56 protein-coding genes and 1 riboswitch (2 of these 57 running past the window's edge) are annotated in these 57,671 nt (G+C 42.8%); of the genes, 18 read left to right on the top strand and 38 right to left on the bottom strand.

The features are described 5' to 3' along the window. Nucleotides 1–910: the 3' portion of a dicarboxylate/amino acid:cation symporter gene (locus GD002_RS04380; RefSeq protein WP_153731118.1), read on the top strand. The gene continues 326 nt to the left of window position 1, outside the view; 910 of the gene's 1,236 nt are visible here — the last part of the coding sequence; its start codon lies beyond the left edge, outside the window; the stop codon is at nt 908–910. A gap of 40 nt (nt 911–950) precedes the next feature. Here GD002_RS04380 and GD002_RS04375 read toward each other — a convergent pair whose 3' ends face one another. From GD002_RS04375 to kynU, 4 genes are all read right to left on the bottom strand, one after another. Further along, nucleotides 951–2,600: an S-layer homology domain-containing protein gene (locus tag GD002_RS04375; protein ID WP_153731117.1), complete on the bottom strand. Its 1,650-nt coding sequence runs from the start codon at nt 2,598–2,600 to the stop codon at nt 951–953. Nucleotides 2,601–2,663: 63 nt separating this feature from the next. Further along, nucleotides 2,664–3,482 carry a tryptophan 2,3-dioxygenase gene (gene kynA / locus GD002_RS04370; RefSeq protein ID WP_153731116.1) on the bottom strand — a complete coding sequence of 273 codons (819 nt, stop codon included), beginning with the start codon at nt 3,480–3,482 and terminating at the stop codon, nt 2,664–2,666. Further along, complete coding sequence (kynB, locus tag GD002_RS04365; RefSeq protein WP_153731115.1) at nt 3,479–4,111, bottom strand: arylformamidase; 633 nt, start codon at nt 4,109–4,111, stop codon at nt 3,479–3,481. Before kynB ends, kynA begins: the two co-directional genes overlap by 4 nt. Further along, nucleotides 4,108–5,379: a kynureninase gene (gene kynU, locus GD002_RS04360; protein WP_153731114.1), complete on the bottom strand. Its 1,272-nt coding sequence runs from the start codon at nt 5,377–5,379 to the stop codon at nt 4,108–4,110. Before kynU ends, kynB begins: the two co-directional genes overlap by 4 nt. Nucleotides 5,380–5,505: 126 nt before the next feature. On the opposite strand from kynU, the gene GD002_RS04355 reads away from it, so the two are divergent. Further along, nucleotides 5,506–5,829, top strand: coding sequence for an MGMT family protein (locus tag GD002_RS04355; protein WP_153731113.1), 324 nt, complete (start codon nt 5,506–5,508; stop codon nt 5,827–5,829). 66 nt (nt 5,830–5,895) lie between these two features. Here GD002_RS04355 and GD002_RS04350 read toward each other — a convergent pair whose 3' ends face one another. Genes GD002_RS04350 through GD002_RS04340 form a run of 3 tightly spaced genes read right to left on the bottom strand, consistent with a single transcriptional unit; the run spans nt 5,896 to nt 8,172 of the window. Further along, nucleotides 5,896–6,630 (bottom strand): amino acid ABC transporter ATP-binding protein, encoded by a 735-nt coding sequence (locus tag GD002_RS04350; RefSeq protein ID WP_153731112.1) that lies wholly within the window; start codon nt 6,628–6,630, stop codon nt 5,896–5,898. Next, nucleotides 6,627–7,343: an amino acid ABC transporter permease gene (locus GD002_RS04345; protein WP_153731111.1), complete on the bottom strand. Its 717-nt coding sequence runs from the start codon at nt 7,341–7,343 to the stop codon at nt 6,627–6,629. The genes GD002_RS04350 and GD002_RS04345 overlap by 4 nt, the downstream gene beginning before the upstream one ends. After that, complete coding sequence (locus GD002_RS04340) at nt 7,333–8,172, bottom strand: amino acid ABC transporter substrate-binding protein (RefSeq protein WP_153731110.1); 840 nt, start codon at nt 8,170–8,172, stop codon at nt 7,333–7,335. The genes GD002_RS04345 and GD002_RS04340 overlap by 11 nt, the downstream gene beginning before the upstream one ends. A 189-nt stretch (nt 8,173–8,361) precedes the next feature. On the opposite strand from GD002_RS04340, the gene GD002_RS04335 reads away from it, so the two are divergent. Further along, nucleotides 8,362–9,495, top strand: a complete 1,134-nt coding sequence (locus GD002_RS04335; RefSeq protein ID WP_153731109.1) for a bifunctional cystathionine gamma-lyase/homocysteine desulfhydrase — start codon at nt 8,362–8,364, stop codon at nt 9,493–9,495. A 302-nt stretch (nt 9,496–9,797) separates the two neighbouring features. Beyond that, a complete protein-coding gene (locus GD002_RS04330; RefSeq protein ID WP_153731108.1) occupies nt 9,798–11,315 on the top strand; it encodes an APC family permease in 1,518 nt (505 codons plus the stop codon). 131 nt (nt 11,316–11,446) lie between these two features. On the opposite strand, the gene GD002_RS04325 is transcribed toward GD002_RS04330, so the two are convergent. Both GD002_RS04325 and GD002_RS04320 read right to left on the bottom strand, forming a co-directional pair. Then, nucleotides 11,447–12,940 carry a DASS family sodium-coupled anion symporter gene (locus tag GD002_RS04325; RefSeq protein WP_153731107.1) on the bottom strand — a complete coding sequence of 498 codons (1,494 nt, stop codon included), beginning with the start codon at nt 12,938–12,940 and terminating at the stop codon, nt 11,447–11,449. A 116-nt stretch (nt 12,941–13,056) separates the two neighbouring features. Further along, the gene (locus GD002_RS04320) at nt 13,057–14,322 is read right to left on the bottom strand and encodes a cytochrome P450 (RefSeq protein ID WP_153731180.1); all 1,266 of its coding nucleotides are present in this window, start codon (nt 14,320–14,322) and stop codon (nt 13,057–13,059) included. A gap of 365 nt (nt 14,323–14,687) precedes the next feature. On the opposite strand from GD002_RS04320, the gene nhaC reads away from it, so the two are divergent. Both nhaC and GD002_RS04310 read left to right on the top strand, forming a co-directional pair. Further along, nucleotides 14,688–16,064 carry a Na+/H+ antiporter NhaC gene (gene nhaC / locus GD002_RS04315; protein WP_153731106.1) on the top strand — a complete coding sequence of 459 codons (1,377 nt, stop codon included), beginning with the start codon at nt 14,688–14,690 and terminating at the stop codon, nt 16,062–16,064. A 15-nt stretch (nt 16,065–16,079) separates the two neighbouring features. Beyond that, on the top strand, nt 16,080–16,532 hold the full coding sequence (locus tag GD002_RS04310) for a hypothetical protein (protein ID WP_153731105.1): 453 nt from the start codon (nt 16,080–16,082) through the stop codon (nt 16,530–16,532). A 17-nt stretch (nt 16,533–16,549) separates the two neighbouring features. Here the strand turns inward: GD002_RS04310 and GD002_RS04305 are convergent, their stop codons facing one another. Beyond that, complete coding sequence (locus tag GD002_RS04305) at nt 16,550–17,500, bottom strand: hypothetical protein (RefSeq protein WP_153731104.1); 951 nt, start codon at nt 17,498–17,500, stop codon at nt 16,550–16,552. A gap of 120 nt (nt 17,501–17,620) precedes the next feature. Between GD002_RS04305 and GD002_RS04300 the strand changes: the two genes are divergently transcribed. The 8 genes from GD002_RS04300 to GD002_RS04265 all read left to right on the top strand — a co-directional run bounded on the left by GD002_RS04300 (nt 17,621) and on the right by GD002_RS04265 (nt 24,559). Next, nucleotides 17,621–18,148, top strand: coding sequence for a DUF421 domain-containing protein (locus GD002_RS04300; protein WP_228548292.1), 528 nt, complete (start codon nt 17,621–17,623; stop codon nt 18,146–18,148). Between the two features lie 482 nt (nt 18,149–18,630). Beyond that, the gene (locus GD002_RS04295; RefSeq protein WP_153731103.1) at nt 18,631–19,218 is read left to right on the top strand and encodes a GNAT family N-acetyltransferase; all 588 of its coding nucleotides are present in this window, start codon (nt 18,631–18,633) and stop codon (nt 19,216–19,218) included. Nucleotides 19,219–19,663: 445 nt separating this feature from the next. Then, on the top strand, nt 19,664–20,764 hold the full coding sequence (locus tag GD002_RS04290) for a helix-turn-helix domain-containing protein (protein ID WP_153731102.1): 1,101 nt from the start codon (nt 19,664–19,666) through the stop codon (nt 20,762–20,764). Beyond that, nucleotides 20,761–20,988, top strand: a complete 228-nt coding sequence (locus tag GD002_RS04285; RefSeq protein ID WP_153731101.1) for a PLDc N-terminal domain-containing protein — start codon at nt 20,761–20,763, stop codon at nt 20,986–20,988. The genes GD002_RS04290 and GD002_RS04285 overlap by 4 nt, the downstream gene beginning before the upstream one ends. Next, nucleotides 20,972–21,868: an ABC transporter ATP-binding protein gene (locus GD002_RS04280; RefSeq protein WP_153731100.1), complete on the top strand. Its 897-nt coding sequence runs from the start codon at nt 20,972–20,974 to the stop codon at nt 21,866–21,868. Before GD002_RS04285 ends, GD002_RS04280 begins: the two co-directional genes overlap by 17 nt. Continuing rightward, nucleotides 21,865–22,629 (top strand): ABC transporter permease, encoded by a 765-nt coding sequence (locus tag GD002_RS04275; protein ID WP_153731099.1) that lies wholly within the window; start codon nt 21,865–21,867, stop codon nt 22,627–22,629. The genes GD002_RS04280 and GD002_RS04275 overlap by 4 nt, the downstream gene beginning before the upstream one ends. 119 nt (nt 22,630–22,748) lie before the next feature. After that, nucleotides 22,749–23,732, top strand: coding sequence for a GMP reductase (gene guaC / locus GD002_RS04270; RefSeq protein WP_153731098.1), 984 nt, complete (start codon nt 22,749–22,751; stop codon nt 23,730–23,732). A gap of 161 nt (nt 23,733–23,893) precedes the next feature. Next, nucleotides 23,894–24,559 carry an NAD(P)H-dependent oxidoreductase gene (locus tag GD002_RS04265; protein WP_153731097.1) on the top strand — a complete coding sequence of 222 codons (666 nt, stop codon included), beginning with the start codon at nt 23,894–23,896 and terminating at the stop codon, nt 24,557–24,559. A gap of 217 nt (nt 24,560–24,776) precedes the next feature. On the opposite strand, the gene GD002_RS04260 is transcribed toward GD002_RS04265, so the two are convergent. From GD002_RS04260 to pdxR, 13 genes are all read right to left on the bottom strand, one after another. Next, the gene (locus tag GD002_RS04260; protein WP_153731096.1) at nt 24,777–25,739 is read right to left on the bottom strand and encodes a bile acid:sodium symporter family protein; all 963 of its coding nucleotides are present in this window, start codon (nt 25,737–25,739) and stop codon (nt 24,777–24,779) included. 163 nt (nt 25,740–25,902) lie between these two features. After that, nucleotides 25,903–26,208, bottom strand: coding sequence for a Zn-ribbon domain-containing OB-fold protein (locus tag GD002_RS04255; protein ID WP_153731095.1), 306 nt, complete (start codon nt 26,206–26,208; stop codon nt 25,903–25,905). Nucleotides 26,209–26,212: 4 nt separating this feature from the next. After that, a complete protein-coding gene (locus tag GD002_RS04250; protein ID WP_153731094.1) occupies nt 26,213–27,346 on the bottom strand; it encodes a thiolase C-terminal domain-containing protein in 1,134 nt (377 codons plus the stop codon). Further along, nucleotides 27,343–28,824 (bottom strand): class I adenylate-forming enzyme family protein, encoded by a 1,482-nt coding sequence (locus tag GD002_RS04245; protein WP_153731093.1) that lies wholly within the window; start codon nt 28,822–28,824, stop codon nt 27,343–27,345. Before GD002_RS04245 ends, GD002_RS04250 begins: the two co-directional genes overlap by 4 nt. 6 nt (nt 28,825–28,830) lie before the next feature. Further along, nucleotides 28,831–29,304, bottom strand: a complete 474-nt coding sequence (locus tag GD002_RS04240; protein WP_153731092.1) for a PPC domain-containing DNA-binding protein — start codon at nt 29,302–29,304, stop codon at nt 28,831–28,833. Further along, complete coding sequence (locus tag GD002_RS04235) at nt 29,297–30,055, bottom strand: SDR family NAD(P)-dependent oxidoreductase (RefSeq protein WP_228548291.1); 759 nt, start codon at nt 30,053–30,055, stop codon at nt 29,297–29,299. The genes GD002_RS04240 and GD002_RS04235 overlap by 8 nt, the downstream gene beginning before the upstream one ends. Nucleotides 30,056–30,075: 20 nt before the next feature. Beyond that, nucleotides 30,076–31,398, bottom strand: coding sequence for a TRAP transporter large permease (locus tag GD002_RS04230; RefSeq protein ID WP_153731090.1), 1,323 nt, complete (start codon nt 31,396–31,398; stop codon nt 30,076–30,078). After that, nucleotides 31,395–31,880 carry a TRAP transporter small permease gene (locus GD002_RS04225; RefSeq protein WP_153731089.1) on the bottom strand — a complete coding sequence of 162 codons (486 nt, stop codon included), beginning with the start codon at nt 31,878–31,880 and terminating at the stop codon, nt 31,395–31,397. Before GD002_RS04225 ends, GD002_RS04230 begins: the two co-directional genes overlap by 4 nt. An 18-nt stretch (nt 31,881–31,898) precedes the next feature. Then, nucleotides 31,899–32,948 (bottom strand): DctP family TRAP transporter solute-binding subunit, encoded by a 1,050-nt coding sequence (locus GD002_RS04220; RefSeq protein WP_153731088.1) that lies wholly within the window; start codon nt 32,946–32,948, stop codon nt 31,899–31,901. A 200-nt stretch (nt 32,949–33,148) separates the two neighbouring features. Further along, on the bottom strand, nt 33,149–34,462 hold the full coding sequence (locus GD002_RS04215) for a (Fe-S)-binding protein (RefSeq protein ID WP_153731087.1): 1,314 nt from the start codon (nt 34,460–34,462) through the stop codon (nt 33,149–33,151). Continuing rightward, nucleotides 34,455–35,867, bottom strand: coding sequence for an FAD-linked oxidase C-terminal domain-containing protein (locus GD002_RS04210; RefSeq protein WP_153731086.1), 1,413 nt, complete (start codon nt 35,865–35,867; stop codon nt 34,455–34,457). Before GD002_RS04210 ends, GD002_RS04215 begins: the two co-directional genes overlap by 8 nt. Before the next feature lie 392 nt (nt 35,868–36,259). Next, nucleotides 36,260–36,949, bottom strand: coding sequence for a YibE/F family protein (locus GD002_RS04205; RefSeq protein WP_228548290.1), 690 nt, complete (start codon nt 36,947–36,949; stop codon nt 36,260–36,262). Then, on the bottom strand, nt 36,946–38,370 hold the full coding sequence (gene pdxR / locus GD002_RS04200; protein WP_153731085.1) for a MocR-like pyridoxine biosynthesis transcription factor PdxR: 1,425 nt from the start codon (nt 38,368–38,370) through the stop codon (nt 36,946–36,948). The genes GD002_RS04205 and pdxR overlap by 4 nt, the downstream gene beginning before the upstream one ends. A gap of 133 nt (nt 38,371–38,503) precedes the next feature. Between pdxR and GD002_RS04195 the strand changes: the two genes are divergently transcribed. Further along, nucleotides 38,504–39,415, top strand: a complete 912-nt coding sequence (locus tag GD002_RS04195) for a DMT family transporter (protein WP_228548289.1) — start codon at nt 38,504–38,506, stop codon at nt 39,413–39,415. A 579-nt stretch (nt 39,416–39,994) separates the two neighbouring features. Here the strand turns inward: GD002_RS04195 and GD002_RS04190 are convergent. The 3 genes from GD002_RS04190 to GD002_RS04180 form a co-directional block, all read right to left on the bottom strand. Next, nucleotides 39,995–41,110, bottom strand: coding sequence for a CdaR family transcriptional regulator (locus GD002_RS04190; protein WP_153731083.1), 1,116 nt, complete (start codon nt 41,108–41,110; stop codon nt 39,995–39,997). Nucleotides 41,111–41,187: 77 nt separating this feature from the next. Then, nucleotides 41,188–42,603: a ribonucleoside-diphosphate reductase subunit alpha gene (locus GD002_RS04185; RefSeq protein WP_153731082.1), complete on the bottom strand. Its 1,416-nt coding sequence runs from the start codon at nt 42,601–42,603 to the stop codon at nt 41,188–41,190. 172 nt (nt 42,604–42,775) lie between these two features. Further along, a riboswitch (cobalamin riboswitch) is annotated at nt 42,776–42,952 on the bottom strand. A gap of 85 nt (nt 42,953–43,037) precedes the next feature. Next, nucleotides 43,038–43,919, bottom strand: coding sequence for a hypothetical protein (locus GD002_RS04180; protein ID WP_153731081.1), 882 nt, complete (start codon nt 43,917–43,919; stop codon nt 43,038–43,040). A 203-nt stretch (nt 43,920–44,122) separates the two neighbouring features. Here GD002_RS04180 and GD002_RS04175 point away from each other — a divergent pair, with 203 nt between their 5' ends. From GD002_RS04175 to GD002_RS04165, 3 genes are all read left to right on the top strand, one after another. Continuing rightward, nucleotides 44,123–45,058, top strand: a complete 936-nt coding sequence (locus GD002_RS04175; protein WP_153731080.1) for a DMT family transporter — start codon at nt 44,123–44,125, stop codon at nt 45,056–45,058. A gap of 74 nt (nt 45,059–45,132) precedes the next feature. Then, nucleotides 45,133–45,465: a cell division protein FtsK gene (locus GD002_RS04170; RefSeq protein WP_153731079.1), complete on the top strand. Its 333-nt coding sequence runs from the start codon at nt 45,133–45,135 to the stop codon at nt 45,463–45,465. 186 nt (nt 45,466–45,651) lie between these two features. Continuing rightward, nucleotides 45,652–46,296: a DedA family protein gene (locus tag GD002_RS04165; protein ID WP_153731078.1), complete on the top strand. Its 645-nt coding sequence runs from the start codon at nt 45,652–45,654 to the stop codon at nt 46,294–46,296. Between the two features lie 217 nt (nt 46,297–46,513). Here the strand turns inward: GD002_RS04165 and GD002_RS04160 are convergent, their stop codons facing one another. From GD002_RS04160 to GD002_RS04105, 12 genes are all read right to left on the bottom strand, one after another. Next, complete coding sequence (locus GD002_RS04160; protein ID WP_153731077.1) at nt 46,514–46,687, bottom strand: hypothetical protein; 174 nt, start codon at nt 46,685–46,687, stop codon at nt 46,514–46,516. A gap of 384 nt (nt 46,688–47,071) precedes the next feature. Further along, the gene (locus GD002_RS04155; RefSeq protein WP_153731076.1) at nt 47,072–49,174 is read right to left on the bottom strand and encodes a methyl-accepting chemotaxis protein; all 2,103 of its coding nucleotides are present in this window, start codon (nt 49,172–49,174) and stop codon (nt 47,072–47,074) included. Between the two features lie 136 nt (nt 49,175–49,310). Then, on the bottom strand, nt 49,311–50,261 hold the full coding sequence (mdh, locus tag GD002_RS04150) for a malate dehydrogenase (RefSeq protein ID WP_153731075.1): 951 nt from the start codon (nt 50,259–50,261) through the stop codon (nt 49,311–49,313). A 201-nt stretch (nt 50,262–50,462) separates the two neighbouring features. Beyond that, entirely contained in the window at nt 50,463–50,798 is a 336-nt protein-coding gene (locus tag GD002_RS04145) for a BMC domain-containing protein (protein WP_153731074.1), read from the bottom strand. Beyond that, entirely contained in the window at nt 50,795–51,079 is a 285-nt protein-coding gene (locus GD002_RS04140) for a EutN/CcmL family microcompartment protein (RefSeq protein ID WP_153731073.1), read from the bottom strand. The genes GD002_RS04145 and GD002_RS04140 overlap by 4 nt, the downstream gene beginning before the upstream one ends. A gap of 15 nt (nt 51,080–51,094) precedes the next feature. Further along, on the bottom strand, nt 51,095–51,973 hold the full coding sequence (gene pduL, locus GD002_RS04135) for a phosphate propanoyltransferase (protein ID WP_153731072.1): 879 nt from the start codon (nt 51,971–51,973) through the stop codon (nt 51,095–51,097). Between the two features lie 33 nt (nt 51,974–52,006). After that, entirely contained in the window at nt 52,007–52,291 is a 285-nt protein-coding gene (locus GD002_RS04130; RefSeq protein ID WP_009499205.1) for a BMC domain-containing protein, read from the bottom strand. A 23-nt stretch (nt 52,292–52,314) separates the two neighbouring features. Then, complete coding sequence (locus GD002_RS04125; protein WP_194841472.1) at nt 52,315–53,787, bottom strand: aldehyde dehydrogenase family protein; 1,473 nt, start codon at nt 53,785–53,787, stop codon at nt 52,315–52,317. A gap of 168 nt (nt 53,788–53,955) precedes the next feature. Then, nucleotides 53,956–54,600: an ethanolamine utilization microcompartment protein EutL gene (gene eutL, locus GD002_RS04120; RefSeq protein ID WP_153731070.1), complete on the bottom strand. Its 645-nt coding sequence runs from the start codon at nt 54,598–54,600 to the stop codon at nt 53,956–53,958. Nucleotides 54,601–54,614: 14 nt separating this feature from the next. Continuing rightward, nucleotides 54,615–55,619, bottom strand: coding sequence for an ethanolamine ammonia-lyase subunit EutC (gene eutC / locus GD002_RS04115; RefSeq protein WP_408020076.1), 1,005 nt, complete (start codon nt 55,617–55,619; stop codon nt 54,615–54,617). A gap of 7 nt (nt 55,620–55,626) precedes the next feature. Continuing rightward, nucleotides 55,627–56,991: an ethanolamine ammonia-lyase subunit EutB gene (locus tag GD002_RS04110; RefSeq protein ID WP_153731068.1), complete on the bottom strand. Its 1,365-nt coding sequence runs from the start codon at nt 56,989–56,991 to the stop codon at nt 55,627–55,629. Nucleotides 56,992–57,005: 14 nt separating this feature from the next. Continuing rightward, nucleotides 57,006–57,671, bottom strand: the 3' end of a protein-coding gene (locus tag GD002_RS04105) for an ethanolamine ammonia-lyase reactivating factor EutA (protein WP_153731067.1). The gene runs 810 nt beyond the window's last position; 666 of the gene's 1,476 nt are visible here — the last part of the coding sequence; its start codon lies off the right edge, out of view; it ends in the stop codon at nt 57,006–57,008.

Genomic DNA, 57,671 nt, shown 5'->3' with positions numbered 1-57,671 from the left:
ACTCCCAACGGATGCAGTAGTAGAGCCTCCACATGCACCAAGTTTTTCGGAGATTCTATTGCAAATTGTGCCAAAAAATATATTTGAGGCTTTTACGACTGGTGATCTAATGGCTATACTTTTCGTGGCTGTCATCATCGGCATGGCGATTTCCTCCATGAAATTCTCTCAGGACACAAAGCTAGTAGAAATGGGAGACCTACTGGATCGCTTTTTCAACGCTTTGAATACGATGTTCTATAAAATCTTGTCTGGCGTACTGCTGTATGCTCCAATTGGTATTTTCGCTATTAGCGCAACTGCTTTTGGTGAACAAGGATGGGATACCTTCTTAGGCTTGCTATCCTTCGTTGGTGTGTTTTATTTAGGCGTGTTGATTCTCTGGTTGTTCGTCTACAGTGGTTTTCTTAAGCTTTTCGGCAATCCAGTGTTCGCTTTCTTCCGTAATACAAAGGATGCTTATACGACTGCTTTTTTCACTTCTAGCAGTATCGCGACGTTACCGATTGCCATTGAATCGGCTAAAAAAGCGGGCGTATCGGAAAATACAGCGAATTTTGCTTTACCTCTCGGAGCTGTATTTAATTCTGATGGCGGTGCTTTGCGGATGGGAATTTCTATCGTCTTCGCGGCCAATATTACCAACTTAAACCTATCTGTAGCTGACTTTTTTGTTATTATTGCAATTGGTACTTTACTGTCAATTGGAACGGCTGGAGTACCTGCTGCTGGGTTGGTCACTTTATCTGCAGTGCTGACTATGTTCGGCCTTCCGCTTGAGATTGTAGCGCTAATCGCAGGTGTGGATGCATTGATCGGCATGGGAGGTACAGCTTCAAATGTCATTGGTGACATAGTCGGAGCCGCTGTAGTCGATCGAAAAACTCCCCAAAAGAAGTTTGCCTCATAGAAAAAGGAAGGACTCGGATACACTGAGTCCTTCCTTTTTCTTATTGTCCGATCGCTTCCATAGAGTGAACGATCATCTTCGCAGCATGCGCGCGCGTTGTAGGAGCATTCGGCATAAATTTCCCTTGATCTCCTGTCGCGATATTCAATTGATACAAGCCAGCAATCGCTAATTTCGTTTCTTTCGCAAAATTCTCGATGTCTTTGAACGGCGCAACAACTGTAGGTTTGAACGGTTGTCCTTTTGCCACTTCATACGTACGGCTAAGCAATAATGCTAATTGTGCGCGAGTCATCGGTTCATTCGGCATGAAATGACCGTTTACTCCGCTAACCAAACCATGATCATAAGCAGCTTGAATATCCGCCTTTGTGCTGTCTGCATAATAGGCTAAATCATCGAATGGCATCTTATTGCTCTTTGGCTTCAGTTCAAGTGCACGCACAATGATGGAAGTAGCTTGTGCACGTGTCAACGACTTGTCAGGACGGAATGTGTGATCTGAATAACCACCAACGATTCCTTTCATTGCCGCCATTTCAATTACATCCTTCGCCCAGTGAGTCGAGATATCCGTGAACATTGGAGATGGAGAAGGCTCTACTGGTTGTGTTTCCATTGTATACGATGTCTCAAGATCATGCAGACTCTTTTGACCTTTCTGATCTACAGCTTTGACGGTAAAATGATATTCTTTATCTGCTTGAAGATTGCCAATTTCATAGGTCAGTACGGGACCCATTACTTCTCCTACCATCTTGTCACCATTGTATACTTGATACGTTGTGATCATTCCTGTATCAAGGACTGGTTTCCAATTTAGTACGACCGTTGATGGGTCTTTTGCTTCTACCGTCAGAACATCTTTTGCAAACCAAGGATAATGGGATGCTAACGAATCATTGAATGCGTTCGCAACTACTTGATAGCCCGCTTCACTTAAATGAATGTTTTGTGGATTTGGCAAGTATGTAGCAAAATCCTTCGCAATCAACTCATCTGTCATGACGAACTTCGCTGATGTTCCTGTCATTCCGCTTTGAATAGCACCGTTTAGCCCTTTCACAAGCTGTGTAATTTGCGGCTGAATTTTCGCGTCTATATGTGGGAATGGATTATAATAACCCATCACATACACTTGTGCGTCAGGATTCAACTGATAGATTTCCGTTAGGATCTGTTGAATATTCTTGCCTACTTGCGTCATAGCTGCTTGAATCTTCACCAAATCCACATCCGGCATTCCTGTGTCCGGGTTTAATTTGAAATAAGGAAGTACATCATTCGCCCCAGCCGTCAACGTGATGAGGTTCGCTTCCTTCACAGCTTGATGAAGAGTAGCTTCTTTGTCTTGACTGCCTGTACCAAGTACCGGCTTCGTGACATTTGTCTGCAAATCTTTTAATACATTACTAGACGTATAGCCAGGCCACGAAAACCCTTTATTGCTCGTTTGTAAGACTTGTTGTGTTGCTAACTTCTCTGTTAAAAAGTCGGCATACCCTTTCCCTGGGTCTCCCATTGAGTTAATACCAAATGCTAATGAATCTCCAAGAGCCAAATAATTGATAGATTCAATCCAAGTTGGCGCCTTTTCAGGTTCTGCAGCGACAGTTTGCAAAGGCAGTACAGCTAGTTGCAGTAATAAAACAAATGCAAGCAACAGATGACCGATCGACTTTTTTATCAATATACATTCCACCTTTCTTTTCAGTATTCTAAATTTTATGATAAATGCTAACTTACTAGTTTGTCAAAGTTTAGTGCGCACATCCCACAATTCTGGAAAGAAACGATGGTCTAAAACGGACTTCAAGTAGTTGACACCTGATGATCCACCAGTACCTGTTTTGAAGCCAATGATCCTCTCCACTGTTTTCATATGACGAAATCTCCATTGCTGATGGCTGTCTTCAATATCCACTAATTTCTCCGCCAGTTGATACAGATCCCAATAGCGGTCCACGTCGCGATACACTTCAAGCCAAGCAGCCGCCACACTTGAATCACCTGTATAGGTTATAGAGTAATCTCGTTGCAATAACTCCGGGTTGATTGGAAAGTTTGCACGTGCCAAAGCTTGGATCGCCACGTCATAAATACCCGGTGCATGGTAGGCTCTTGATAACGTTTCAGATAACTCAGGGTCTTTCTCATAAATTTGGATGATTTGCGGCTGTTTATAGCCAAGTGCAAATTCAATCAGGCGATTTTGATATGATTGGAAACCTGACGCACGCCCCAAGCTATCACGAAATTCCATGTACTCGGCAGGTGTCAACGTGGCAAGTACATCCCATGCTTGAATGATTTGTGTTTGGACTTTGGACACACGTGCGAGCATTTTGAAAGCTTCCGGTAGTTCATCTCGCTGGATGGATTGAATCGCCGTTTCAAGCTCATGCAAAATTAATTTCATCCACAGTTCGTTGACTTGATGGATAATGATAAACAGCATTTCATCATGGTGACCAGATAATCGATTTTGACTCGACAGTACTTGATCCAAATGTAAATACTCACCGTATGTCATTGACTCGCGAAAATCCGTATGAATCCCTTTTTCTGTCATGACTCCCACCTCCTAATAACTGCGCGCACCGGGCTACCATCTGCTTCTTTTAACGCCAGCGGCAACGCAATGAGCTCATACTGACCAGGCTCCAATGAATGCAACACTAAATTCTCTATAATAATGACATCATTGCGATAAAGCGAATGGTGAGCCAGCAAGTCCTTACTGTTCTCCGCATCAACAGAAGGTGTATCAACTCCGATCAAACGAACACCTCGCTCTTTTAGCAGTGGCCCCACATCTTCCCCAATCACTGTAAAATGTTCAGGAAATCGAGTGAACGTCGGATGACTACCCGTTTTCAATAAAATCCGCTCCGCTCCCCCGAAGTCAACCTCTTCTAAATCCGCTCTTGTCACACAATCCACACCTGTGACATCGACAACACACGCACGGCCAATATAGAGGTCGATAGGCAACTCCAAAATCCTAAGTCCCTCATTATCATAATGAAACGGGGCATCCGTATGCGTTCCGATATGCGTGCTCATCGTCAACTTGCCGATATTGACAGAGCCAGACTGTTCTTTGGAGACTGCGACCTCGTAGAAAAACGGTGTATCCCCAGGCCATTCTGCAATCTCTTTCTGCAACGGTTGCGTAATATCTATCCATTCATTCGTCATGCTACCACACCTCGTTCATTTGGAAATTGTTTGTATGTTTCCTCTTTTATGATTTTCTTCAAAATCTTCACCGTCTGCCACACATCTTCAAATGAATTATATAACGCGACAGGAGCCAATCGAATACCGTCGGGTGCGCGGAAGTCAGGAATCACTCCCTCTGCTTTCAGTGCCTGACAAATTCTCGCCGCTTCTTTATGCAGTAATAAAATATGTCCGCCACGTGTAGAATCCGTCGGGTTTCCGATATCAAATGAATACTCCTCTAATTCTGCTTGAATGCATTCCATCATATAAGCAGTCAACGCCAGAGACTTATCCCGAATACGTTCCATTCCCAGTTCTTCAAACATTTCCAACGATCCGAGTAGCGGTGCCACGCTCAATATATGTGGTGTGCCGATTTGGTATGCTCCCGCATCGCCCGCTGCGGTCATCGTATGATTCATATCGAATTGTTTCGTTTTATCGGAACCGAACCATCCTGCTAGTCCCGCCTCTTTTCCAAAATGCTTTTCATGGATGAATAAGCCTCCGACAGAACCTGGTCCGCCATTCAAATGTTTGTACGTGCACCAAAACGCAAAATCCACGCCCCATTCGTGCAACTCATGAGAAACAGAGCCGATCGAATGGCATAAATCAAAACCGATTGTGATACCTCTTTCATTCGCAGCATTTGTAAGCGCCTTCATATTTAACACTTGTCCACTTCGATAAAGCACAGCAGGCAGCACAATCAACGCCACTTCTTCCGTCATCGCCTCAATAATGCGATCTTCATTCAACGTCAGTCCATCATCACTCTTCACTCGTATTAATTGCTCATCAGGATTCAGTCCTTGCAGCCTGATTTGACTTTGCAGCGCGTAAATATCGGACGGGAAGTTCAATTCATCTGCTAATATTTTCGTCCGCTTACCAGATGGCCGATAAAATGTCGATACGAGCTGATGTAAATTCGTTGTCGTCGATCCAGTGGCCACCACTTCCGACTCCTTTCCACCAACTAACGGCGCCATCCTTTCTCCCAATTGTTCCGCCAAATAAAACCACGGATACTGCCCTTCTGTCCAACCGTCAATTCCAAGCGTTTTCCATGAATCTACTAACGCTAGCAATGTACTTTCTGCGCGTCTGGACAATAAGCCTAATGAGTTTCCATCCATATAAATTTTTTGCTCTGGTAAATAAAATTCTTTTCGGTATGAAGCCAATTGATCCTGCTGATCTAGTATTTTTGCGTACTCAAGTGTGTTGGAGTCCATGTCCATTCTCCTTTCTATCCTTACGTAAATAATAACATATGGAGAAGAAATTTCATCCTTGATATTAGCTCATGTGACTTCTTAATTATTCTATGCTACGCTTTCATAAAAAAGGGAGAGCTATCCATGCAAACATTTACAGAACGAGTGGTGTCCATCATCCAACAAATCCCTTCAGGCCGCATCATGACGTATGGACAGGTGGCCGCTGAGGCTGGTAATCCACGCGGTGCACGCCAAGTAGTTCGCGTACTGCATTCGATGAGCAGAAAATACGACTTGCCTTGGCACCGAATTATCAATGCCAAAGGAGGTATTTCAACTCCTGAAAATGCAGAAGAAAAAGGTCGGACGCAACGAGAGCTACTGACATCTGAAGGCGTGCAGTTTGATGAAAAGGGATGTGTGCCACTCGAAACTTATCGCTGGCATCCTCCATTGCACTCATAAAAAGCACAAAAAACGCTCGGCTGAAGTCCCTCTCCGCCAAGCGTTTTTCGTAAGTAGTGACATTACTCACTGCAATAAACTCAAAAATCGTTTCGTCCGCTCATGTTGCGGATTGGTGAAAATTTGAGCAGGTGCACCTCTTTCAACTATGACGCCATCATCAATGAAAATGACTTCATCTGCAACCTCTTGTGCGAACTTCATTTCATGAGTCACAACCGCCATCGTCATTCCCTCCTGTGCTAAGTCCTTCATGACACGAAGCACTTCATTCACTAATTCAGGGTCGAGCGCGGATGTTGGCTCATCGAATAGCATCACTTTTGGGTCCATCGCAAGTGCTCGAGCAATCGCAACACGCTGTTGCTGACCACCTGATAGCTGATACGGATATTTCTCTTTATGCTCCGCCAGCCCTACTTTCACTATCAACTGCTCCGCGATCTCACCGGCTTCATTTTTGGAAAGTCCCTTCACAGTTGTTAGTCCTTCTGTGACATTCCCAGTCGCAGTCAAGTGAGGAAATAGATTATAGCTTTGGAATACCATACCCGTGAGACGACGAAACGCAGCGATCGCCTTTTTGGATACCGGCTTATTGAAATCCAGTTGCTGTCCATCAATGGAAATGATTCCTCCATTCGGTGTTTCAAGCACATTAAGACAGCGCAATAAAGTTGATTTACCAGATCCAGACGGTCCGATAATAACGACCACTTTCCCCTGCTCGATTTCCAAGTCTACATTTTTGATGACTTCCAATGGTCCGAATGACTTTTGCAGTCCTTGTATCGAAATCATGATAACCCTCCTGACTTGCCAACGAACCGATCCAACCGACCTTCAATTCTGCCTTGAATAATGGATAGGATGAAACATATTACCCAATAAATGAGCGCAGCCATGCTGTAGACGAATAAAAATTCATAGTTCATTGACGCAATTTCCTGCGCTTTCCTGAACATTTCTGCTACTAATATCATCGCCGCCAACGAGGTATCCTTCACCAAGCCGATAAACGAGTTGGAAAGCGGTGGAACAGAAACTCGCGCAGCTTGCGGCAAGACAATTTTCCGCAGTGCCTGTGAATAATTCATTCCAATTGAATAAGCAGCCTCCCACTGTCCTTTCGGGATGGACAAAATGGCGGCCCGAATGATTTCCGAGGCATAGGCACCGACATTCAATGAAAAGCCAATGACGGCCGACGGGAATGGATCGATTATTATACCGATTGTCGGCAACCCATAAAAGATAATGAATAATTGAACTAGCAACGGTGTTCCGCGGATGATGGAAACATACACTCGTGCAACTGCACGTAATATATTACTGGACGAGATTCTCGCCAGGGCTGTAAAAATAGCTATCGTCAGCCCAATAATAAACGAAATAATTGCCAATGGAATGGTGAATTTGATAGCCCCTTCAATTAGCGGTCCGATGGATGTAGATGCGATTTCTTGAAGTCTCTGTATCCGTTCGGGAGTTAATACAAAACTATTAAGATACATCTTCGCCGAACCATTTTTCGGAGATCTCTTTCAACGTACCGTCTTCACGCATCGCATCTAACGCTTTATTAATTTCATCCACCAGATCCTCAGTGTTTTGTCTGAATAAAAATGCATTTTCAGAACCATTTTGCTGCTCGTCAATGATTTGAATTGGAGCATCTGGCTTTTTCTTTACATAATCAAGCGCTGAAATTTTATCGTTATATGTGCCATCTACCCGTTTAGAAGTGACTAAATCTACCGCTTGGTTAAAGCCTTCTACTTTAACAACTTCTGCACCGTGTGACTCCGCCATCTTCCCATAGTTACTCGTCAATGTCTGTGCAGCTTTTTTACCGTCCATTCCATCGAATGTGGTGATATCTTGATTATCTGCATGAACAATTAATACCGCATTCGAGCGAGTATAAGGTTGTGAGAAATCATATTTTTCCTGGCGTTCTTCATTGATTCCTACTTGGTTGGCAATGACATCAAAGCGCTTAGCATCCAGTCCAGCAAAAATCGCATCCCACTGAGTTTCAAAAAATTTAGCTTCTACACCTAAACGCTTCGCTACCTCTTCAGTAACTTCCACATCATATCCAGTTAATTTACCAGATTCATCATGAAAAGAGAAAGGTGCATATGTTCCTTCTGTACCTACATTTAGCACACCTTTTTCTAAAACTTCATCAAGCAAACCCTTGCTTTCAGCCGATTGTCCTGTTGATTCATCTGCTGGTTTATCATCCGATCCGTTCGTTTTGTCTTCGTCTTTCGAACCGCAAGCAACCAATACAACCGCCAATAAAACTAGTAAAAATGGCAATAAAATTTTTCTCATTCCATAAACCCCACTATTCTTATAAGTATTTGTTGTTTAAAATCATAAGAGATTGTTATGATTCTGTCAACAAGTAAAACTTGTAGTTTGAAATATTATACTATATAGAATTGACAAACAAAACAAATTCCTTTAGTCTAGCATTAGTTTAAACCCTATTAAAACACTTGGAAATTAGGAGGAAACAGCATGAGATTGAAGACAAAATTGATTCACGCAGGCGTTTCAGGAGACCCATTGACGGGTGCGGTAACAGTTCCGATCTATCAAGTTAGTACATTTAAGCAAGATGCACCCGATCGGAACAAAGGTTATGATTATTCACGTGCAGGTAATCCGACACGTAATGCAGTGGAGCAATACATAGCAGATATAGAAGGTGGTAAAAGAGGGCTCGCGTTTGCCTCTGGTCTGGCGGCTTTGTCATCTGTGCTCATGACATTTAATGCAGGTGATCATTTCATAATTAGCAATGACGTGTATGGAGGTACATACCGAGTTCTCAATCAAGTGCTAAACCGACTTAATTTAACTTCTACTTTTGTCGATCCAACCGCTATTGAGAACATTACCGAGGCCATTCAACCGAATACGAAAGCGATTGTCATCGAAACACCTGGAAATCCCTTTTTGAAAGTAGTCGATATCCAAGCACTTTCGAAAGTGGCAAAAGAACATAACTTGAAATTAATTGTAGATAACACATTTCTTACTCCCTACTGGCAAAACCCTCTGGAATTAGGAGCGGATGTCGTATTTCATAGCGCTACGAAATACTTGGGTGGCCATAGCGATGTAGTAGCAGGACTCGTTGCGGTTAATGACGAACAGCTCGGCGAGGATATTCATTTGGTTCAGAAAGCCGTGGGTGCCATTCTCGGTCCGCAAGATTCCTATCTGCTATTACGTGGTATGAAAACGCTCGGTGTTCGGATGGAAGAGCATGAAGTGAACACTAAACGAATCGCGGAATGGCTAACTGAGCAACCGCAAGTGAAAAAAGTGTATTATCCTGGATTGGAAAGCCATCCAGGTCACGAACTCGCTAAACAGCAAGCACGTGGATTTGGTGGTGTGCTATCATTCGAGGTGGAAAGTGAGGAACTGGCTGAGCAGATTATTGAGAAAGTGAAGATTTTCCAACTTGCCGTCAGCTTAGGAGCCGTGGAAAGTTTGATCTCCGTTCCCGCCAAAATGACTCATGCCACCATTCCTACGGAGGAACAAGCTAAGTTAGGTATTTCCCCAAAATTACTACGATTGTCTGTTGGCATTGAAGATGTCGAAGACTTGTTAGAAGATTTGCAACAAGCATTTGAATAATCGTTACCATGAAGAGCTAGCTCTTCATGGTTTTTTATTTCGAAATTGTGTGATCCATACTGATTAGCTTTGGCTCGTTGTGAATATGGTTTGGTGCGGTGTAGTGTAGCTTTCGCTCGAACCGATATGATTTTGGCTCGTTCTAGTGCTATTTTAGCGCGGTACACCATAGCTTTCGCTCGTTTCAACATAACTTTCGCGCGGTGCGTGTTTAAAATGCACAATCTATTTTCTCCAGACGTTTTAAAACGAAAAAACTTGGGAAAACATTCGCTATACTACTAACTGGAGGATGGATTTATATGGACCAAGGACCTGAGAACGCACGAAGGAAACTACATAAAACACTAAAACCATCTTGGGTATTCGCCATTGCACTAGGATCATCGGTTGGCTGGGGCGCTTTTATTTTACCTGGTGATTGGATTCGCCAGTCAGGACCGCTTGGCGCTATCATTGGTCTCGGTATTGGCGCACTCGTTATGATGATTATCGCGTCGAGCTACGGTGTGATGATTAAAAAATTCCCAGTATCGGGTGGCGGATTTACATATGCTTTTGTGGCAGCAGGAAAAGTATGGGCGTTCATTTGCGGATGGTTCTTATCGCTTGGATATATTTCAATTGTCGCTTTGAATGCCTCAGCATTCACCCTGTTGCTAAAGTTTTTAGCACCCGGTTTCATGCAACAAGGCTATTTATACTCTGTAGCAGGCTGGGACGTCTATTTACCAGAGGTGCTGATTGCCAGCTCATTGATCTTATTGTTTGCACTTATTAACACGACAGGTACAAGCGTTTCTGGACAAATCCAATTTTATTTCAGCGTGTTACTCGTGGCAGGCGTTGTACTACTTGGGATCTTCACGTTCAGTGGTGCCGATCAACCTCTCACAAACTTGCAACCTTTCTTTACAGGTAACCAATCGATTTTGACATCCATACTGGTCATTCTGGCGATTGCTCCTTGGGCCTATGTTGGATTTGACAATGTCCCACAGGCAGCAGAGGAATTTAATTTTTCTCCTCGAAAAGCTACTATGCTCATTGTCGCTTCATTGTTCACATCTTTCTTAATCTATGCCATTATGATCGGGCTGACAGGCTGGACGTTTCCTTCTTTATCAGACGTCGGTAATGGTGATTTATGGCTGACAGGCGAAGTTATTCGTTCTGCATTGGGAATTGGTGGTCTTGGGATTATGGCAGTTGCAATTGTTATGGGTATTTTCACGGGCCTTAACGGGTTTTTCATGTCATCGAGTCGTCTGCTGTTTTCCATGGCGCGTGCTCGTGCATTGCCTAACTTTTTTAGAACGATTACAAAAGAAAAGCAGACGCCTGTATGGGGCATCTGGTTCGTAGCACTGATCACATTGCCGACTCCATGGTTTGGTAGACAAGCACTGACATGGATTGTTGATATGTCATCAACTGGTGTGTCAGTCGCGTATTTTTTCACTTGTCTAGCTGCTTATAAGGTGCTCGCATGGAGTAAGGAAAAAGCAGGTCGTGAAATAGCACCTATGAAAAAGTTTCTCGCCTTACTTGGTATGATCGCTAGCGGAGCATTTCTAGCATTATTGCTCGTACCAAATTCTCCTGCCGCGCTCTCTACGCCTTCGTATATCTTATTATTGGTTTGGGCGTTAGTCGGTGGTATTTTCTATCTAGCTATCAGAAAGCGCTACAACAGTTTGACACAGGAAGAAACCGAGTATTATGTACTTGGTAAAACGATTGAATCAGAAGTGATGGATGCTTCGAATCATACAGCATCAGATGATCACTTACCCATCCCTGACGCTACTCGAACCTAGTACCGAATGAATCAACTCCTTTCTACATGGCAACCAGTAGAGAGGAGTTTTTTATATGGTGTTGTCTCTCATTAATGCATACAAAAAAAGCAAAGACTAAAACCAGTCTTTGCTTTTTTTCTTATGAACTTTTACAATAATCCAATCCACTTCCAATAGGTCGCACTGAATAGCAATATTAGTAAATACCCGATAATGGTAAGTGGAATTCCTGTTTTCAAGAAATCCTTCACCGTAAAGGCACCAGTTCCGTACGCTAACATATTCTGTGGTGCACTCACTGGCAGTAAGAAACCAAAACTGATGACAAATTGCTGAATCAAAACAAAACCGACTTCGTTGACATCTAACGCAATCGTTGACGTCAGCGCTATGAAAATCGGTATGAGCGCAGATGATAAACTCGTCGCGCTGGCGAACCCTAAATGAATTAAGATATTAAATAACGACAGTAAGGCAATCGTCGCGAGCAATGGCATATTGTCCAAGCCCATCGCGCCGAACACTTTATCTGACAGCCATTGTGCACCTGTTGTATCCAGCAGAATTGTCCCTAATGAAATACCGACTGCAAATACGAGAATAGTGCCCCACGGAATCATTTGTTGTACAGTTTTCCAATCAAACACACCAATTTTCGGTGTTAATAAAATTGCAATCGCCACAATCGTCACTGTCGTCGTATCAAATGGATGCAACTTCTCTTCAGTAGCCCACAAGAACAGTAAAGCCAGTGAGACGATAATCAAACGGAGTTCGGAAGACTTCATCTTGCCTAATTCCTTTAATTGACCTTGAATCAGTTCCTTACCTCCTTCCACCACTTTCGTCTCCGGTTTGATCACCGCATGCATGACGAAGTAAAGAACAATTGACATGATAATCGACCATGGAGCAGCGTATAGGAACCAAGAACTCCAAGCAACGGAAACACCAAATTCTTTCTCAATGAACCCAAGTGCCACCATGTTTTGTGCAGCACCGGTCTTAATTCCGACATTCCAGATAGACACAGATTGCACTGCGGTAATGACGAGCAATGCGCCTAATCGACTGTTCGTTGGTAGGCCGAAAGCCGCCACCATTCCGAGCAAAATTGGAACGACTGCTCCTGCCCGTGCCGTCGCACTGGGTACGAAAAATGCCAACACAATAGAGACAACAATTGATCCAAAAATAATGGCACCTGTTTTCACGCCCACTTTTGATAAAATATACAACGCTAGACGCTTGTGCAAATTGGTCGTCTGCATAGCAGTTGCCAGAAACAGTGCAGCTGCAACTAGCGCCACGGCTGGACTGGAAAATCCGGTCAACGCCATTTTCAAAGCACCTTTCGTTCCAAGCATTTCATCTGGGTTCGTCATGTCCGGTGCTAGCCCTAGTAACACCGCTGCCAAACCAAGAATCATAGCAGCACTAACAGGATAAGGTACAGCCTCCGTCACCCACAGGATGACTGCGAATGCCAAGATAGCCAATGCTCGCTGTCCAGTTACCGGTAAATCTGTGGGATTTGGGAGTAATACGATTGCTATGAGGACGACAAAAGCTAGAATAATCCATAATCCCTTCAGATCTCGTTTAGGTTGCGGAACTGTTTCTTCAGATGTTTTCACAAGCATTCCTTCCTTTCTAGACTAAGTCTCTCCTAATTATTACCCTATTTAGACAATGAATAACTCCTTTCTAGTAATTCATGAAAAAACCGGTCATCCATGAAGGGACAACCGGAAGCGTATTAGTTCTTTCGTTTTACATGCTTTAAAATGACCTCGCTCTTCGGGATACTTGGAATATCAACAAGACTATAACTCAAATCCTGAGTTGGCACCTCGAACATCATCCGATTCGCCAAATAGTCCAAGCTAACTTTCATTACCTCAAGCGTAACCCACTCCCCTGCACAGCGATGATTTTCCATATAATCTCCGCCACCTTGTGGAATCAAATTGTAAGGAGTGATCGGCTCATCCACAAATCTCGATGGATCAAAAACCTCTGGATTATTCCACAATTTCGGGTCGTGATTAGTTCCGTAAAAATCGAGAATCGTCAACGTTCCCTTCTTGAATTTATAGCCGTCCCACTCAAAATCGTCTTTCACACGTGCTGCATTGAATGGAAAAAATGGATACAGTCGGCGCACTTCTTGCACAAAATCCTGCAGATTCTTTTCACGTCCTGAAGCATGTTTCTCGCATTCTTCAGGATGCTGAATTAAAGCATGTCCTGTAAACGCGATATATATAGCAATCGCTACAATTGGACGAATAATATTCAGCACTTCAACAGCCGCTACCTTTTCACTCAGTAGCTTCCCCTTCTCATCACGATGAAACGAAAATACTTGCATGGCCGTTCCTTCAAATGGGATCAAAGCTCCTGTTCGAACAGATTTGATTAAACCGCCGATCCAGTCCTCCATCTCTTCGCGCGCTTTCTTCCCCTTCCAATGTGTAAAGCCAAGAGTTGCTGGAGTTTCAAACAATTGCACGATCGCCTTCTGCTTCTCCTTCACTTCTTTTTCCTTTAAAGGTACACCTGCCCACTGACAAGCTAGACGAAGCAACAACTCTTGCGCTTCTTCATATAGATTCACCTCTTCCTGCTGCTCCCAATCACGCAATTTTCTTTCCCATTGACCAGCTGCCATCACTTTCAGTTGCTGAATCTGTTCAGCTCCCATTAGCGACATAAACGCTTGCTTCCGATGGCGGTGGGCCTCTCCATCTAGCGTCTGCACTCCTTTTTCACCAAGTAAAGTTTGTTGGACTCGCTTTGGTGCCGCGCCTTTTCGAACAAACTTCTCCGTATCATAAAATAACTCTGCTTCCTTTTCACCTGAAAGGCAAATCACCTGTTCACCAAGTAGATGTGTTTCAAATATGTTCGATTGAAGCCCTCTTCTACGATTCCTCAGAAACTGATAGCCTTCTCTCAGCATACTCGCTGTATGATCTTTTCCTTCTAACTTTGGCATCGTCTTAATTTCTCGCAAACACATCACGTCCTTTTCTCCACTTTCTTTTTCTATACCCGTTCAAGATCTCTACTAATCGATCGATTCAGCTATTGACATATCTTTTAAAAGTGGTAAGATTCAAAACGGTATGTAATTCTAAAAATAATCTTGATCTTATATAAGTGGAGCGTTGTCTTAAGTAATTTTATTCGTAGCAGCAATAAAAGAGACTGAGCGGAAGGTGCAAGCTCAGGCGGCGAGTGAAATGAAATACACCAACTATTTGGCTTCACATGCAATTGAGAGGATAGCTAGGGCTATCAATTAGGGTGGTATCGCGGAGAACTCCTTCGTCCCTTGTGGGGATGATAGGGGTTTTTTATTCTATTCAACAGGAGGTCGTTAGCATGTTTCAAATCAAATCGATTCATACACCAACCGTTAAAGCTTCTGTCAGTTTAACCTTCCTTATTGTGGCCTTAATCAGTATTAGTATTGTGCAGTTTGATTCTGTGCCACATGTGCCAATTTTATTCGCAATTTTATTATTGTTTGGATATGGGATCTGGAAGAAGATGACTTTTAAACAATTAGAAAGAGGTTTAGTGGATGGAGCAAGCGCAGGGATGAGTGCGGTATTCTTATTCTTCTTCATCGGTGTGCTGGTAAGTAGCTGGATGATGAGTGGGACGATTCCTACCTTGATCTATGCTGGATTCCAACTGATTACACCTGCATACTTCTATGCTATCGCATTCGTCGTCACCGCGATCATTGGATTATCGATCGGTAGTTCTCTCACGACAGTGGCGACGATTGGTGTGGCGTTTATCGGTATGGCACATGTGCTTGATTTATCCTTACCTCTTGCAGCAGGTGCTATTGTGTCGGGTGCATTTTTTGGTGATAAGATGTCTCCACTGTCTGATACAACGAACTTGGCTTCATCCATTGTGGGCGTCGATTTATTTGAACATATACGAAATATGGGATGGACGACGTTTCCAGCGTTTTTCATATCACTTCTGTTATTTGGCATATTGTCTCCCCAAGCGACATCCGGTGACTTTCAAACAGTTGATACCTTCCGTACTGCCTTAATGAGTACAAATATGATTCATTGGTACACGGTTATTCCAATTATTGTCCTATTCGTCCTGACATTTTCAAAAGCACCTGCTATTTTGACGCTTGCCGCTAGCTCTTTTGTGGCCGTCATCATTGCATTTTTTCACACTCAGTATGGATTTTCGGAAATATTGAATATTCTTTTTAGCGGTTATAAGGGATCTACAGGAGTTGCGGAAGTGGATGAACTGCTCTCACGTGGCGGTATGGAAAGTATGATGTTCACTATCTCGCTAGTGCTACTGGCTCTCAGTATGGGCGGCATGCTGTTTACGCTTGGGATCGTTCAGTGCTTGCTCGCGAAGATCGAAAGCCTCTTACGTAAAGTGTCGTCCGTCATCATGGCGTCTGCGCTTACCGCAATTGGTATCAATGTGTTGATCGGCGAACAATATTTATCCATTTTATTGACAGGCCAAGCATTCCAGGCCAGTTATGAAAAAGTGGGTCTTGCCAATAAAAACTTGAGCCGAGTGATGGAAGATGCCGGAACAGTGATCAATCCGCTCGTGCCGTGGAGTGTGGCCGGAATCTTCATCACGACGGTACTGGATGTGCCGACACTCGCATATTTACCGTTCACATTCTTTTGCTTATTGAGTCCTGTGTTGACAGTCCTTTTTGGTTACTTAGGAAAGACATTAACACGGATTTGAGGATGGAGTGTATATATGTTTTTTACAAAACAAAGAAAAGTACCAGATGAAACTAGCTACAATGTCGGCGTTTTCACCACTGACTCTGTAGACGAAGAAACCTATGATGAGTGGTTTGATCAATTAGCTGACGCTGCTGATAATGTGGGAACGGCAGAGTATATAACGATTGAAGGATACAATTCTAAGCAATTAGAAATTCTGCATGATCGCTTTCCTACCGTAAATCTTAAAGAAACCTTCTTTTTAATTAATGAAATTGATTTTGAAGCAATAAAAGAAGAAATTAAGCTAATGGAGAGCACACAGAAGTGGAAGAAATTCTTCAACCAAATTCCGCTTGGTGATTATATAGCAGCCGAAAATCGAGTCGTGCTCGATGCCTCGAAAGCTGTATTTTGCACCAATGATTTACAGGAAGCCATCCAATTTTTAATGGAACAGGCTGCACAGCAACGAGGGAGATAGTTTACTCCCCCACTCCTTTAAGACATAATAATATCATCCTGTTGCTGATCAAGGCGCCGGATTTCTTCCTCAGAAGCTGCACGCTTTCTAGCTAGTTGGTCTTGTATACGACGGACATCTTGCAGAACAGCATGGAGCTTCTTTTTTGCATCTGTAATACGGGAATGCACCATCCAGTCAGAAAAAATATTATCGAAAAAGAGATCCGTGAATGTGAAAATATCGTTTTGGTTCACTTGGAACGATTCGGTTGCAGCATTTTGAACGTCCATTAGTTCCGTTTCATAATGACGCAATGCTCGTTGTGCTTGATGAACAAGATCATCAGAGCTATTCATCTCGGAATATTTGAGTGCCGAAACGAGCAGTCCACCACCTAAAAATGTATCCCAAATAGACATACCTTCTGCCGAATCCAGTTTCTTCATTGCGCCCGCCAAAGCATGGATCGCTTTTTCTCCAGCTTCCACCGCTTCATCAATTTCGCGAATCATCGAATGGACACGCACCCTGTCATCTGCAATTTTTTGGAGGGTTTGATTGGCTACTGAATCATTCATGCGTATCCACGCTTCCTTTTCTTTCAAGAAATCTGTCCAATCCTCCTCGATATACGTAAAATCAGGATGCTCTAGTTGTTTCCGTAAATCTTTTACTTCTTCTGTCAGATCCAGCACATTCTTCTCAGCTTCATTGAATTTCAGTTCCGCCTCCGCTGCCTCTTCAATTTCCTTCTTCATCTTTTCGTCCCACTTGCCCGTCCATTCGCTAATTTTCTTAGCAAATGAAAACTTTCCAAGCTTCACAACGTCCTGCTGCTCTTTCGTCAACTGTTGATGAAGCCGATCACGTTCCTGTTGCATCGCTTTTAGTTGCTGCGTTGTTTGTTCGAAACGACGAAGCAAACGTCGATGAGTCGTTCGTTTTTCTTGCAAGCTATATTGTCTCTCCTGAATATCTTGTCGCATGTCGATCACTCCTTTATTCATATACGCAAAAGAAGGAATTAAAGATTCATGCAATTCTTGCATAAGACCCATTGATTGACCAATACTAGAAGTAAACCATGAATAGGCGGTGACTGACTCGTGGAATTTAATTCTATTTGGGAGGCAGTTCTGATCATTGTGGCGGGCATTGTGCTGTTACATATTTCGGGACGTAAATCCATTTCTCAGATGACCGTGGGGCAAACTGTGTTGATGATTGCTGTTGGAACATTGTTAATTCAGCCTGTAGCCAGTAAAAACTTGTGGCAGACTTTGTTACTTTCTCTCATTCTTGTTTTGACTTTGCTTGTATTCGAAATACTAGCCTTAAAGTGGAATTTCTTCGAAGGTTTAGTCCGTGGAAGATCGAAAGTTGTAGTGGAAAATGGGGTATTGAAAGTGCAAAATATGAAAAAACTCCGCTTAACTGTCGATGAATTAGAAATGCATCTTCGACAAAATGGTATTGATAAAATAGATGATATCAAATGGGCAACGATGGAAATGAGCGGACAGCTAGGTTACACTTTGATTGATCGGAAGCAATATGCCACGAAAGAGGATATATCGAATTCAACTATCCTTGCAGGCAATGAGCCGACAGCTACAACTTCAGATACCTACTGAACAAAAGCCGCTTCCTGTTCCGGAAGAAACTAATCTCTTCACTGAAATTGAAAAGCAGAAACAAGCACCGAAACCTCTACAATAAGAAGTTTAAATGATACGCCAATGGGGAATTTACCTATAACAACTCTATTTAGAGAGGACGAGTTCAATTATGAAAAAGTTAATAAAGGCTGCGATTAAATATGGTCCCCTATTGTATCCTATCGTAAAAAAATTGATGGATGAAAAGAAGAAGAAAGAAGTTTATACGAAGAGAAATACAGTAAAATAAGATGATATCACAAACAACGGAAACTATTCATTTTCGTTGTTTTTTCTATAAAAATAATATTTTTTATAAATACATGTTTATTTTCATGTGAAAACGAGTATACTAGAGTATGAGGATTTTTTTCTGACCTCTTTTTTCCTCTCTATGTTTGATCCCCAAACAAAAAGCTCCGGGTACACCACATTACCTATGGAGGAGAATTAATTACATGCATTGGTACAACAAATTGAAAGAGTATTTTCCAATTGAAGAGATGAAGTCAAAGGAACATATGGAGACATTACTAGTAGATAAAGGAAATGTCTACCACAAGGAAGAAGGACCGAAACATGTATTAATGTACGTGGAAACGGATGACTTCGTTTTTATAGACTATCTTTTCGTTTCTTCAGCCGCACGCGGTGAAGGCCTTGGAAAAAAACTGCTGGATTCGTTGAAAACCAAGAACAAGCCAATTTTATTGGAAGTTGAACCTGTTGATGATGAAGAACCAGACACTGGAAAACGGCTAAAATTCTATGCGAGAGAAGATTTCTCTCACGCACAGCAAATTGGCTATAATCGACGTTCACTCGCGACAGGAGAACAAACTATCCTCGAAATTCTATATTGGGCACCTGCCGAGGCGGATGAAAAAGACATTTTCAACGCAATGAAAACCACCTACGAAGAAATTCACACCTACAAAGACCACCATTTTTATGGAAAATCATATGAACCAACTGAGAAAGTTTTACAGTACAAAAAGAAACCAAAAGAGAATATTTTAGAACCTTTCACTGCAGTTAGCGTTTGATGGGAAGCCGGTCTTTTATGGACCGGCTTTTTATTATGGCCTCTTTTTGCTCCAACCACCAAAACAACTGCAACCTCATTGCCAGATTACCTAGGAACGAGCATTTACCTCTCCACACCGAGCTAATCTTCTTACGAACCAAGCGAATGTCTCACCCCACCGAGCATTACCAGTTTTCAACGAGCCAAAGTAGCACTGGAACGAGCGTAACCTCGCCACAACTGAGCAATGGCAAACTGATTTTCACCTCTAAAATCGCCAAAGTTCAACAAGTGTTACTACAGAAAGATAATCACCTCTACCGATTATATGCTTACCCCTTCTTGTCAACCAAGTGTCTTATTCTGTCTCCCATCAGTTGATTCCGCACCTCGAAAATCACCCACAAGTTGATTGAATCAACGAACAATTAACCTTACACTGATTATAGAAAGGACGTGACGACATGTTGCAAATTGGTCCCATCATTTTACGTGAACGTAAACGGCTTCAGGTAACGCAAGATACGCTAGCTACTTACTGCCAAGTATCAAAAGCATCCGTTTCTAAATGGGAAAAAGGACAAAGCTATCCCGATATCACGCTATTGCCTAAACTAGCATCGTATTTCAAACTGACGATAGATGAGCTGCTTGGCTATGAACGCCAATTATCAAAAGAGGCAATTCAGAAACAATATTATGAATTCGCTAACCGCTTTGGTAAAGAACCATTTGAACTTGTCTATGAAGAAATCGAAGAACAAGTGAAACTGTATTACCATGATTCAGCATTCCTATTGCAAATGAGTATTCTGATGCTTAACCATCATATGCTGGGTGAAGACAGCCCAATCGTTTTACAAAAGATCAATCAGTGGCTTAACCGCATTCGCCAATTAAGCGGAGATGTCTGGGTGTTGCGTCAAGTCAATTCCTTACAAGCAACTGTTGCGCTAATGCAAGCCGAGCCTGAAACTACTCTCCAATTATTGGACGGTGTCATCAAGCCGAGTATGGGCGACGAAATCTTGTTGGCAACAGCCTATGAACAAGTCGATGATCATGAAGAAGCGACGCGGGTGATCCAAGTCATGATGTATCAAAATATTATTCAACTTGTCGGAAGCAGCCCCATTTATTTACGCCTCAACTCTTCTAATCAACAGGTTTTTGACGAAACTCTCCGAAGAATTAACGGACTGATTGAGCTATACGCGCTACGAAAATTGCATCCCAATATATGCCTACAATTTTATTACAGTGTAGCTCAATGTGGTGCAATGACAAATAATCGCGAGCTATTGTATGCCTATTTAACAAAGTACGTTGATATCTGTATTCATGATTTGCTTCCTTTCACACTAAGAGGCGATGCGTATTTTGATTTGTTAGAAGACTGGCTAGAGCAGTTAGATTTAGGAACGAACGCACTGCGTAATACAGACATTATTAAGCAGTCAATTGTTGAATCAATGAAGGCTCCTTTTTTTGAGCCCTTTCGTAACGAGGAAGAGATGCAAGATTTACGTGAGAGATTACGCTGGGGATTGGAGGATGGACAATGAATACGAACTGGGATTTATTACTAGAGTACTTACCTTTTTTAATCCCTCTCATTTTACTACAAGTTGGTCTGGGAATTTTTTCAGCAATACATGTCATTCGGCATCCTCACTATCGCTTCGGTAATCAAGTGATATGGCTTCTAATTGTGCTGTTCATTCAATTTATTGGCCCACTAGTCTATTTTGTATTTGGAAGAGGTGATGGCGATGGTCGTACAAATTGAAGGCGTGTCAAAGCGTTTTGGAAATAAAGAGGTGTTGCGCGATATTCATCTCCACATTCCTGAACACTCTATTTTCGGATTTATTGGAGCAAACGGAGCAGGTAAAACGACTTTAATGAAATGTATGTTAGGCCTGCTACCACTCTCTGCTGGAGGCATTACAATTGCAGGAGAAAAGGTTACGTTCGGGGAAACGAAGTCAAATGCGCACATTGGCTATTTACCTGATGTACCTGAGTTTTATCCATTTTATAATGCACGACAATACTTAGAACTTTGTGCAGTCATTACAGATATACCCAAAATGGAACGGAAAACGCGAATTGAAGAATTATTGACTTTGGTTGGATTGGCCGACGTCACCTCTCCAATTAACGGCTATTCAAGAGGAATGAAACAACGACTGGGCATCGCACAAGCTCTACTCAATCGCCCTAAACTTCTGATCTGCGATGAACCGACTTCTGCCCTAGATCCTGCAGGACGTGCGCAAATCCTGTCGATATTGCAGCAGGCAAAAGCAGAAACAACTGTCTTCTTCTCTACCCATATTTTATCGGACGCGGAACAGATCTGTGACCATGTCGCCATGCTGCATGAAGGCAAAATTATTTTCCAAGATGAATTAGTAAAACTTCAACAGCGCTTTCATGATCAATTTGCCTATACCTTTACGATATCAGCGGAAAAAGCAATGAAATCTCTACAACATGTTCAGTTTCATATGGAGATCGACGGTGATCAACTGATCGTTACTTTATCAGATGATACGCAACGTCTAGCATTCATGAGAGAATTAACCCGCCAAGGACTCATCGTCCAGTCTTTACAACCACAAACCCGATTACTGGAAAAGCTGGTGTTGGAGGTGCTTACATGAATCGCTGGATTGGTTTCTTCAAGAAAGAATGGTTCGAGAGTGTGAAAACGTATAAGCTTTTTCTCGTCCTGATCATTTTTTCGATACTTGGTGTGCTCAATCCCTTTACGGCGAAAATCATGCCCGCCGTGATGGATCAATTCATGCCAGAGGGAGCTTTGCTAGATCTACCCGAGCCCACCGCGCTTGATTCCTGGCTACAGTTTTACAAAAACGTTCCACAGATGGGCTTGATTGTGTTTATTCTATTGTTCAGTACGATGATGTCGAAGGAACTGGAAAAAGGAACACTCGTGATTTTGCTTACAAAAGGATTACATCGAAGTACAGTCATTACGACAAAGTTTTTTATGGCACTTTGTTATTGGACACTCGCCATCACTTTATCATTCACGATTACGTACGCCTACACTGCCTACTACTGGGATCAAAGCACACTGCATCACCTGTTCTTCGCAGCTAGCTGTCTCTATGTTTTCGGTTTACTACTTCTTGCAATCACGTTATGGGGAAACACCTATTTCGCGACTTCCTATAGTGGGATATTGGTTACTTTACTGTTCACGATCGGCTTATTCATTGCGGCTATTTTTCCACAGTCCCATTCATGGAGTCCGCTTGAATTGGTAACTACTCCTCCACAAATTCTCACGGGTGAAATTCAAGTGTCCGAATTGCTCATTCCTTACATTATCTCGATCGGATTAATGATATTATTTGTCTGGCTGACGACTTCTCATTTCAAGAAAAAACTATTGTAAGGCATTCGGAAAAACTCATAATGAAAACGTTGACATTTAACAATAAATCATGTAAATTACTAAAGGACGAACAATCCAATGATTTTAAATGAAAACATTCGTTTATAGAGGTGATTGTAATGGATACAGTATTTGATTATGAAGATATACAGCTAGTTCCCGCAAAATGTGTAGTCGAGAGCCGTTCAGAATGTGATACATCGGTTATGTTAGGCGGACATACATTTAGATTACCTGTCGTACCTGCTAACATGCAGACGATTATTGATGAGAAAATTGCCATTCAATTAGCAGAGGAAGGCTATTTCTATATAATGCACCGCTTCAACCCTGAAAAACGTGTAGATTTCATTAAGGATATGCACGCACGTGGTTTAATTGCTTCTATTAGCGTAGGTGTGAAAGAAGAGGAATATGGATTTATCGAACAGCTTGCTGTCGATGCGCTTGTTCCTGAATTTATTACAATCGATATCGCACATGGTCATTCCAACCAAGTCATCCGAATGATTCAGCATATTAAAAAGCATTTGCCGATGAGCTTTGTCATCGCCGGAAATGTTGGTACACCGGAAGCCGTTCGTGAGTTAGAAAATGCCGGTGCCGATGCTACGAAGGTAGGCATTGGGCCAGGGAAAGTATGTATCACGAAAATCAAAACAGGATTCGGTACAGGTGGCTGGCAATTAGCAGCCGTTCGCTTATGTGCAAAAGCCGCATCCAAACCGATCATTGCAGACGGAGGGATTCGTACACATGGCGATATCGCTAAATCCGTTCGTTTCGGTGCTAGCATGGTCATGATCGGATCGTTATTTGCAGGTCACGAAGAGTCACCAGGACAAACAGTAGAACAAGATGGTCAGAAGTATAAAGAGTATTTCGGTTCTGCTTCCGAGTTCCAAAAAGGTGAAAAGAAGAATGTTGAAGGTAAAAAGATGTTTGTGGAATATAAAGGTCCGTTAAAAGATACTTTAATCGAGATGGAACAAGATCTGCAGTCTGCTATTTCGTATGCAGGCGGCAAAAAGCTGGATGCGATCCGCAATGTGGACTATGTAATTGTGAAGAACTCGATTTTTAATGGCGATAAAGTATTTTGATTCAATAAAACCGATTGGAGAAATTATTCTCTGATCGGTTTTTTGTTTGTCTATGGGCGTACTATCAGAATGCAGACCAATCAATTGAGTTTCCTTTATATCATTCGTAGAATAGTAGAAGTGCATGATTGGATCTGCAGCATACCAAAGGAGTGATTTTATTGGAAAAAGAACGTATAAAGCAACAAGTGCTAGAGGCATTTCACTTTAGACATGCCACAAAACTTTACGATGATACAAAAAAGATTACTGATGAAGATTTCCAATACATACTGGAAGCAGGGAGGCTATCACCCAGCTCACTTGGATCTGAACCTTGGAAATTTCTTGTCGTGCAAGACCCTTCCATGAGAGATAAAATGATGCCGTATTGTCCAGGCGCTGTTGAAAAGCTACGAACTGCCAGCCATTTCGTCATTTTACTAGCTCATAAAGGCGTACGCTATGACTCTGACTACTTGATCGGGCAAATGAAAGATATTCAGCAAATGCCCGATGAAGTCATCGAGACAGTTACCGGACACTACAAAAATTTTCAGGAGCTCAATCAAATTTTGGACAATGAGCGGACATTAGTTGATTGGTCAATGAAGCAAACCTATATTGCACTCGGCAACATGATGACAGCTGCCGCTTTAATTGGCATCGACTCCACACCTATGGAGGGATTCAATGCAGTCGCACTCGGACAATTGCTCGCAAATGAAGGTCTGCTCGGAAATGATGAATTTACACCTTCTGTATTGGTTGCTTTCGGCTATCGAAAAGAGGATCCTGCCCGTCCAAAAGCACGTCGTTTATTGAATGATGTGGTGGAATGGATCTGAGAAACTTTGTAGTGACAGAAATCGCTTTTGGATCGTTCGTTTGTCTGTTTGGATCGGTGCGAGGCTAGTTTGGCGCGGTTCTTATCGCCTTTGGCTCGGTTTGACCAGACTTACGCTCGGTGCTCTATCTGTTTGGCGCGGTCCACGTCCACTTTCGCGCGCGTCCGCTCACTCCGACTAAGAAAACACTCTCTTTTAATGACAAGAGAGTGTTTTTTCATATCTTCACTTCCTCTTCCTCCATCCGAAACTTATTCTCAAACAAACTCGCCATCAACGCACCGATCGTCAAATTCATCACCATATTAGCGACTGCCGGTACAGCAGCAAGGGAACCAAAATGTTCCATCGCAAGTGTCGCAGCTAACGCGGAGTTACAAATTCCTGTATGAAATAAAATCGCGCGCGCATTACGCTCGGGCACGCCCATCCATCTGGCAATGAAATAGCCTGACAACATCGGAATGCAAACTTGCAGTGTGACTGCCACAAAGACGAGTGGTAGCACTGATAAATTTTCAGAAAGAGCCTGCTGTGCATTGGAAATAACAGATAAGATCACGAGGAACAACGCAAGCTGCGACAAAACTGGGGTATATGGCTTTACTGTTTCTACTTGTCGTCGCCACTTCCACTGCACAAATAAGCCTGCTAATAAAGGCAAGAAAACAATATAAATAATATTAAGGAATAATGGCCAAAACTCAATTGGAATGAAACGTCCCGCGAACACTTGCAGTAACATAGGTGTTAGCACAGGAGAAATAAATGTATCCAATGTCGCCATCGTAATGCTGAGTGCGACTTCTCCTCCCGCGATAAATGTATAAATATTCGCGGATGTCCCACTTGGTACAGTTCCCGACAAAATAATACCTGTCGCAATTTCAGCTTGATCGCTAAAAAACAGATACGCAATTCCAATGGAAACGCCCACCATGATCGTCCATTTCAGCAAGACGCCAAGTAGCGCGTACTTAGGATTTTTGATGACTTCCAGCAATTTTTCCCACGACAGCGATAATCCCATTAGAAAGAAGATCGTTCCTAATCCAAAGCCTGTTAGCTGACGGATTGAAATAAACGCATCTGGGATAGCGTAGGCAATAATCGATAATAGCACAATCCAGATCGGCAAATATTTGGAGATGATTTTTGAAATGGTCTGTATTGTTTTCACACACAACTCTCCCTAATAAGCAAAACTTGTACTAGGCACGAGTATATCATGTCTAGTACAAGCCGTTAACATCTTGTAGAAACTTAAAGGCTTTCGTATAAGCGCGTGCTTAGGTTTATGATCACTTACACGCATTTATGAGCGCACGGACAAACTAACCATCCTAACACTTCCGATAAACATAAGCACCATTCTCCACATGATCTAATTCAACTATATCGCCAATCGATACTTCCGCATTCATTCGCACGGTTACTTTCGCACGCGCATCATCCAACTGAATGAGCGCAACTATATAAGGCGCAAGATGAGCAAATTCTGCAGGTGCGATATGAATGTCAGTGTAGCTATAGACACTTCCTTTTGAAGAAACTTCCTGCTCGTGTAGCTGGCCTGTTCCACAGCTCGGACATCTATACTTGTTTGAGACACTGGCATATTCACAACTATCGCATTGATAGACTTTCATCTCTTCACAACCTTTCTAAAATATGGACGGTAGAGTACGAGCCCGTTCCGCCTAAGTTTTGCGCCAATGCGAGTCGTGCGCCTTCAACTTGATTTGGGGCTGTTCCACGAAGTTGCTGAACGAGCTGATAAATTTGAGCTATTCCTGTTGCACCGATTGGATGTCCGCGTGACAGCAATCCCCCGCTTGTGTTCACTGGCTTATCACCCGTCGCCTTCGTTCGTCCTTGTTCCACCGCGAGCCAGCCTTCTCGTTTATTAAAAAATCCTAACTCCTCAATCGCGAGCATTTCCGTCATTGAGAAACAGTCATGAATCTCTATTACATCAATATCATCCGGGCCCACTCCCGCTTTTTCATACGCCAAGCGACCAGATTCCCGAACAGCTGGAAGCGACAACAGATCATCCGCATCTTGCATTTGCGTTGGACCTGAACTTTGTGCAGATGATCGGATATGGATATCCCCTTTTTCTCGGGTAATAATCAAAGCAGCTGCTCCATCAGATGTAGGTGAACAGTCAAACAGGCCTAGTGGCGACGTAATGATCCGTGCTCCCATGATCTCTTCCATGGTCGTCGGCTTCTGGAACTGTGCCAACGGGTTATTCAAAGCATTTTCACGATTTTTCAATGCGACCATCGCCAAATGCTCTTTCGTTGCGTCGGTCTCATGAAAATAACGATTCGCAAGCACTCCGAAAAAGCCCGGAAAGGTCAGGCCGGCCTGCTTTTCATTGGAAACCGTATCCATCGCTGCATTAATCGCTTGCGTCACATCTGCTGTAGAGGCATGTTTCATCTTTTCCACACCTGCCACCAATACCGTGTCATATTCTCCGCTCAGAATGCCCATGATTCCTTGACGCAACGCGATGCCTCCTGATGCACATGCGCCTTCAACTTTAGCCGTGGGAATATAGCCCAGTCCAAGTTCATTGGCAACAATGGCACCGAGAATTTCCTGATTGGAGATCGAACCGCCCATAAAATTCCCGACGAATACCGCATCGACTTTTGGATTCCCCGCGTCTTCCAATGCTTGAATGGAAGCTTCCAGAAGCAGTTCTTTCATGGACTTGTCGACAAACTTCCCGAACTTCGTCATACCGATTCCTTTTATATATACATTCGTCACGACTGTACCTCCTCATGCTGATTGCGCAATTCACGCTTCAAAATTTTACCGTAGGAGCTTTTCGGTAATTCGTTTACAATGTGGATTTCTTTTGGCTTTTTGAAGCTGGCCATATGATCTAGGCATAGTTGAATCAACTCTTCATTGGTTACAGCTACCGTTCCGTTCGGGACTACATAGGCAATTACATTCTCTCCCCACTTTTCATCGGGAACACCAATGACACAAGTTTCTTTTACACCAGCATGCTTGTTCAGAACTTCTTCAACTTCTCTCGGGTAGATATTCACTCCACCTGAAATGATGACGTCTTTTTTCCGATCAACGATATGAACGTAGCCCTCTTCACTTTTCCAACCGAGATCCCCTGTTTGCAGCCAGCCATCAATTAACGTTTCATTCGTCGCTTTTTCATTGTTCCAATAGCCTTTCATAACGAGAGAGCCTTTGCAGACAATTTCCCCGACTTCTCCTGCAGGCAGTTCCGTCCCTTGATCATCGACAATTTTCACATCTACAAACGGGCCCGTACGACCACATGATTCCAAGTGATCGCCAAGTTCCCGCTTCGGCATCATCGTAATGCACATCGGTGCTTCGACCTGTCCGAATGTCTGCGCGAAAATTGGTCCTGTCAGAGCGAGCGCTTGCTCAAGCTTACTGGCCGCAATTGCAGATCCTGCCATATTGATTGTCTTCAGTGTAGATAGATTCTTCGGATCAAATTTTGGATGTTGGATCATCAAATTGACCATTGTTGGCACCAAAAAGATGGCCGTAACATTTTCTCTTTTCAAATCGAGGACAAACTCTTCCGGTTCAAACTTACTGAACACCACTTGCGTAAGGCCATATAGCCATGCAACATGTGATAAGAAATTACTGCCGTGTGTCAATGGAGCAACGTGACCGATCACATCGTCATAATCCGTTTCACACGCAAGCGCGAGCGACAATGCACCCGAAATGATATTGCGATGACTCAACATAACGCCTTTCGGATTGCCTGTTGTGCCCGACGTGTACATGATCGCAAACACATCATCTTCATCGATTTCAGCAATCGAGTGGGCACCTTGACAGCTGTCAATCGCCTTTTCGTATGCCTCCCCAATTGGAAGCGCTTCCAAATTGATATCGATTGGTTGAATTAACTGCTCTTCTCCAATGATCAGTTTCACATCGGCATCTTCCAGCATATACGCATGTTCTTTCGGATGAAGCCTGTAATTTAGCGGTACCTTGATAACGCCCGAAATAGCTGCCGCTACGTCTAGCTCAATATGTTCCAATCGATTCGACATTAAAATTCCGAAACGATCTCCTTTTTCTAATCCAATCTTCTTGAAATATGCAGTAAGCGCTAATGCTCGATCCATCATTTCTTGATACGTAAACGACCTCTGTTCGTCCTTCACCGCCACTTTATTCGGATACGCAGCTGCCGATTTCATTGCTAGTTTTCCGATTGTCTCCAAATTTGCTCACTCCTTCTCTAAAAAATGGAACACAGGAATTCCCGATATTTCATCCGGTCGACGTTGCATGTCCACATCTAGTAATGGAAACACAATAAATTCAACCGTAATCGCAATCGGATTCTCGCCTCCTATGAAATGACCGCCATTAATATTCTTATGACAATCAACGAATAATCCGTGAAAATGAACCTCTAGCTCTCCTTCTGCACTATATCCAACAAATCCTGTACCCGTCAGCAATTCGACAGGCGTATCCGTAACCACTCGATTCGAATACTCCAAGCTTTGATCTTCTTTTTGATTCAATTGTACAAACGTAGCATGTGCGAGGGACCCCATACATTGAAACTGAGCCGCCTCGATACCATATTCATTGCACACTTTTATAATGCCTTCGAATAAATCTATATCTTTCTTCAAACGACCGATGATTCGATTGGTTTGGCTGTCATACACCGCTTGAATACGATTATCCAAAGCTGTAACCCCCATCTACTTTCAGAATTTGTCCTGTTGTGTAGCCAGATTCTGGTGATGCAAAATACAGAACAGCTTCCGCGATATCTGCAGGAATACCTATGCGTTTGATCGCTTGATCGCTGACATCATACTCTACTCCCGCGGTAATTGCACTTTCAGTTGCTCCAGGTGCTACCGAATTACATGTAATACCATACTCACCCAGTTCCTTTGCCACCCACTTGGTCAGCGCGATCATAGCACCTTTTGAAGCAGCATAGGCTGGACCCGATCTCCCATCTTTCGTCCCACCTGAAATTACACCACCATTAAGTCCTGAAACAGAGCTGATATTAATAATGCGACCATACTTCTGCTCAACCATATGCGGGTAGACGACCGATTGAATGAATAAAAACGTAGCTTTCGCATTGGTATCCATATCACGATCCCACATATCCAACGTCATCGTATCGAGTCCAAGCCTGCCACAAGTTCCAGCATTATTGACTAAAATATGCAGTTCACCGAATGTATCGGAAGCTCGTGCAATGGCAGCTTTAACAAACTCCGGATCGCGGATATCTCCCAAGCACTCCAAAAAGACCGCGTCCGTTCGGGCTTCTTGAATAGCTGTTAGAGTTTTACTGCAGCTGTTCAAATCCACCAAGACAACATTGGCTCCTTCTTGTGAGAGAAGGAGGGCCGTCTGGGCACCAATACCACTGGCTGCCCCTGTGACGATTGCAGTCTGTCCTTTCAGCTTCACAAGCACCCCTCCTCGTGTATCTATTTTATATTTAATAGGTCCGGTAAAAATGTGGATATTTGCGGAATGTACGTAATGAGTAGCAGGATAATAACGGAAGAGACAACGAAAGGAAAGACCCCTCTCGATATTTGTCCAATGGATGTGTTCGATATCCCGGCTGCCACAAATAAATTGAGTCCTACTGGAGGTGTAAAAAGTCCGATCGCCAAGTTGACGGTCATGAACACACCAAATACTGTTGGATCTACATCAAACATCAGTATAATTGGCAATAAAATCGGAATGAAGATGTAATATGCGGAAATCGCATCGATAAACATCCCCGCGATCAATAAGATAATATTGATCAGCAGTAGAATTATAATTTTATTGTCTGAAATACTCAGCATCACATCAGACACCTGGGATGCAATTTGTTCTGTCGTAATGATATACGCATAAACACTTGCAGCACTTACGATAAACATGACAACAGCCGTCTGAATACTAGCCCCCACCAAAATATCGTACAGTTTTTTGAGCGTTAATTCCCGATGAATGAAAAAGCCAATGAACAAGCTGTAAAATACTGCGACCACCGCTGCTTCTGTCGGTGTGAAAAATCCACCGTAAATTCCGCCCAAAATAATGACCGGAATTAACAATCCCCATATTGCACTGATAAACGCTTGGAAACGTTCCTTACCCGTCGCCGGTTCAGTTTTCTGCTGAGCCGCCACTGGACCTTCACGCTTTTCCTGCCGGCGTCTGACAAACATCGCAGCTAGAATGAAACCAACACCTAATAACAGTCCTGGGATTACACCCGCCATGAACATCCGTCCAATTGAAACCGGAATCTGGTCACCCGCTACAACCGCGAAGACGATAAACGCAATACTAGGCGGTATGATAATTCCAATTGCACCTGAACTCGCCACCAAGCCCGCTGCGGTTTCATTCTTATATCCGTTCTTCACCATACCCGGGATCAAAATACCACCAATTGCTGCCACGGTTGCAGGGCCAGAACCTGAAATAGCCGCAAAAAAGATCGCTGTCATAACTGTCACAAAGATAATTCCACTTTTCCTGTGACCAACCAAAGCTTGCGCAAAATCGATCAAACGTTTCGAAATTCCCGCATGCTCCATAATGACTCCCGCCAAGATGAAAAACGGAATCGCGAGCAACGTAAATTTTGCCACACTCGTGTACATGATATCTGCTACCAATTCCAAGCCGAACAGACCGCTTCCTGTAAAAAGCACCACTATGGACGAGATCGCAAGCGCCACAGCAATCGGCATTCGAAGCATGACTAAAATGAAAAACAATCCGAATAAAATTAAAGCTGTCATAATGGCTGCTCTCCCTTCCCATTTTGCTGACGAAATTCAGCAATCGTTACTTGGATGGAGCGTAGTAAACAGAAAAGCGCTCCTATTGGCATCGACATCGAGAACCACCATTGCGGCCATCCGAGCGAAGGCGTCTTCTGCCCCATGTCCATCTGATACTGCACCATCATAATTCCGAAATACAATAAAATGAAAAACAATAAGACCATCATCAAACCAACCAAAATCGTAATGATATTCTTTAGCAGTCGATTGCCTTTGTCATAAATCAAGGTAAAGCCAAGGTGTGCGTATTCACGCACACCAATGGCTGTTCCGACGAATGTTAACATGACAAATAGATTGACTGTAATTTCCTCCGTGAAGGAAAATGAATAATTGGCAAACCCTCTGGATAGCACATTTACGAATGCAATGGTGGACATGATGGACAACACGATAACAACAATCCACTCTTCTAATCTATTGAGTACTTTTCCCATATATCCACCCTCCAGGTATTATTGGTCACGGAACTTATCTAACAGATCCTTGCCCCAAATATCTTCGTATTTATCATAGACTGGCTGTACTGCTTCTGTGAATTTTGCAAGTTCTTCATCCGTCGGTGCGTAAAACTGCATCCCCGCATCCTTCAACTCATCAATTTGCTTCGCTTCTTTTTCACGAGCTATTTCCACTTGATATTGTGCTGCTTCTTTACCTAATTTTTTAACCAACTCTTGATCTTCTTTACTCATCGAATCAAACAATTTTTTGTTGATACCTAACACCAATGGATCATAAGAATAGTTCCAAGTTGTTAAGTAATCTTGTACTTCGTTCAGCTTAGACGAATGAATTACGTCAATCGGATTTTCTTGTCCGTCAATCGTTCCTTGCTGTAGTGACGTAAAGACTTCAGAGAATGCCATTGTCGTAGGATCAGCACCTAACGCGCGGTATAAGTCGGTATACATTGTAATTCCTGGGATACGGACTTTTAGACCTTTCATATCTTCTGGTGACTTGATTTCCTTCTTGCTATTGGTAATTTGACGGAAACCATTTTCCCCGAATCCAAGCAACTCTACGTTCTTTTCATTCAAAATTTCTCCAATCGCTTCTCCACCTGCACCATTGAATACCTTGTCCACACCGTCTTTATCTTTAAATAGGAATGGCGCACTTGCTACACCGAAACGGTCATCCAAAATGGAGTAGATGATCGTGGAGTGAAGACTTAAATCGGTTTGTCCTTTTGTCAGTAGCTCGACACCCTTCCCTTGATCTCCGTTTGATAATTGTTCGTTCGGGTAGACTTCGATATTAATACGGCCGTCTGTCTCTTCTTTCAGGTCTTTTGACAACTTGTCTGCTGCTTGATACCAAGTGGATGAATCATTGACCGTTACGGACATTTTTAAGTTGTAGGATTTTCCTTCTGATTCTGCTTTGCCTCCATCGCTCGAAGAAGCACCTTCTTTGTCTGACGAACATGCCGCCAGCATGAGCATTGCAGATAAACCAATCGCTCCTAAAATACTCTTTTTCTTCATTTTCATCTTCATTTCCCTCCAGTTTTTATCTACATATAGTAGTCTAAGTACCGTTAATTTCCGTTCCAGGCGGACGCTTTCCGGAGGGCCCGCGGTGAGCCAACTAGTCGCTAGCGCTCCTTTAGTTGTCTCACCTGTCGGGCTGATCCTCTCGGAGTCGCCGCCTTGCACTACAATTAACTAGAATGTTCTTTTCCCAATACATCCCAAACTTACTTAAAGAGCTTTTCGTGAACCAAATCGACGATATGCACAGCTCTTGAAGTTTGTGATAGCCCCTCTCTTTCCACACCTACTTTCATCTGCAGCAAGCAACCGGGATTTGTGGTTACGATGGTTGTTGCCTGGATTTCTTGTACTTCTTGCATCTTAGCATCGAGAATGGTTATGGCCATTTCGGGTTGCAGCAAGTTATAGATACCGGCGGAACCGCAGCATAGGCGGGCACCGGGTAATTCCACGAATACAGCGTCGTTCATTGCGTGTAATATCTCTCTGGGTTCGTTGATGACACCATTGACGTTGCGTAAATGGCAGGAATCTTGATAGGTAATCAACTCTTTTATTTCAGAACTTGGACGCATTGCCAGCTTCTCGACAATGCCTAATTGGACAAGCAATGAAGATATATCGATTTGCTTTTCAACAAATCGTTTGGCTTTCGCTAACAGCACTGCATCCTGTTCGAATAAACGATCATATTCCGCTAAAAACGCTCCACATCCACCTGCGTTGTTGACGATGAAGTCTACATTTTCAGAATCAAATGCTTCCAAATTCGCTTCGGCATTGCGAGTCGCGCGGTCCATCTCTCCGCTATGACCTTGCAGTGCGCCGCAGCATTGTTGGTTTTTCGGAATAACGATTTCACAGCCAAGGTACTCTAGCAAATCAATCGTATGCCGGTTTGTTTCCTGAAACATCGTATCCATCAGACAGCCAGTGAAGAACGCTACTTTCGTTTTCTTTTCTTCTGTATGAACGATTACTCTCGGTTGTTTTGGTGGATCTGGTAAGACCTTTTCCATATCCCGCATCATCGTTGGGAATAAATCGAGAAAACCCACTCTTCTGACAATCTTCTGCAAACCCGACTTCTGATAGAATCTCACAAGTCCTACTGCCTGTTTCATCCGCTTCTGATCTGCAAATAAATGATCAAACGCACCTTTTCGGATGACTTTCTCTTTTACCGAAAGCTGCTTGGCCGAAACAATAGCATCCCGCGTCTCTTCAATCAATGTTCCATATTGGACACCTGCAGGACAAGCCGGTTCACACGCACGACAGCCGAGACAGAGATCAAATGCTTCTTCAATTGATCCATCCCACACAACCACACCGTCCCTTACTGCTTTCATCAAAGCAATACGCCCGCGCGGTGATTGTGTTTCATCATCCCCTGAATGAATATATGTGGGACAGGCAGGTAAACAGAACCCACAGCGCATGCAGTCCATCAGTCGGTTTTCATCGACATGCGTGACGAAAGCCTGGCGGATTGCTTCTGGTTGTGCGTTACTCATGCTGGACCACGATCCTTTTCTTCGTATCCTTCGCGAACATCTTTCCCGGATTCATAATATTGAGCGGGTCCATTGCCTGTTTGATGCTTTTCATGACGGCCATCCCTTCAGGTCCGATTTTCCACTCTAAATACGGAGATTTCATTTCGCCTACACCGTGTTCTCCTGTAATCGTGCCGCCTAATTGAATCGCACGGTCGAAAATTTCTGCAAACGCTGCTTCCACACGGCTCATTTCTTCTTCATCACGTTCATCGGTCAAAATGGTTGGATGTAAGTTGCCATCCCCTGCATGTCCGAATGTGCAAATTAGTAAATCATATTTAACCGCAATCTGCTGAATCGTTTTGACCATCTTCGCAATTTCTGAACGCGGTACTGTCGCATCTTCGAGGATCGTTGTCGGTCGCAAACGAGCGAGTGCAGATAACGCAACACGGCGTGCGATACTAAGTTGTGCCGCTTCTTCTGTCGACTTCGCCATTTGCACGGACGTGGCACCATGCTCCATACAAAGCTGATGAACAAGCGCCATATCTTTATCGACAACTGATTCGTCGCCATCCTGTTCAATTAGCAACATCGCTTCACAATCGGTCGGCAAGCCGATATGCATGAAATCCTCCACCGCTTGAATCGTTCCTTTATCCATGAATTCTAAAGTGGCAGGCACAATCTTCGAGGCAATGATAGAAGAAACCGTCTCAGCTGCTTCTTCCAATTCATTATAGAAAGCTAGCAACGTCTTCTTCGTCTCCGGTTCCGGAATCAAACCAAGCGTGATTTCCGCAATGACACCAAGCGTCCCTTCCGATCCAACGTATAGACTTGTCAGATCATAACCCGCTACGTCTTTTGCTAATTTGCCGCCTGTCGTGAGTACCTCTCCTGATGGCAATACAACTTTTAAGGCTTTGACGTAATCTCGTGTCACACCGTATTTGAGTCCTCGTAATCCTCCTGAATTCTCGCTGACATTGCCGCCAATTGTCGAAATGCTCATCGAACTTGGATCAGGGGGATAAAACAGACCGCTCGTCGCAACCTTTTCATTAATTGTCTGTGTAATGACACCTGGTTCTACCGTAATTGTTAAATTCTCTTCATCTAGTTCCAAGATTCGATTCATTCGATTAAACAGTAGTACGACTCCACCAGATGTTGGCGTTGTCCCAGCTGCTAAATTCGTTCCCGATCCCCGAGAGACAATTGGAACTTGATGCTCTGCACAAACTTTGACGATTTCCTGTATGTCTTCAATTGAAGAAGGTGACAGCACCACATCTGGCATAGCCTGGAAGTTGGCTGTTGCGTCATAGGAATACGCAAGCTTCTGTGCAATTGTCGTTTTGGCATGGGCAGTTCCTGTAATTGCGACTAATCGATCCAGTATATGCGCATCCATGAAGCCACTCCTTTCTCAACGTTTGATTAATTAGTCTAATTCTAATAGTCTAACTATTTATTTCATATGGTTATAAGCACAATATTACGTGTCGAATTACGTCGAATTATTGTGATAACAAACAATTATGAAGGTAATTAGACCTAATTATGTATTTTTTCACACCGAATATTAGTAAGCGCTTACATATTCAAATTAAGCATTTACTAAAAAAGAGAAACGCTAGAACGCTTCTCTTTGCACCCTCTTGTCTTCTGACGGAGCGAGGTGGTTTTCCTGTGTTCTAAAAACGTTCCTCCAAAATAGGAATGCACTCAGTTCATGGACAACCCCTTTCAGAAATTCAAGTAAACTAGTAACACCAAACATGTTTCTTAACCTCTACAGGTTTCCTACTTCTCTCTTGTCCTCACTAAAAAATATACATTGAGCGAGGAAGCAATCGGAATCACTAACGCAATCCCCATTCCTGCACAGAGGATTAAAATCATTTCAGAACTAAATATTTTCGAATTGATGATTTCTCCAATAGAATAGTTCAGATCCTTGAACCAAATAAGTAGTGCCAAGTAACCTCCGAAGAAGGCGAAGAACAATGTGTTCGTATCCGTCCCTAAAATATCCCGCCCGATGCTAACCCCAGATGTAAACAATTCCTTCTTACTCAGGGATGGAGTATGTTTAAAGACTTCATGCATGGACGAAGCAATTGATATGGCGACATCCATGATCGCCCCGATTGTACTCATAATAATGACAGAAGCTCCAATTTTCACGAAGTCTACGCCAATATATAGAGACTGTCCTGCATTCTCCTCTTCTTCCTCTTCTCCAAACCCTTGAATCATTAACTTTTGCGATACGATTACAATGAAAAACAACAATATGACAATTGTGATCATAGTAGAAATGATCGCGATCGTCGTTTTGCTGTTCACTTCATTGTTTAGGACGTAAGATTGACAAATAGAAGGGATGGATCTCTCCCACTCCTGTGGAGGTGTTTTTAAATAGTTTGCAACATGTAATATCGCGTCATCTGTACTCATAATAGATTTTCGGTAAACTAAAAAGAGAGTCAATAGTAGTAATCCTCCCCAGCTCCCTGAAAAATCTTGCTCAATTGAGACACGCCCTTTCGAAAGTCATCTGGCGAAGCAAATGCATACGATAACCGGATGAATTGCCCCGTGTCCTCTGCATATATGTTTCCTGGATTGAGAAGAATCCCTCTGGCCATGGCTTTATCAAATAAACGACTTACAGTAAAATCCGGCTTTATCCGAAGCCAAATGAAAAAACCGCCCTCTGGAACATCCCACTCCGCCACGTTGGACAGATATGTATTCAAGGCTTGTAGTGCAGCACTTCGACGGATTCGTAACTGTCCTCTAACATTTTTTAGATGTTCTTCATATAGGCCGCTAGTTAGCCATTCCGCAGCTACTCGCTGACTGATCGCACTAGATCCGTAATCTGATTGCATCTTCAAGTCGGCCAGCCGATTAATGACGGATTCCGGACCCACGATCCATCCAATCCGTAATCCCGGGCTCAGAGACTTAGATAGGCTTCCAAGATAGAGCACGTTTCCTGAATGATCCATAGCTTTTAAAGGAACTGGTGGTTCATTGTCTATCCATAAATCTCGATAAACATCGTCCTCGACTATTGGCAATTGCTCTTTCTTGCATTTTTCCAGAAGTTCTAACCTTCTTTTGTCCGACATGGTGATCCCGGTTGGATTATGGAATGACGGGATCGTGTAGAGAATTTGTTTTTCTTTTTGCAACTGGCTAATAGATTGTATTTTCACGCCTTCTCTATCCATCGAGAGCCCTTTCAGCTCCATGCCGGCCGATTGAAAAATCGATAAAGAGTACAAATAAGACGGTTTTTCTAGTAAAACCGATGTTCCTCTTGGAAGCAGGCCTATTGATATGAGATGCAATGCTTGAAGAGCTCCTGACACAACGAGAATCGAAGAAGGTGATGCATCAATTCCTCTCACTTTCAAATAGTTGCTGATTGCTTGTCGAAGTAGAATATTTCCCTTTGGCTCTTCGTAGCCTAGCGTAGTAAACTGGTCAGATACCTTCCGCATGACAGATTGCATAGTCATTGTTGGAAATAGTTTCGCCGCTAATTCTCCTTTACTCAACTGAATCAATTGATCATTTGATTCCTCTCTATTAATTTCCTGAACCATTGTCATACTGGCTTTGTGAATTCCCTTTGACACATTTTCATTCCAATTTACAGTGGCCTGCTGACCCATCAGTGTCCACGTGTTATTCGTAACAATGGTACCACTTCCGACTCGCCCTTCAATTAACCCCTCCGCCATCAATTCATCTAGTGCCGTAATGACCGTGCTACGATTCACTTGGAAAATCTCCGCCAAATTGCGTTGACTTGGAATTTTGCTTCCAATAGGCCATTCACCTTTTTCAATTTTCTCTTTGATTTCATCTACAATGACCGCATATTTGGGTTTCTTCATCATCTTACACTCCCGATAGAATGGTTGGTTTTTTTCTAGCATACCTGTTGGATACATTGTTGCAAAGCACGTTTATCATGGAGGTAATCCCTTCGACTGACATATAGTGGCTGGGTACAGAGGGGGTAGTCATTTGAAATCATGGAATTTAAGAATCATTGGTGCTCATTTCATTACGATTATACTATGGTCTTCTGCTTTTCCAGCAATTCGGGTGGCTTTAACGGCTTATTCACCGGAGCATATTTCTCTTCTGCGTTTACTAGTTGGCTCATCTTGCTTGCTGATTCTAGCGCTCTTTTTAAAAATACGATTGCCAGATAAAAAAGATTTACCTTTTATCTTGCTGCTTGGATTTTTAGCATTTTCGGTATATCATGTCGCCTTAAATTATGGTGAGCAAACTGTCAATGCAGGAATCGCTAGTCTGCTAGTATCAATTGCACCACTGTTTACCGCTTTACTTGCTTTGCTCTTCTTCAAGGAACGTTTCGGAATGTTCGGCTGGCTTGGCGCATTCATTGCGCTCACTGGGGTAGTTTTTATTTCTTTCGGAAATGGGAACGAGATCGTTTCGACCCCTACAGGAATCTTGCTGATCCTAATTGCCGCGCTTGCCGAAAGTTTCTATTTTGTTTTTCAAAGCGCTTATCTTCAGAAGTATGGGTTTATTCCATTTACGATGTACACCATTTGGGGAGGTACTCTTAGCATGTTGTGGTTCGTTCCAGGACTTACACAGGAAATAAGTCAGGCACCTCTTGATATCACACTAACGATCGTTTACTTAGGAATTTTCCCGACAGTGATACCATACTTCGCATTAGCTTATGTTACTACAAAATCAGGAGCTGCTGAAGCTACAAGTTCTCTTTACTTGACACCTGCTTTTGCATTTCTGATAGCATGGGTCTGGCTTCACGAAGTACCAACCTTTTACCAAATCGTTGGTGGCCTCATTACTCTTTTGGGTGTTTCAATTTCGAATATGAAAGAGCGTAAAACAACAATAGTCTCAACCGTAAAGAGGTTCAATCAACTGTGATTGTTTACATTTTAAAAAAGTTTCTAGTGCGGATGTACATTATTATCATCAATCCCGTTTTCTATCTATTTGTTTTACTTCTAAAATAGTTTCTTGACCTTTGTATTCTGGCAATTGAAGAAGTGTAATTTCCTTCATATAAAAGTATGGCTTTGACTCAACCATTAACTCTTTGAAATAGTACTTGGTAATCATAATTTGATCGCTATAAAGCTACACTTCTTCAATTCTCTTCTTTCCATTGTTCTTATCGATTTACAAAAATCTAATTGACCACTTTCATCAATTATTTTCTTTATGATACGCTCACCGTGATTCTTAACAATAAATTCATTAGCGTAATGTGCAAAAAATCACGTTCATGAGTCGTAAACATAAAAGCATTCCCCAAAATACTCCTTACACTCCAAAATTAGCACCTCTTCAAGCCAAAGACGTTCTACATCTTTTTCTCATGGGAGACACCTTGTTGGCATCTAGTTAATTACTTAGAGGAGAACTTTGAAAAACATTAGCTTTCTAAACTTGATTACAAAAAAAGCCTCATTTTCCTTAAAGAAAACGAAGCAAGCCTTTATTCTATTCATCACCAGACAATTGCTCTTCCATCAAACATAATGCCAAGTACAGTAAAAACACATCATGGGTGCTCGATACAGACAATCCAGTTAATTGCTCGATCTTTTGCAGACGATAGGACAACGTGTTCTTGTGGATATGCAAACGCTGTGCCGTGTTTTGCATGGATTGATTCTCTGAAAACCAGACCTTCAAGTTGTTCATCAGCTCTTCTTCTTTTACAAGAGGGGCTACCGTACGACTCAAAAAATCAGCACGCGCAGCTTCTGGTATGCTTTGCAAAATAATTTCAAGGCGCAACTCATGCTCGAAAACAATTTCACCGGATCTTCTCGAGGCATTGACGGCACGTTCTGCTTGTGCGAACGATTTGGCTAAGTCGAAGTAATGTGCCTGTCCACCTATGCCCGCGATGACTTGTACTTTTTTTCGACGTTTCATATGAAGCAACAAGAACTTCAATTCGTGCTTGAGCGTTTCTTGGTTCATTTCAGGTAGTAGCAGTAAGATTTTGTTCTGTGCCCAGCGAATCATTTTCATGGAGTCGTGAATGTTTTGAATAGACCCGAACGTTTCCATTTCTTCGATCGAAAACTGCTCTAATAAATCTATCACTTCCAAGACCGCCACTTGTCTGTATTGCGCAACATCGATTCCGAGTAATGTGCCCCGTTCTACAAACCGTTCATCTTTTTTCGTACCCGTCAGCCAATCAAACACGAAAAACTCCACATCACGCACTTTCTCATCCTTCTGTTTTCGTTTCAAGGAGTCTTGGATGAACAGTTCTGCTACCCGTAAAATTAACTGCGCTTGGGGCCTGATCGTTTCGGGTTCACCCGTAATACCAAGTGCGGCAATCGGTTCACCGTCAATGATGATCGGCAGCACGATCCCTTTACGCACACCACGCAAACGCTCAACTTCTTCATCATCCATATAAAGCATTTCTTTCTGACGAATGCTTAGTAATGCTCCTTCATGAAATTGATTTATCCGAGCAGCATCTGTACTGGCCTGAATGAATCCACGACGGTCCGTTAAAATCACCTGTTGCTGTATCAAATTCGATAACTCTTTTACCATTTCCTGACCTAATGTATCAAATTGAAACATCTGTCTCACCTCGGATGAAAACTGCTAGATAATGTTATCTTACGCCACTTCCGTTTTCATCTCAATAGGTGTCGACATTACTTTATGCGCACTTCTCTGATTCCGCTACTCCAAGCTTTCATCAACAGTTGCAGTAGTTCTGCTGTGTCTATAAAAGTAGATTTCTCCAAGGTGATCGAGCCGCCACTATCTGTATGATGTTGTTGAGCCGCGAGCCGATTGATCATTGACGTTTGCTGGTGTTTAGTTACGGGATGTCCAGACAAATTCTTAGTATCGGAAGCCTTGCGTAAGCTGCCGTTTCGGAGGCCGTGCCATGCAATTTCCGCTCTAACTTCTTGCCATGCTTCTGAAGTATAACCCCGCTGTTCAAAATAGCTTCCGTTCTGCCAATCCGAGCCATCAAAATGTGGATACGGACCTTTCTCTTTCGCCAGCTGCAACGAAGCCTTGATTACATGCAAACTAATTTCTTCAGATAGTTCTTCAATGAATATTACTGGCTGTTCCGAATGTAGGTCAATTCGTTGGTCTACAAGAAGTTCTTCCCAGCCTGCCACTTCGATTTGTATATCCCGCCTACTATCCTCTTTATCCCATACATCCAATATACCGTTCAACAAACGAACATGGATTGCACAAACACGAGCCAAGATGTTTCTCCGCATCACTTGCGGCAGTTGAATATACGAATGCAATCCCCTAGTTTCGGACGTCAAATTGTCGTCGAAATGGAAAACGACTCCATCACTAGCCAACAGCTGTTTCATGAGCCCAATGGCTGAAAGCTTTTTGTGCGTTATCGCTGGATTGGCAACAGCCTGACGAAATGCTTCACTGTCAACATCATGAAGAGAGCAATTCATTACACGTCGCACTTCCTCCAAATCAAATACAAGCCAGGAACCACATGCTTTCACTTGTTCCATAAAGACACGGGGAATACGTGTATGCTTTTCCTTCACTTGACTGGTCAAAAATGATGTAATTCGTAAATCTAAGAGATCCATCGAATGAATTCGGTGTACAGACCGCCCTGGTTGGAACGTCTTTCCAAAGAACGACATCACATCGTCTGGTAACGTCACATACCTCTTACTCAGTACCCAATAGGCTTCACGTACTTTTTGTAGACGCTGCACGGTTTCGTTCTGCATCGCCGCCATTGCAATGAGCATCAGCCGTTCTTGCGGCAGTCCCAGTCGTCGATCATAATGATTACACGTGACAAAATCGTTCATATATTGACGGAGCTGTGCAATCGATAGAAGCTGATCGCGGTTCGGCACAATTTGAAGTCCTAACCATTTGATTTCATTGGTTGAATAACGATTGATCCAGCTTCCATATAAGCCGTCACTCATCAATTTTCGTACTACTTGATGAAAATCTTGGTATGCGGGCTTTTTGCGCAGTTGCTCCGCTTGTCTATACAACATCTCAAGCAGTGCACGTTCATGCGTACGCTCATCTGTTTGTTCAAATACTCTCATCTCGCTGTCTCCTTTCCTATACAACAAAAAACAATCATCCCGCCCCTTCGGCAGTATGATTGCAATAGTTGTGAATGAGGAAACAAAAGTAGGCAGCTCTAATTTACTTCATGCAAACCGCATGAAAACTAGAGACCTTTTTGCCTCCACCTCTCAACCCCCGAAGAAAGTGTCGCTTTGACGATGCGCGGCAGGTCTCCTGGCTTCACTTCATCCTTCCGCTTGTGCCTTCCCATGTCTCCATAGTGGCTGATTCTAGCGGTCGTCCGTGTGTACAGTTGCGGGGACAGCTCCGATTTACGGATTCCCTTTTACACCTTGATAGGTACCAACGCATCGTGCAAACTCATTATATTTGGTTTGTTCTAGTTTACCATGGAAAGAGGGGTAGGTGGTAGGGGATGTTTTGTGACAGGAGAAAGAAAGAGCATAAATTAATGATTTACTATTCTACGTAACGGATCTGTCATTTCTTCAGATACAGTATATATCGTGTGTGTATCATCCACTTGCATCAATGTACTCTTTTGTCCTTTCTCCCCGAGCCAAAGGTGATAACCTTGTGTACTTCCGTCATCATAGACTACCTCCATGTCATAATCCGAGGCAACCATATCCACTATCCCTGGTTGTTTTACAGCGTTCAAGATTGTATTCTGAAGTGTTTTGAGCGTTCCTTCCTCTTCAGTTACCGCAAAAAACTCTTCATTTACTTGACCGAAGCTATTTGATTTGGAAATGCTTACTTTTGCGATATCTCCCTTAACGGAGAACCCTACATTCGCTTCTATTTTACGTAGTACCTCCTCACCGTCAACAGTAAATTCCGCGTACCCATTAACTACATAACGGCCTGTAGAAAAGCTTCCATTCATGACTCGTCTTATGAATGCTTTATATTCATCTGTATCATCTTCTAGAAAACTTCCGCTCGTTTCGTAATCAGCACGTAAAGGTACTCCTTTTTTTAACGTTGTATGTTCTAAAGGCGTATCCATTGAGTATTCAATAACATACTCTCTCGTTGTTTCACGAATTGGAAAGTAAAACGGTGATGCGGCATGTGAAATTTCCACCTCTTCTTTCTCTCCTGTATACTCCAATTCCGCATATATGTTAATCGGTTGGCTTTCATGATATTGTTCTTTTTCAGAAATAAGCCGATAGATAAAATCATCCTCAACCACTTCCACTCGACTCGCTACATCTTCTTCAATTGGTGTTCCTGGCTTTTCCTCTACTAGTTCACTCTGCTGACAGCCTACTAAAGTTAACACAACGAAAAGAACAGCAACTCGTAAACTTCTAAATTTCATTCAAACATACCCCCTTTCCAAATTAGACCTCTAAACAAGAAGAAGGTTACATATATCTGACAATTCTTTGTAGAATGCTAACTATTCAAGCCGCCTCTGTTGTGTTATTTTTTAAAAATAAGACGTTGATCATACTAAACGTAATGATATGATATCATGTAAGTTTAAAACGGATTATTCTATAAGTGGGGAGGGGCTTGGTTATGAGAACAATCGCATTGCCCAAAGTTAGTTTGTCAAGATCGATGGTTATAGGGGCAAGTTTCTTATTACTCTCCGCCTTACTTACATCCATTAGCCAAGTATATTACGCAAATAAAGTGCAAGGTGTCCATCCATTTTTATTTACAGGTGTAAGTTTTTTTATTACAGCGGTCCTATTCCATATGATCGCGTTTAGACAGCTTAAACAAATAAATATAAGGGCTTTGTCTTCTATTTCTGATGTAGTGAAATTAAATGGTAGTTCTGTTTTAGCATTTATGGGATTTTACTATGCATTGAAATTTGTTGAGCCCGCAATTGTTAGTTCTTTAGAGATGGCAGTTGGACCCTTATTTGTCATTGTCATCACTGCGGTAATGACGAAGCAAAAGATTCGGGCTACTCGGATACAATGGGTGATTACTGCTCTCACGTTTTCAGCCAGTTTGTTTTTGGTCTTAACAGCTATGTTCGGGTTTTCAGGTGTCCAAGTGACTCATACGAGAGATCTTATTTTCGGCATTGTGGCTTCCGTTCTTTGTGGGTTAGGTGCCGTCTTATGTACGATTTATTCCAAAAGGTTAAGCAATGCAGGCTGGACAAGTTCATCTATTTTGGCACATCGTTTTTATGCAATTATTCTTGTCTCCTTTTTGACGACATACGAGACGCTTCCAACTTATTTAATGGAAAACATAAATTGGATACTCTTAGTCGCCATTTTTGGTGTTACCGCACCAACCTATTTGTTACAAAAAGGTATTCAATATTGCGAGCCTTTTATTGTCATGATGTCCATCTGTTTTATTCCTGCCTTCACATTCTTTTTCCAGCTTTTCGATCCACGGATTGTTTGGTCTACTCCCACATTAATTGGTGTATCGATGTTGTTATTATTGGGAATTGCAAGTGTTTTTACTGAAAATGAAGAGTAATGGAGCAGGGTATGAACGTATTTCAAGGTCTCGAGTGGAGTTGAAAAGAAGTCGTGTAGCAGGAGAGTTGCCAAATGAAGAAATTAAAAGTTTTATTGAAAGAAATTAAAGACTTTTTTCTAAACGAAGACGATGCAATCGACGACAAGGAAAAGGAATACTTAGACAGCATACCGAAACAAAATTCCTTTGGTTTGATCTCCATGGTTCTAGGAGGAGTTGCATTTACTTTTGGACCCACATACGGCTTCATACCTGTCCTATCAATCGTTTTTTGTATGAGTACCTACAAAAGTTTTGATAAAGAGAAAGAAGACAATCCATGGACGTTCTATATTGGAATTGCCCTGTCATTAATCGGCTTAGTCATGTATATCCAAGGCGTTACTCATCACTTGATTTTATGAGTGACTACATCACATACCCAGTTGCCGAAACAGTTACGGATGATAAACAAAGCAATTATTTCTAACACTTTATCACTTATCGGATGACACATGACATGCAAGCAAATAAGAAGTATAATATTGATGTTTGACTAGTATGTTTAGAAGAACAAAAAAGGAATTCTAAATTCGAAAGTGAGAATAGGAATGTCACTTATCCAAAGCATAATAAGCTTTATTTTACACATTGATGAACATTTGATTGAAATCATTCAAAATTTCGGAAATTGGTCGTATGTCATCTTATTTTTAATTGTTTTTACTGAGACAGGTCTTGTTATTTTTCCTTTTTTACCGGGTGATTCACTCTTGTTTGCTGCTGGTGCTCTCGCTGCAATGGATGCATTTAATTTTGTCCTATTAATCTTAGTATTCTTTGTTGCTGCAGTCATTGGGGATGCAGTAAATTATCACATCGGTAAATCGGTAGGAACTGCGATCACTCGAAATAATTGGATAGGTAAATTTATTGATGAGAAAAAAATGCGGAAAGCTGAGGATTTCTTTAATAAGCATGGAGGAAAAACAATTGTAATTGCTCGTTTTATGCCATTTGTTCGTACGTTCATACCATTTATCGCTGGTTCAAGTCGAATGAACTATTCATATTTCTTCACATTCAATGTGTTTGGTGCCGTACTGTGGGTTGGGCTTTTCACAACTGTTGGCTATCTTTTTGGGAATATCCCGTTTGTCAAAAACAATTTTTCAACCATTATCTTATCAGTGATCGTTCTCTCCGTTCTGCCTGCTTTCTATTCTTTTGCAAAGAGTCGTAAACAAAAGTATTGAAATACGGTGCTTAAAACAAACAGGAGAATTACAATACCTACCAATTACAAGGAAATTCGAAAAACATTCCTATCTTCATTGAGATATGATATTTAATGAAGCCATATGACATAACAAGAAATAACAAAAAGGGTGCCTATGCACAAAACAAACGTGAATGTTAACACATACACCATTTGTTCTGGCTAGGCACCCTCTATAGAGCCTTCCATACTACTCACATCATCTGCTGATCGCATAAGTAGCCACACTCCGCTAATCCTTCTACGTATGCTTCTTCCCACGTAATACCATGGACGAAGCCACCTTCCGTATAGCCTGTGATTAAATAAAATTGCTCGTTTTGCTCAGGTAATTTTGAAGAGTTCTGGTTGTTATTGTCTTTTTTCATAGGGATGACCTCCTGTTTTAAGTATTTTGCATAGTATATGCAAGAACAAAGAATTTAGAAACGTTATTTCCATTTTCTATATAGAACTGCAATTACTAATAACACTAGATTGTCGTGTTTTACAATCTAATGGTAGCGCTTACATTATATAAAAGAACATGAAAAAATTTCCCGTAATACTCTGTTTGCATATCTAACTGCATATTTTTTAATTCTTCCTATTCAGTCTATTATACTCTCAGACGATCTGAAAGTCCACTGAAAAGTTACCTAATAATAAGCTATATAATAAGCGATTTTCAAAAACTGGCATACTACTAACAAAAAGACTTCCCCTCCCTAAAAATTCTCGGGCAAGAGAAGTCCTTACTGTTTCATGATTTCCTATTCTAAACGGAACCGATCTACCACATCTTGCAATTCGCCTGCAATTTCTTTCATTCGGTTTGTGGATTCCGCTACACGTTCCACTTCCCTTTGCTGTGCTTCAGAAGATGCGCTCACTTGTTCAGCGGAAGCTGCTGTTTCTTCTGATACTGCAGAAACGCTTTGGATGGCCAGCATCGCCTGGTCTTTGTGTTCTAGCATTTCTTCCAATTCTGCTGTCAATTCCATAATGGCTTGACGCATTTGGTTCGTCACTTCTACGTTTTGAGAAAAGGATAGTTCCGTGCTGGTGACAGATTGGTTTTGTTCTTCCATCACTTGCATATTGGTTGCAATCACTTCTGTCGTTTGTTCAGATTCGGCTACGATTTCCTGAACGATTCCTTGAATGACACTCGTTTCTTTCTGTGATTGTTCTGCAAGTTTCCGCACTTCCTCCGCCACTACGGCAAACCCTTTACCATGTTCGCCAGCTCTGGCTGCTTCGATACTAGCATTTAAAGCAAGAAGATTCGTTTGTGCAGTAATTTCGTGAATCGAGGTGATCACTTGATTAATGGCACCAATTTTGTTCGACAAGGTTTCCATCTGAAATTGGACTTTTTCTGTCATTTCATTGGCTGATTCATTATGCTCACGAAGCTTTTTCACTTCATTCATACCGATCTCTGTAGAAGAAACGGATTGTTTGGATAACTGATTCATATTGTTAGATAGCTCGGATAATGCATTGATTTGTTCCGCCAATTCAGCCATACGATTGCTGGTTTCTTCGGTATCTTCGGATTGCTTGGATGCACCATGCGCAATTTCCGTTGTCGCCAATGAAACTTCTTCACTAGCCGCCACAATTTCTTCGAATGCATGATGAACGTGAGTTGACGATTCATTCAAACGAGTGGCTGCTTCACGTACTGCATAAATGGCGTGGTTGGTTTGATCTAGCATATTATTGTAAGCCATGGATACTGCACCAATTTCATCATTGCGAATCAACTGTTTTCCCACATTCTGTGTCATATCTCCATTTGCGGCAGCCTCTATGGATTGCTGTAATGACGATAGAGGTTTCAGCTGCCTAAAGATGAATCCAGCTGTGACAACAGCCATTATGATAACCATCACGATTGCTGCTATAATAGTAATCCATAAAATCGCTTGGAATGTTTCTAGAATTTTCGACTTCGGCACAACAGTTTGAACGGACCACCGCTCATCGATATCGTTGAGAACAATAGGTGCGAAGGAGTTGAACGCTTCTTCATTCAGAGACTGGGAATCTACATATAGCGTACTAGTTTCACCTTCATTAATCTGTTGCTTTACAGGCTCCCAGTCGATGGCTTGCTTCATATTCGTACCATTCATTTCTTCCTTCATACTATTCGCCGTCAGATTACCGGCATCTGTAATAATGGAAGCATATCCGCCTTCAGGTTGAATTTCCTTAACAATTTCGTTTAAGAAATCAATGGATAAATCCGTAGTTAACACACCAAAAAATTCATCGTTTTCGTTGACTAATGGTACAGACAATGTCGTCATGAGAACTGTCTGTCCACCGGCATTGTACTCATAAGGTTCAGTCATGACAGCGCGCTTTTCCGATTTTGGTATCAAGTACCAGTCTCCATCGCCAGCTGTATCATACTCGCTTAATGCTTCAACATTGATGCTGTTTCCTTCTTTATATAAATACGGAATAAAACGTTTTTGAGGATCAACCAAGTTTTTATCCACTTGGTCGTTTAAAGGCACGAATCCCTTTTCAAAAATCGCGGCCATTCCAGTTGCATCCATACTCTTTTGTAAGTTATTTTGAATGACAGCGATGATCTCCTCTGTCGTTAAATTCCCCTGCGACTGTAACGTCTCAAAAATGTGCTTTGTCGTACGCAACATTTCATTTGTCTTGTTGAATCGTTCACTCAACTCCTTGGCATGTAACTGTGTATTTTCCACAGCATACTCTTCGGCATCCGACATACTTTGCTTGTGTAAAATTGCACTCGTGCTCACCGTGTAGATAATAAATAATAGTAAAAATAAACCAATGATGATCGCGGACAACTTCCAAGCTATACTTCTGAATTTCGACAACTATTGGTACCTCCTGTTAATTCATTCAGTAGTTCTGCTTTTTCATAATAAATAAAAATGCAAAAAGACCTAGTAACGTCACAAAAATATCTCCCTAAGTTCTGATAAAAACTTAGAGAGACCTCTTTTTAAAACGTTATGACAGCTGTCGTTCACAAATCTCGATGACTGCTTTTACAGATTCTGCCGATTGGTTCAGAGCATTTTGTTCCTCGTTTGTTAATGGAAGTTCAATAACACTTTCAATTCCATTCCCACCAAGAACAGTCGGAACACCTAAATAGATGTTCTGAAAACCATATTCGCCCTCTAAATAAGCAATCGACGGTAAGATTCGTTTCTTATCTTTAATAATTGCTTCTGCCATTTCAACTAAAGCTGCTGCAGGTGCATAGTACGCACTGCCATTTCCTAGCAATGATACGATTTCACCGCCACCTTTTCGGGTACGCTCGACAATTGCTTCCAGTCGATCAGCAGGAATAATTTTATCTAACGGAATACCGCCTGCATAGGAATATCGGACAAGCGGAACCATGTCATCACCATGTCCACCTAATACGAAACCTGAAATATCCTCAACGGAAATATTCAGTTCTTCGGAGACGAATGTATTGAAACGCGCAGTATCGAGTACGCCTGATTGTCCAATGACACGATTTTTCGGAAAGCCAGTCGTTTTATAACAAACATACGTCATGGCATCCACCGGGTTACTCAAAATCAACACCGTGCTATCTGGTGCATAACGTTTCACCTGTTCAGAAACGGAACGCATGATTTTTGCATTAGTCGCCACGAGATCATCTCGGCTCATGCCTGGTTTTCGTGCAACACCTGCTGTAATGATGACCATGGCAGCGTCTTGGATGTCCTCGTAATTCGATGTCCCAGTAATTCGAGAATTAAATTGCTGGACAGGACTTGTTTGAAGAAGGTCCAATGCTTTTCCTTTGGTCGGATTGGAGAGGTCTGGGATATCAACTAAGACGATATCTCCTAGTTCTTTCTGTGCCGCCATCAATGCGACGGTAGAACCTGTGTGACCTGCTCCGATCACTGCAATTTTATGTCGTTTGAAAGCCATGGAAACAACTCCTTTCTACAGAGATTGGATGTTTTTATTGGATTGGCGCGGTGTAATGTGGCTTTGGCGCGTTTCAGTGTCTGTTGGCTCGGTCTGATGATGGTTTCGCGCGGTACGACCAGACTTTCGCTCGTTCAGACAGTGGTTTGGCTCAGTACACAATAACTTTCGCGCGGACCACTAGTACAACCACTTACCAACTCAGTCTTTCTTCGGTGCTTTCGTCTTCGTTTCTGCTGGTTTCTTCACTTCAGGAACAACCGCCACTGCTGGTTTTACCATTCCATATACCGAATCATCCGGACGTGGGATTACATGTGCACCGAGTAATTCTCCAACGCGTGCTGCGGCATCGCGTCCTGCATCGACTGCTGCCTGGACTGCACCGACGTCTCCTTGTACGATAACCGTAACGATACCGCCATCGACCATCTCCTGTGAGACTAATTCCACATTCGATGCCTTGACCATGGCATCAGCTGCTTCAATCGATCCTATTAATCCTTTTGTTTCAATCATGCCGATCGCTTGACTCATGTAGATTCACCTCTCTTCACTTCTGTTGAATCAATAATGCCAATAATGACCGCGTCAATTGGAATCGGGTTTTCTTTCGGCAAGATGAAACGTGAAGAACCACCACTTGTAATCAGTACTTCATCACCAATTCCCGCGCCAATCCGATCAGCTGCGACCATATGCGTCTGTATATCATTTCCATGTGCATCAATTGGCTGAACGATCAATAGCTTGAGACCTTGTAGCCCATCCTCTTTGCGGGTTGCCCACACATTGCCGATCACTCTACCCATTCGCATGCGTCATCACCTTTTCTACTTTCTGACGGTTATCGTTTTACCAAGTTCCCGTGCAGTATCTTTTGCAAGCGCTGTGACAATCGTACCTTTATTGACGACAATTTCATCTTCCGAAATTGCTGCTAGGTCTTCAGTGGACAAGAGCTTTTTTGTAAATTCAAATGACTGCGGAGTGTTTACTTTTGCTGGACGAGATATCGTCGTTGTATCAGTTACCGGAAGTGAGCAAGCAGTTTCTGTCGCTTCACTCGGTTTCACCAGACGGCCAATCGTACCTTGTGTAATAAATCCAGCATTCGCTTCATCCGTATCGATATGCATTTCCAGACGATAGCGCTCGTTCACCCGAATTCGTACATTACGGAATGAAATCGGTCGAACTCCATCTGCTTCCACTGTGACATACTCACCATCTTGTACACCAAAACGTACCGCATCAGAGGGACCCATATGGATGTGAGATTGTGCGATAATGAGACCTTGCTCGATATGCACACTACCCTTTGGTCCAATTAATGTAATCGGAGCCGACCCTTCAATATTACCGGATTCCCGTAGTGGGGGCTTGACGCCGAGCTTCATGGCATCCGTCCAGCTGACCTCGACTTGGGTCGCCTTTCGGACAGGTCCTAAAATTCGTACGCGTTCAATACTGCTTTTAGGTCCTGCAATCATCACCGTTTCATTGGCGGCGAATTGGCCCGGCTGTGAAAGCTCGGACCGTTGTGTCAATTCATACCCTGCACCAAATAACACTTCCACGTGTTCAGGCTGCAAATGGACGTGACGGGCGGAAACCGCAATGGGAACCGCTCGTTCCGGCAATTGAGTGGGATTCTTTCCTAGTTGTCCAAGAATTTCTCCGACAATCTGTTCAATCAATTGCTGATTCATTTAGTTCACGCCTTTCTACTGTTTCCGTATCCCTTATTCGCTTTTGGGAAGGATCATTTCTAATTCGTTATGTGGTCTTGGGATGACGTGAACAGAAAGCAATTCGCCCACACGTTGTGCAGATGCTGCGCCTGCGTCTGTTGCTGCTTTAACCGCGCCCACATCACCGCGTACTAATACCGTTACGATACCGCCACCGACATGTACTTTACCAACTAAGTTAACACTTGCTGCTTTCACCATTGCGTCTGCTGCTTCGATTGCACCGATTAAACCTTTAGTTTCTACCATTCCTAATGCTGTACCTTCTCTGTTCATAATTGTTTCCTCCTAATATTGTTTTATTTTGTAAGTTGTTTAACAATTTCACTGACTAAGTTTTGTACTAAAGCAGGATCGATCTTGCTATTTGTTGAAGATGAAACATTGTTCATCACTTCAGAGACTAACTCATCCCTTGAACTTTCCACCGTTGTTCCTACGTGCTTCGGCAACTGAACTTCTTTCGTCCCATATGCCATACGTTTAATGTTCAATAAATGCTTGGCTGTAACATTATCGGATGTAATGTTACCACCGAATGTTCCGCATCCTAGTGTTAACGATGGCATCAAGCCTGTCGTTCCACCAACTGCTCCAATTGAAGACATCGTGTTGACCAAGATACGGGAAACCGGCATCTCTATCGCAAACTCACGAGCCACAGCGTCGATTTCTGTGTGTAGTGCCAAGCTATGTCCACGACCACCAAGGTTCAACAAGTCTAGGCATAACTCCTTCGCATGCTTCACCCCGTCTACAATATACATCGCAAAGATTGGTGAAAGTTTTTCCAATGAAAACGGAATGTCCTTACCGACTTTTGTTTCCATACCAACGATCAAGCGCGTGCCTTCCGGTAAAGAAATCCCTGCAAGATTCGCTATGAACTGTGGACTCTTACCGACCACTTTCGGATTGACTTTGCCCGGAACTGGTGAAATAACACCTTCCATAATCTTCTTTTCTTCATCTGATAAAATATAGGCGCCGTTTTTCTTCAACTCACGGGTGACCAAATCGACCACATGCTTGTCAACCACAATCGCTTGCTCCGTTGCACAGATTGTACCGTAATCGAAAGACTTACTATCAACGATATCTTTTACTGCCTTCTCAATCTTCGCAGAACGTTCGATATAAACCGGAACGTTACCAGGACCTACACCGTATGCTGGTTTCCCTGAGCTATACGCCGCTTTCACTAGCGCACCGCCACCCGTTGCGACGATCAGATTGATATCTTTATGTGACATCAGTTGCTGTGTCGCTTCCATCGAGGCAAGCGTTAAGCATTGGATTAAACCTTCTGGTGCGCCTGCTGCAACCGCTGCTGCGTCGCAAACTTTGAGTGCTTCCTGTGTGCATTTTATTGCATACGGGTGAGGGCTCACGACGATTGCATTACGTGTTTTCAATGAAATTAACGTTTTAAAGAACGCAGTGGACGTCGGATTTGTTGTCGGGATAATCGCTGCAACGACACCAAATGGAGCAGCAATTTCCACCACTTTATTCAAATGGTCTTCTTTGATGATACCGACCGTCTTTAAATCTTTAATGCTTTCATATACATCACGGGAGCCGACTTCGTTCTTAATTTTCTTATGAGCCGCTACCCCCATGCCAGTTTCTTCTACTGCCAGTTGCGCAAGACGACCAGATTGTTCATAGGCTGCATCCGCAACGGCTTTGACAATTTTGTCTACTTGTTCTTGGGTATAGCTCATGAATTTTTCTTGTGCTTCTTTTGCGGTTTGAACGGCCGAACGCATTTGCTGCAGGGCCAATAAATCTTTATCTACTAATTGAACCAAGCCAAAACACTCCTTTCTGGTTGCTTAAAAGTTACATAACTGTTAGGGACTGTTGATTTCCGTTCCAGGCGGACGCTTTCCACTACAATCAACTAGATATATGCAGTTGCTGAGAAAATAAAATAATCAATAGCCTAACGGATCATTTGCCATGTTCTGTACAGCTTCCCGGAAGGCGTCGGCTGCTGCTTGACAGGAGGATTGACTCCCCGTCAGCAAGCCGCCACCAAAGTTTGTTTCGGAGGGAGGCGCGTATAGTTCGCATAGCGTGACGTCAGCCGCTTTTAAGGCAGCATCTAAACCAATGACAGCTTCAATGGGCGGTGCAATCAAGTAGGCAAGTGATTGACCGACCGGGATGTTTGCCATTTCCGCTAAGTAACTGCCACAGCTGGAGATGGTGTGCGCATAGAATGCATGATCTGGATTCCCATTGATCGCTTCAAAATATGCTTCATGTTCAATGGTAATCCGAATCGAATCCAGACCGCTTTTCACTTCTTCTGGAGAAGGTCCTGCGATGATTCCAATAAACTCGCCTGACAATGGGCCGGATGAATGAGCAGCACCTGCGTAAAAACTTTTTGCGTAGACGACTTCTACATCTGTATGTTTCGTTGCCGCGTCAATTGCTGTATATCCCACATCATCGATCGTAGTCGTCACCAACCCTAAGCTGCGTTGATAAGGCTTCAGTTGAAACTTTTCTGCTAGCTCTGGGCTAACGTTTGGAATGACTTGCATCGATAAAATATCCGCAAGAATTTTCATTCGTCTCCACCTCCTTAGCCTTCTTTTTGAACAAGCGATACACCGCTCGCTTCGTACTTTAAGATCTTTTGAATGACTGTACCTAGGTATGCCCCAGCTTCGACAGGTGGGATTCCGCCTTTATGAATATTGGAGATCACCATTCGATCTGCTTCAATCGTGCCAAGTCGCGGCTGATAACACAGATACGCACTGAGCGATTCTGCTGAAACTAATCCTGGGCGTTCCCCGATCAGCATCACGACGACATCAGGTTTCAATACGTCACCAATTTCATCCATCACCGCAACTCGGCCTTTATCCACATAAAATGTAGTACCCATCTCGATGTTCAAGTTATTGAGTGATTGCTCTAATGATAAATAAACATCTTCCAGATTTTCCTCGATAGCTTTTGCACTCAGACCATTAGACGCTACGATCTGAACTACCGGTGATGTCTTGCAGCGTTGTTGAATCAATTCTTTGGCTTCATCAGAAAGTCTTCTGCCCAGATCTGGACGTCGGATATATTCTTCTTTATCCGCCACCTTTGATTGCACTTGGAATAATCCTAAACGTTCGAGCAAGTCATCCGGCACTTCACCGTAGACTGCATCGACCGCTGCCGCATGATCCAGTCGGAACTGCAGCCAAGTATTCGTTCTCGGCCGAGAACCCGCACGCCCAACGCCAACTCTTGCCGGTGTCTTTTTTCGGTACTCTGCCAGTTCATCAGCTGTCGGTTGCTTCGTTTCAGTTTTTGGTTTTGGTTTGCCATATGCTGTAGTCGGTTTCGGTTTGACCGTCGCAATAGTTCGCTGCGGCTTCACTTCTTCCGTCGTACTATGGAACGTCACGACACCACTTGGTGATGCTTGCTTCGTTTCAGCTGCCAAGTTGCCGACCGGTTGTTGTGAAAAAAGCTGTACTTTCTGTTCATGACTAGTCTGATGTGTCGTTTGACCGCTACTCGCAGCTTCTAGTTTTTCCACAACCATTTTTGTAATTTGCTGAATCAATTCTTCATTCAAGTCTATCCACCTCCTATCGATTGAACATCGTAAGATCGCCAGCACGTTGGCTCAGTTTGCCGTTTTCATAGATTCCCATCTTTTCAAGCCACTGCAAATATTCAGGTGCTGGTGTTTTGCCCAATGTTTGAATGACCGTTGCTACATCGTGATAACTCATGGACTGATAATTCAGCATGACATCATCGCCCATCGGTGCCGCAATAATGAAATTCACGCCTGCCGCTGTCAGCAAGATGCTTAAATCTTCGATGTCGTTTTGATCCGCTTTAATATGATTCGTATAGCAAATATCCACACCCATCGGTAACCCGTGCAACTTGCCCATGAAATGATCTTCGAGACCCGCACGGATAACTTGCTTGCTGTTATACAAGTACTCTGGGCCTATAAAACCGACCACTGTGTTGACGATATACGGATCGTAATGTCTAGCAAAGCCGTAGTTACGAGCTTCCATCGTCACCTGGTCTACGCCATAATGTGCTTCAGCAGACAATTCGGAACCTTGCCCTGTTTCAAAATATAGCACTTGCGGACCTGTACCTGTTCCTTGCTTCATCGCCACGTCTTTTGCTTCTGCAATCAACTCTGCTGAGATACCGAATGAACGATGCGCTTTTTCAGTTCCTGCGATACTTTGGAAAATCATATCAGCAGGGGCGCCCTGCTCAATCGCCTTCATTTGTGTCGTGACATGCGCTAGTACACAGTTTTGTGTTGGAATTTCCCATTCATTAATGAAATCTTTCGTGGCATGAAGGACACGTTTTACGCTTTCCACGGAATCGTCAACTGGGTTTATACCGATCACCGCATCTCCAATCCCGTAGGACAGGCCTTCTTTCAATGAAGTGATAATGCCATCGATATTGTCCGTTGGGTGATTCGGCTGTAAACGAGAGGAAAGCGTGCCTTTTTGTCCAATCGTAATATTACATGTCGACAAAATTTCTATTTTATTCGCTGCGTGCACTAAGTCTAAATTGGACATTAGCTTCGTAACGGCTGCGATTACTTCAGATGTCAATCCACGGCTTAGACGCTTTAATTCGCGATCACCCACCTCATTACTCAAGATGTATTCACGCAGTTCTGCGATACTCCAATTCTGGATTTCACCGTAGACCTTCTCGTTAATATCATTTTCAATAATGAGAGAGACTTCATCGTTTTCTATTGGGATTAATGGATTGTTGCGGATATCGCTTACTAACAGCTCACTAACAACTGTTTTTGCAGCAATTCGTTCTTGGACGGTTTCTGCTGCGATGCCTGCCAAGCGGTCACCGGATTTTTCTTCATTTGCTTTTGCAAGCACTTCTTTCAGGTCGTTGAACACATAGCGTTCACCGCCTAAAGTGGTCGATAAATTCACGTCCTAGACCTCCTTTACGTTGTGTGGAATGTTAAGGTTTTCACTACTACAGGCACGACACCTGAAGTTAACGCGTTGCCAATGTCGATATAGTCGCCTGTTTCCACATTGATTTGATCTATACAAATAATGCTTTGTTTCACTCTTAATGCCGCTAATGTTTGCCCAAGCACTTTAGCATGGTCTGATTGAATGACTAAAATGATGGGCTGATCCGGTTGCGGTCGTTGATTCATGATCTGCACAATTGCCTTGGCTAACGTCTGTACGTCTCGAAAACCGAGATATGGTAAATTGGAAAGATATAGCGCGAAGTTTTGCCCTTCTTTAGCAGAGTCGTATAAACTGACTGCTTGCTGAACTGCATCTTCGATATGCGATAAACCTTCTGCTAGATTCTCTTCAAAATCATATTGATAGATCGGTATATTTTTCAGCGGCAACTCATCTGGTGCTACTTGGATCGTAGCCCCGCTTATTTCAGTGGTCTGCGTTCCTGCGCCTAAAACGGTTGCGCGTACAGTTTCAATTGGTTCTTGCCACGAAAAGCTTTGCAACGATTGATTGTTCACTAACGCTTCTGCGAGCTGGACTCCGATGTCGTCATAGTTTGCCGCCTGCTCTTCATCGGCTGCATGATGGTACATGCACTCGGCAATGCCCCCAGAGAAGACAATCGT

The sequence above is a fragment of the Sporosarcina obsidiansis genome (genome assembly GCF_009651005.1).
Taxonomy (GTDB): domain Bacteria; phylum Bacillota; class Bacilli; order Bacillales_A; family Planococcaceae; genus Sporosarcina; species Sporosarcina obsidiansis.
The sequence above is the reverse complement of the archived record's forward strand: the minus strand, read 5'-3'. Positions and strand labels throughout refer to the sequence as shown.

Excerpts from the sequence above, each read along its gene's own strand:
- kynU (WP_153731114.1), bottom strand. The coding sequence starts at position 5,379 with ATGGACTCCAACACACTTGAGTACGCAAAAATACTAGATCAGCAGGAT.
- pduL (WP_153731072.1), bottom strand. The coding sequence starts at position 51,973 with ATGAATCAGCAATTGATTGAACAGATTGTCGGAGAAATTCTTGGACAA.
- nhaC (WP_153731106.1), top strand. The coding sequence starts at position 14,688 with ATGTTTCAAATCAAATCGATTCATACACCAACCGTTAAAGCTTCTGTC.
- pdxR (WP_153731085.1), bottom strand. The coding sequence starts at position 38,370 with ATGAAGAAACCCAAATATGCGGTCATTGTAGATGAAATCAAAGAGAAA.
- GD002_RS04220 (WP_153731088.1), bottom strand. The coding sequence starts at position 32,948 with ATGAAGATGAAAATGAAGAAAAAGAGTATTTTAGGAGCGATTGGTTTA.
- GD002_RS04160 (WP_153731077.1), bottom strand. The coding sequence starts at position 46,687 with ATGAAAAAAGACAATAACAACCAGAACTCTTCAAAATTACCTGAGCAA.
- GD002_RS04320 (WP_153731180.1), bottom strand. The coding sequence starts at position 14,322 with ATGTGTTTGCGAGAAATTAAGACGATGCCAAAGTTAGAAGGAAAAGAT.
- GD002_RS04140 (WP_153731073.1), bottom strand. The coding sequence starts at position 51,079 with ATGCGAATGGGTAGAGTGATCGGCAATGTGTGGGCAACCCGCAAAGAG.
- GD002_RS04180 (WP_153731081.1), bottom strand. The coding sequence starts at position 43,919 with ATGAAATTTAGAAGTTTACGAGTTGCTGTTCTTTTCGTTGTGTTAACT.
- GD002_RS04170 (WP_153731079.1), top strand. The coding sequence starts at position 45,133 with ATGAAGAAATTAAAAGTTTTATTGAAAGAAATTAAAGACTTTTTTCTA.
- GD002_RS04335 (WP_153731109.1), top strand. The coding sequence starts at position 8,362 with ATGAGATTGAAGACAAAATTGATTCACGCAGGCGTTTCAGGAGACCCA.
- GD002_RS04230 (WP_153731090.1), bottom strand. The coding sequence starts at position 31,398 with ATGACAGCTTTAATTTTATTCGGATTGTTTTTCATTTTAGTCATGCTT.
- GD002_RS04340 (WP_153731110.1), bottom strand. The coding sequence starts at position 8,172 with ATGAGAAAAATTTTATTGCCATTTTTACTAGTTTTATTGGCGGTTGTA.
- GD002_RS04355 (WP_153731113.1), top strand. The coding sequence starts at position 5,506 with ATGCAAACATTTACAGAACGAGTGGTGTCCATCATCCAACAAATCCCT.
- GD002_RS04125 (WP_194841472.1), bottom strand. The coding sequence starts at position 53,787 with ATGCGTTCGGCCGTTCAAACCGCAAAAGAAGCACAAGAAAAATTCATG.
- GD002_RS04280 (WP_153731100.1), top strand. The coding sequence starts at position 20,972 with ATGGTCGTACAAATTGAAGGCGTGTCAAAGCGTTTTGGAAATAAAGAG.
- GD002_RS04330 (WP_153731108.1), top strand. The coding sequence starts at position 9,798 with ATGGACCAAGGACCTGAGAACGCACGAAGGAAACTACATAAAACACTA.
- GD002_RS04305 (WP_153731104.1), bottom strand. The coding sequence starts at position 17,500 with ATGCGACAAGATATTCAGGAGAGACAATATAGCTTGCAAGAAAAACGA.
- GD002_RS04225 (WP_153731089.1), bottom strand. The coding sequence starts at position 31,880 with ATGGGAAAAGTACTCAATAGATTAGAAGAGTGGATTGTTGTTATCGTG.
- guaC (WP_153731098.1), top strand. The coding sequence starts at position 22,749 with ATGGATACAGTATTTGATTATGAAGATATACAGCTAGTTCCCGCAAAA.
- GD002_RS04345 (WP_153731111.1), bottom strand. The coding sequence starts at position 7,343 with ATGTATCTTAATAGTTTTGTATTAACTCCCGAACGGATACAGAGACTT.
- mdh (WP_153731075.1), bottom strand. The coding sequence starts at position 50,261 with ATGGCTTTCAAACGACATAAAATTGCAGTGATCGGAGCAGGTCACACA.
- GD002_RS04145 (WP_153731074.1), bottom strand. The coding sequence starts at position 50,798 with ATGAGTCAAGCGATCGGCATGATTGAAACAAAAGGATTAATAGGATCG.
- eutL (WP_153731070.1), bottom strand. The coding sequence starts at position 54,600 with ATGAAAATTCTTGCGGATATTTTATCGATGCAAGTCATTCCAAACGTT.
- GD002_RS04285 (WP_153731101.1), top strand. The coding sequence starts at position 20,761 with ATGAATACGAACTGGGATTTATTACTAGAGTACTTACCTTTTTTAATC.
- GD002_RS04175 (WP_153731080.1), top strand. The coding sequence starts at position 44,123 with ATGAGAACAATCGCATTGCCCAAAGTTAGTTTGTCAAGATCGATGGTT.
- GD002_RS04290 (WP_153731102.1), top strand. The coding sequence starts at position 19,664 with ATGTTGCAAATTGGTCCCATCATTTTACGTGAACGTAAACGGCTTCAG.
- GD002_RS04325 (WP_153731107.1), bottom strand. The coding sequence starts at position 12,940 with ATGCTTGTGAAAACATCTGAAGAAACAGTTCCGCAACCTAAACGAGAT.
- GD002_RS04295 (WP_153731103.1), top strand. The coding sequence starts at position 18,631 with ATGCATTGGTACAACAAATTGAAAGAGTATTTTCCAATTGAAGAGATG.
- GD002_RS04275 (WP_153731099.1), top strand. The coding sequence starts at position 21,865 with ATGAATCGCTGGATTGGTTTCTTCAAGAAAGAATGGTTCGAGAGTGTG.
- GD002_RS04165 (WP_153731078.1), top strand. The coding sequence starts at position 45,652 with ATGTCACTTATCCAAAGCATAATAAGCTTTATTTTACACATTGATGAA.
- GD002_RS04130 (WP_009499205.1), bottom strand. The coding sequence starts at position 52,291 with ATGAACAGAGAAGGTACAGCATTAGGAATGGTAGAAACTAAAGGTTTA.
- kynA (WP_153731116.1), bottom strand. The coding sequence starts at position 3,482 with ATGACAGAAAAAGGGATTCATACGGATTTTCGCGAGTCAATGACATAC.
- GD002_RS04350 (WP_153731112.1), bottom strand. The coding sequence starts at position 6,630 with ATGATTTCGATACAAGGACTGCAAAAGTCATTCGGACCATTGGAAGTC.
- kynB (WP_153731115.1), bottom strand. The coding sequence starts at position 4,111 with ATGACGAATGAATGGATAGATATTACGCAACCGTTGCAGAAAGAGATT.
- GD002_RS04190 (WP_153731083.1), bottom strand. The coding sequence starts at position 41,110 with ATGTTTCAATTTGATACATTAGGTCAGGAAATGGTAAAAGAGTTATCG.
- GD002_RS04185 (WP_153731082.1), bottom strand. The coding sequence starts at position 42,603 with ATGAGAGTATTTGAACAAACAGATGAGCGTACGCATGAACGTGCACTG.
- GD002_RS04215 (WP_153731087.1), bottom strand. The coding sequence starts at position 34,462 with ATGAGTAACGCACAACCAGAAGCAATCCGCCAGGCTTTCGTCACGCAT.
- GD002_RS04255 (WP_153731095.1), bottom strand. The coding sequence starts at position 26,208 with ATGAAAGTCTATCAATGCGATAGTTGTGAATATGCCAGTGTCTCAAAC.
- GD002_RS04210 (WP_153731086.1), bottom strand. The coding sequence starts at position 35,867 with ATGGATGCGCATATACTGGATCGATTAGTCGCAATTACAGGAACTGCC.
- GD002_RS04310 (WP_153731105.1), top strand. The coding sequence starts at position 16,080 with ATGTTTTTTACAAAACAAAGAAAAGTACCAGATGAAACTAGCTACAAT.